52 protein-coding genes, 1 pseudogene and 1 riboswitch (1 of these 54 cut by a window edge) are annotated in these 55,822 nt (G+C 70.4%); of the genes and pseudogenes, 23 read left to right on the top strand and 30 right to left on the bottom strand.

Features of this window, described 5'->3' with window-relative positions:
• Positions 1–95: 95 nt before the first annotated feature.
• Positions 96–605, bottom strand: a complete 510-nt coding sequence (locus tag bpln_RS23870) for an Lrp/AsnC family transcriptional regulator (protein WP_042627719.1) — start codon at positions 603–605, stop codon at positions 96–98.
• 193 nt (positions 606–798) lie between these two features.
• Here bpln_RS23870 and bpln_RS23875 point away from each other — a divergent pair, with 193 nt between their 5' ends.
• From bpln_RS23875 to bpln_RS23885, 3 genes are all read left to right on the top strand, one after another.
• The gene (locus bpln_RS23875) at positions 799–1,815 is read left to right on the top strand and encodes a 1-aminocyclopropane-1-carboxylate deaminase (protein WP_055140195.1); all 1,017 of its coding nucleotides are present in this window, start codon (positions 799–801) and stop codon (positions 1,813–1,815) included.
• Between the two features lie 165 nt (positions 1,816–1,980).
• The gene (locus bpln_RS23880) at positions 1,981–2,754 is read left to right on the top strand and encodes an SDR family NAD(P)-dependent oxidoreductase (RefSeq protein WP_055140196.1); all 774 of its coding nucleotides are present in this window, start codon (positions 1,981–1,983) and stop codon (positions 2,752–2,754) included.
• Positions 2,755–2,825: 71 nt separating this feature from the next.
• Positions 2,826–3,896, top strand: a complete 1,071-nt coding sequence (locus bpln_RS23885; protein WP_042627722.1) for an L-idonate 5-dehydrogenase — start codon at positions 2,826–2,828, stop codon at positions 3,894–3,896.
• Between the two features lie 111 nt (positions 3,897–4,007).
• On the opposite strand, the gene bpln_RS23890 is transcribed toward bpln_RS23885, so the two are convergent.
• The 6 genes from bpln_RS23890 to bpln_RS23915 form a co-directional block, all read right to left on the bottom strand.
• Complete coding sequence (locus bpln_RS23890; RefSeq protein ID WP_080937383.1) at positions 4,008–4,868, bottom strand: ABC transporter permease; 861 nt, start codon at positions 4,866–4,868, stop codon at positions 4,008–4,010.
• The gene (locus bpln_RS23895) at positions 4,861–6,051 is read right to left on the bottom strand and encodes an ABC transporter substrate-binding protein (RefSeq protein WP_055140197.1); all 1,191 of its coding nucleotides are present in this window, start codon (positions 6,049–6,051) and stop codon (positions 4,861–4,863) included. The genes bpln_RS23890 and bpln_RS23895 overlap by 8 nt, the downstream gene beginning before the upstream one ends.
• 43 nt (positions 6,052–6,094) lie before the next feature.
• A complete protein-coding gene (locus tag bpln_RS23900) occupies positions 6,095–6,874 on the bottom strand; it encodes an ABC transporter ATP-binding protein (protein ID WP_055140198.1) in 780 nt (259 codons plus the stop codon).
• The gene (locus tag bpln_RS23905; RefSeq protein WP_055141197.1) at positions 6,871–7,986 is read right to left on the bottom strand and encodes an acyl-CoA dehydrogenase family protein; all 1,116 of its coding nucleotides are present in this window, start codon (positions 7,984–7,986) and stop codon (positions 6,871–6,873) included. Before bpln_RS23905 ends, bpln_RS23900 begins: the two co-directional genes overlap by 4 nt.
• A gap of 14 nt (positions 7,987–8,000) precedes the next feature.
• Positions 8,001–8,567, bottom strand: coding sequence for a carboxymuconolactone decarboxylase family protein (locus bpln_RS23910; protein ID WP_042629371.1), 567 nt, complete (start codon positions 8,565–8,567; stop codon positions 8,001–8,003).
• A gap of 138 nt (positions 8,568–8,705) precedes the next feature.
• Positions 8,706–9,665 (bottom strand): AraC family transcriptional regulator, encoded by a 960-nt coding sequence (locus bpln_RS23915; protein ID WP_055140199.1) that lies wholly within the window; start codon positions 9,663–9,665, stop codon positions 8,706–8,708.
• Positions 9,666–9,921: 256 nt separating this feature from the next.
• Here bpln_RS23915 and bpln_RS23920 point away from each other — a divergent pair, with 256 nt between their 5' ends.
• Complete coding sequence (locus tag bpln_RS23920; protein WP_042627726.1) at positions 9,922–10,293, top strand: MAPEG family protein; 372 nt, start codon at positions 9,922–9,924, stop codon at positions 10,291–10,293.
• Positions 10,294–10,327: 34 nt separating this feature from the next.
• Here bpln_RS23920 and bpln_RS23925 read toward each other — a convergent pair whose 3' ends face one another.
• A complete protein-coding gene (locus bpln_RS23925; RefSeq protein ID WP_042627727.1) occupies positions 10,328–11,233 on the bottom strand; it encodes a LysR family transcriptional regulator in 906 nt (301 codons plus the stop codon).
• A 168-nt stretch (positions 11,234–11,401) separates the two neighbouring features.
• Between bpln_RS23925 and bpln_RS23930 the strand changes: the two genes are divergently transcribed.
• Positions 11,402–12,385 (top strand): aldo/keto reductase, encoded by a 984-nt coding sequence (locus tag bpln_RS23930; RefSeq protein WP_055140200.1) that lies wholly within the window; start codon positions 11,402–11,404, stop codon positions 12,383–12,385.
• A 237-nt stretch (positions 12,386–12,622) separates the two neighbouring features.
• On the opposite strand, the gene ahpF is transcribed toward bpln_RS23930, so the two are convergent.
• The 3 genes from ahpF to bpln_RS37075 form a co-directional block, all read right to left on the bottom strand.
• Positions 12,623–14,215: an alkyl hydroperoxide reductase subunit F gene (ahpF, locus tag bpln_RS23935; protein WP_042627729.1), complete on the bottom strand. Its 1,593-nt coding sequence runs from the start codon at positions 14,213–14,215 to the stop codon at positions 12,623–12,625.
• A 119-nt stretch (positions 14,216–14,334) separates the two neighbouring features.
• Positions 14,335–14,898 carry an alkyl hydroperoxide reductase subunit C gene (ahpC, locus tag bpln_RS23940; protein ID WP_042627730.1) on the bottom strand — a complete coding sequence of 188 codons (564 nt, stop codon included), beginning with the start codon at positions 14,896–14,898 and terminating at the stop codon, positions 14,335–14,337.
• Between the two features lie 280 nt (positions 14,899–15,178).
• A complete protein-coding gene (locus tag bpln_RS37075) occupies positions 15,179–15,490 on the bottom strand; it encodes a hypothetical protein (protein WP_162492388.1) in 312 nt (103 codons plus the stop codon).
• Between bpln_RS37075 and bpln_RS36045 the strand changes: the two genes are divergently transcribed.
• Positions 15,422–15,742, top strand: coding sequence for a DUF817 family protein (locus tag bpln_RS36045; protein WP_244131913.1), 321 nt, complete (start codon positions 15,422–15,424; stop codon positions 15,740–15,742). The two genes, bpln_RS37075 and bpln_RS36045, sit on opposite strands and share 69 nt — an antisense overlap.
• Entirely contained in the window at positions 15,729–16,448 is a 720-nt protein-coding gene (locus tag bpln_RS23945; RefSeq protein ID WP_042627731.1) for a YecA/YgfB family protein, read from the top strand. The genes bpln_RS36045 and bpln_RS23945 overlap by 14 nt, the downstream gene beginning before the upstream one ends.
• A 139-nt stretch (positions 16,449–16,587) precedes the next feature.
• Here bpln_RS23945 and bpln_RS23950 read toward each other — a convergent pair whose 3' ends face one another.
• The 3 genes from bpln_RS23950 to bpln_RS36050 form a co-directional block, all read right to left on the bottom strand.
• Positions 16,588–17,076 carry a hypothetical protein gene (locus bpln_RS23950; RefSeq protein WP_055140201.1) on the bottom strand — a complete coding sequence of 163 codons (489 nt, stop codon included), beginning with the start codon at positions 17,074–17,076 and terminating at the stop codon, positions 16,588–16,590.
• Between the two features lie 121 nt (positions 17,077–17,197).
• Positions 17,198–17,821 (bottom strand): nitroreductase family protein, encoded by a 624-nt coding sequence (locus tag bpln_RS23955; RefSeq protein ID WP_055140202.1) that lies wholly within the window; start codon positions 17,819–17,821, stop codon positions 17,198–17,200.
• 74 nt (positions 17,822–17,895) lie between these two features.
• Positions 17,896–18,321 carry a hypothetical protein gene (locus bpln_RS36050; RefSeq protein ID WP_208459444.1) on the bottom strand — a complete coding sequence of 142 codons (426 nt, stop codon included), beginning with the start codon at positions 18,319–18,321 and terminating at the stop codon, positions 17,896–17,898.
• Between the two features lie 41 nt (positions 18,322–18,362).
• On the opposite strand from bpln_RS36050, the gene bpln_RS23960 reads away from it, so the two are divergent.
• The 7 genes from bpln_RS23960 (at position 18,363) to bpln_RS23990 (ending at position 31,182) form a co-directional block, all read left to right on the top strand.
• Entirely contained in the window at positions 18,363–19,778 is a 1,416-nt protein-coding gene (locus tag bpln_RS23960; protein ID WP_042627734.1) for a circularly permuted type 2 ATP-grasp protein, read from the top strand.
• Between the two features lie 71 nt (positions 19,779–19,849).
• Complete coding sequence (locus tag bpln_RS23965; RefSeq protein WP_042627735.1) at positions 19,850–20,791, top strand: alpha-E domain-containing protein; 942 nt, start codon at positions 19,850–19,852, stop codon at positions 20,789–20,791.
• A gap of 10 nt (positions 20,792–20,801) precedes the next feature.
• Entirely contained in the window at positions 20,802–21,746 is a 945-nt protein-coding gene (locus bpln_RS23970; RefSeq protein ID WP_055140203.1) for a transglutaminase family protein, read from the top strand.
• A 356-nt stretch (positions 21,747–22,102) separates the two neighbouring features.
• Positions 22,103–25,594 carry a transglutaminase family protein gene (locus bpln_RS23975; RefSeq protein ID WP_055140204.1) on the top strand — a complete coding sequence of 1,164 codons (3,492 nt, stop codon included), beginning with the start codon at positions 22,103–22,105 and terminating at the stop codon, positions 25,592–25,594.
• Positions 25,595–25,800: 206 nt separating this feature from the next.
• Positions 25,801–28,416: a circularly permuted type 2 ATP-grasp protein gene (locus tag bpln_RS23980; protein ID WP_148654265.1), complete on the top strand. Its 2,616-nt coding sequence runs from the start codon at positions 25,801–25,803 to the stop codon at positions 28,414–28,416.
• A 356-nt stretch (positions 28,417–28,772) separates the two neighbouring features.
• Positions 28,773–29,732, top strand: coding sequence for a transglutaminase family protein (locus bpln_RS23985; protein WP_055141198.1), 960 nt, complete (start codon positions 28,773–28,775; stop codon positions 29,730–29,732).
• Between the two features lie 568 nt (positions 29,733–30,300).
• Positions 30,301–31,182 carry a PhzF family phenazine biosynthesis protein gene (locus bpln_RS23990; RefSeq protein WP_042627739.1) on the top strand — a complete coding sequence of 294 codons (882 nt, stop codon included), beginning with the start codon at positions 30,301–30,303 and terminating at the stop codon, positions 31,180–31,182.
• 136 nt (positions 31,183–31,318) lie between these two features.
• On the opposite strand, the gene bpln_RS23995 is transcribed toward bpln_RS23990, so the two are convergent.
• From bpln_RS23995 to bpln_RS24005, 3 genes are all read right to left on the bottom strand, one after another.
• On the bottom strand, positions 31,319–31,693 hold the full coding sequence (locus bpln_RS23995; RefSeq protein ID WP_055140206.1) for a hypothetical protein: 375 nt from the start codon (positions 31,691–31,693) through the stop codon (positions 31,319–31,321).
• Positions 31,694–31,735: 42 nt separating this feature from the next.
• Positions 31,736–31,844: riboswitch (SAM-I-IV-variant riboswitch) on the bottom strand.
• 131 nt (positions 31,845–31,975) lie between these two features.
• Positions 31,976–33,130 (bottom strand): DNA topoisomerase IB, encoded by a 1,155-nt coding sequence (locus bpln_RS24000; protein WP_055140207.1) that lies wholly within the window; start codon positions 33,128–33,130, stop codon positions 31,976–31,978.
• A complete protein-coding gene (locus bpln_RS24005) occupies positions 33,130–33,711 on the bottom strand; it encodes a type 1 glutamine amidotransferase domain-containing protein (RefSeq protein ID WP_042627741.1) in 582 nt (193 codons plus the stop codon). The genes bpln_RS24000 and bpln_RS24005 overlap by 1 nt, the downstream gene beginning before the upstream one ends.
• A gap of 300 nt (positions 33,712–34,011) precedes the next feature.
• Between bpln_RS24005 and bpln_RS24010 the strand changes: the two genes are divergently transcribed.
• Positions 34,012–34,518 (top strand): BON domain-containing protein, encoded by a 507-nt coding sequence (locus bpln_RS24010; RefSeq protein WP_042627742.1) that lies wholly within the window; start codon positions 34,012–34,014, stop codon positions 34,516–34,518.
• A gap of 167 nt (positions 34,519–34,685) precedes the next feature.
• On the opposite strand, the gene bpln_RS24015 is transcribed toward bpln_RS24010, so the two are convergent.
• Positions 34,686–35,318, bottom strand: coding sequence for a LysE family translocator (locus bpln_RS24015; RefSeq protein ID WP_042627743.1), 633 nt, complete (start codon positions 35,316–35,318; stop codon positions 34,686–34,688).
• A gap of 117 nt (positions 35,319–35,435) precedes the next feature.
• Here bpln_RS24015 and bpln_RS24020 point away from each other — a divergent pair, with 117 nt between their 5' ends.
• The gene (locus bpln_RS24020; RefSeq protein ID WP_055140208.1) at positions 35,436–36,293 is read left to right on the top strand and encodes a LysR family transcriptional regulator; all 858 of its coding nucleotides are present in this window, start codon (positions 35,436–35,438) and stop codon (positions 36,291–36,293) included.
• Positions 36,294–36,400: 107 nt separating this feature from the next.
• Positions 36,401–37,135, top strand: coding sequence for a FadR/GntR family transcriptional regulator (locus bpln_RS24025; RefSeq protein ID WP_042627745.1), 735 nt, complete (start codon positions 36,401–36,403; stop codon positions 37,133–37,135).
• Positions 37,136–37,180: 45 nt separating this feature from the next.
• Here bpln_RS24025 and trhA read toward each other — a convergent pair whose 3' ends face one another.
• Positions 37,181–37,801: a PAQR family membrane homeostasis protein TrhA gene (gene trhA, locus bpln_RS24030; RefSeq protein WP_042627746.1), complete on the bottom strand. Its 621-nt coding sequence runs from the start codon at positions 37,799–37,801 to the stop codon at positions 37,181–37,183.
• 16 nt (positions 37,802–37,817) lie between these two features.
• On the bottom strand, positions 37,818–38,807 hold the full coding sequence (pip, locus tag bpln_RS24035) for a prolyl aminopeptidase (protein WP_042627747.1): 990 nt from the start codon (positions 38,805–38,807) through the stop codon (positions 37,818–37,820).
• Between the two features lie 1,049 nt (positions 38,808–39,856).
• Between pip and bpln_RS37460 the strand changes: the two are divergent.
• A pseudogene (locus tag bpln_RS37460) lies at positions 39,857–40,486 on the top strand (outer membrane lipoprotein); the annotation flags it as partial.
• A 113-nt stretch (positions 40,487–40,599) separates the two neighbouring features.
• On the opposite strand, the gene bpln_RS24045 reads toward bpln_RS37460, so the two are convergent.
• The 9 genes from bpln_RS24045 to bpln_RS24085 form a co-directional block, all read right to left on the bottom strand.
• Entirely contained in the window at positions 40,600–41,025 is a 426-nt protein-coding gene (locus bpln_RS24045) for a DUF1801 domain-containing protein (RefSeq protein WP_055140209.1), read from the bottom strand.
• Positions 41,026–41,057: 32 nt separating this feature from the next.
• Positions 41,058–42,128, bottom strand: coding sequence for an FUSC family protein (locus tag bpln_RS24050; RefSeq protein WP_055140210.1), 1,071 nt, complete (start codon positions 42,126–42,128; stop codon positions 41,058–41,060).
• Positions 42,129–42,437: 309 nt separating this feature from the next.
• The gene (locus bpln_RS24055) at positions 42,438–43,505 is read right to left on the bottom strand and encodes a 2-aminoethylphosphonate aminotransferase (RefSeq protein WP_055141199.1); all 1,068 of its coding nucleotides are present in this window, start codon (positions 43,503–43,505) and stop codon (positions 42,438–42,440) included.
• Positions 43,505–44,656, bottom strand: coding sequence for a phosphonopyruvate decarboxylase (aepY, locus tag bpln_RS24060; RefSeq protein WP_055140211.1), 1,152 nt, complete (start codon positions 44,654–44,656; stop codon positions 43,505–43,507). Before aepY ends, bpln_RS24055 begins: the two co-directional genes overlap by 1 nt.
• Positions 44,653–46,338 carry a phosphoenolpyruvate mutase gene (aepX, locus tag bpln_RS24065; RefSeq protein WP_055140212.1) on the bottom strand — a complete coding sequence of 562 codons (1,686 nt, stop codon included), beginning with the start codon at positions 46,336–46,338 and terminating at the stop codon, positions 44,653–44,655. Before aepX ends, aepY begins: the two co-directional genes overlap by 4 nt.
• Positions 46,335–47,102 (bottom strand): phosphocholine cytidylyltransferase family protein, encoded by a 768-nt coding sequence (locus tag bpln_RS24070; protein ID WP_042627751.1) that lies wholly within the window; start codon positions 47,100–47,102, stop codon positions 46,335–46,337. Before bpln_RS24070 ends, aepX begins: the two co-directional genes overlap by 4 nt.
• Before the next feature lie 47 nt (positions 47,103–47,149).
• Positions 47,150–48,148 carry an HpnL family protein gene (locus bpln_RS24075; RefSeq protein WP_055140213.1) on the bottom strand — a complete coding sequence of 333 codons (999 nt, stop codon included), beginning with the start codon at positions 48,146–48,148 and terminating at the stop codon, positions 47,150–47,152.
• Entirely contained in the window at positions 48,145–48,954 is an 810-nt protein-coding gene (locus bpln_RS24080; RefSeq protein WP_055140214.1) for a HalD/BesD family halogenase, read from the bottom strand. The genes bpln_RS24075 and bpln_RS24080 overlap by 4 nt, the downstream gene beginning before the upstream one ends.
• Positions 48,951–49,631, bottom strand: a complete 681-nt coding sequence (locus bpln_RS24085; RefSeq protein ID WP_042627754.1) for a CDP-alcohol phosphatidyltransferase family protein — start codon at positions 49,629–49,631, stop codon at positions 48,951–48,953. The genes bpln_RS24080 and bpln_RS24085 overlap by 4 nt, the downstream gene beginning before the upstream one ends.
• Before the next feature lie 560 nt (positions 49,632–50,191).
• Here bpln_RS24085 and bpln_RS24090 point away from each other — a divergent pair.
• Both bpln_RS24090 and bpln_RS24095 read left to right on the top strand, forming a co-directional pair.
• Positions 50,192–50,593, top strand: coding sequence for a lysozyme inhibitor LprI family protein (locus bpln_RS24090; RefSeq protein ID WP_055140215.1), 402 nt, complete (start codon positions 50,192–50,194; stop codon positions 50,591–50,593).
• A 324-nt stretch (positions 50,594–50,917) separates the two neighbouring features.
• Complete coding sequence (locus bpln_RS24095) at positions 50,918–52,072, top strand: branched-chain amino acid ABC transporter substrate-binding protein (RefSeq protein WP_055140216.1); 1,155 nt, start codon at positions 50,918–50,920, stop codon at positions 52,070–52,072.
• Positions 52,073–52,139: 67 nt separating this feature from the next.
• On the opposite strand, the gene bpln_RS24100 is transcribed toward bpln_RS24095, so the two are convergent.
• Entirely contained in the window at positions 52,140–52,874 is a 735-nt protein-coding gene (locus bpln_RS24100; RefSeq protein WP_055140217.1) for a class I SAM-dependent methyltransferase, read from the bottom strand.
• Positions 52,875–53,194: 320 nt separating this feature from the next.
• Between bpln_RS24100 and bpln_RS24105 the strand changes: the two genes are divergently transcribed.
• The 3 genes from bpln_RS24105 to bpln_RS24115 form a co-directional block, all read left to right on the top strand.
• On the top strand, positions 53,195–54,154 hold the full coding sequence (locus bpln_RS24105; RefSeq protein WP_171907273.1) for a LysR family transcriptional regulator: 960 nt from the start codon (positions 53,195–53,197) through the stop codon (positions 54,152–54,154).
• Positions 54,155–54,279: 125 nt separating this feature from the next.
• Positions 54,280–55,593 (top strand): hypothetical protein, encoded by a 1,314-nt coding sequence (locus tag bpln_RS24110; RefSeq protein ID WP_055140218.1) that lies wholly within the window; start codon positions 54,280–54,282, stop codon positions 55,591–55,593.
• A 172-nt stretch (positions 55,594–55,765) separates the two neighbouring features.
• Positions 55,766–55,822, top strand: the start of a protein-coding gene (locus bpln_RS24115; RefSeq protein ID WP_042627758.1) for a S9 family peptidase. The gene runs 1,845 nt beyond the window's last position; 57 of the gene's 1,902 nt are visible here — the first part of the coding sequence; the start codon lies at positions 55,766–55,768; its stop codon lies off the right edge, out of view.

Genomic DNA, 55,822 nt, shown 5'->3' on the forward strand with positions numbered 1-55,822 from the left:
GCTTCATTTCAGGTGCAACGGTTTGTAACCGTGCATTTAAAACGGCATTCATTTTGCTTTCAACGTGGCGGCGCATGCATGACGCGTCACGCCGCTCACACCGGAAACCGCGTGGTGGAGAGGATCTCCTTCAACACCACGAACGTGCGGATCTGCCGGACCCCGGGCAGGTAGAGCAGCTGTTCCGCGTGCAGCCGGTTGAAGGTTTCACTGTCGCGCGTGCGCACCAGCATGAAGGCGTCGAACTCGCCGGTCACCACGTGGCACTCCATGCAGCCCGACACCTTCTGCGCGGCCTTCTCGAACGCGGCGAACGACTCGGGCGTCGAGCGGTCGAGCACCACGCCGATCATCACGAGCATGCCCGCGTTCAGCGCCTTCGGTTCGAGCAGCGCGACGATGCCGCGAATCAGCCCGGCCTCCCTGAGCTTTTCCACGCGCCGCAGGCAGGCCGGCGGGCTCAGGTTCACGCGCCCGGCCAGCGCCACGTTCGAGATCGACGCGTCGCGCTGCAGCGCGCGCAGGATCGCGCGATCCACGCGGTCGAGCGCCGCGCCGGCGGCCACGGCGGTTGCCACGGACGCCGTTTTTTTTGTTGCGCACATGGATCTGATTTCCTAACAAAATTAATCAAAAAATGAATCAAGCCTTCGAAACATCGGAAATCGACAATTGATTCGCAACCCTGATTCGTGCAGTCGTTTCTAACATATTCGCATCGTTTCGACGACAGGCGCGGGGGCCGGCACCGCCGGCGTCGAGCGGAACGTATCCATCCATCCGTTCAAGGAGCGAGGCATGAATCTTCAGAAATTCCCGCGTTATCCGCTGACTTTCGGGCCGACGCCGATCCAGCCGCTGCGGCGGCTCAGCGCCCATCTGGGCGGCAAGGTCGAGCTGTATGCGAAGCGCGAGGATTGCAACAGCGGGCTCGCGTTCGGCGGCAACAAGACCCGCAAGCTCGAATACCTGATCCCCGACGCGATCGCGCAGGGCGCGGACACGCTGGTGTCGATCGGCGGCGTGCAGTCGAACCAGACGCGCCAGGTGGCGGCGGTGGCGGCGCATCTCGGCATGAAGTGCGTGCTGGTGCAGGAGAACTGGGTCAACTATGCGGACGCGGTCTACGACCGGGTCGGCAACATCCAGATGTCGCGCATCATGGGCGCCGACGTGCGGCTGGTGCCGGACGGCTTCGACATCGGCATCCGCAGGAGCTGGGAGGATGCGCTGGCCGAGGTGCGCGCGGCCGGCGGCAAGCCGTATCCGATTCCGGCCGGCTGCTCGGAGCATCCGCTCGGCGGCCTCGGCTTCGTCGGCTTCGCCGAGGAAGTGCGCGCGCAGGAGGCGGAGCTGGGGATTCGCTTCGACTACATCGTGGTGTGTTCGGTCACGGGCAGCACGCAGGCCGGCATGGTGGTGGGCTTCGCGGCGGACGGGCGCGCCGACCGCGTGATCGGCATCGACGCCTCGGCCAAGCCGGCGCAAACGCGCGAGCAGATCCTGCGGATCGCGCGCGGCACCGCCGATCGCGTCGAGCTGGGCCGCGACATCGGCGAGGCGGACGTGATGCTCGACGAGCGCTTCGGCGGCCCCGAATACGGCCTGCCGAGCGACGGCACGCTGGAGGCGATCCGCCTGAGCGCGAAGTTCGAGGGCATGCTGACCGACCCGGTGTACGAAGGCAAGTCGATGCACGGCATGATCGAGAAGGTGCGGCTCGGCGAATTCCCGGCCGGCTCGAAGGTGCTCTACGCGCATCTGGGCGGCGTGCCGGCGCTGAGCGCCTACAGCTACCTGTTCCGCGACGGCTGATGCCGCGGCCGGCCCGGGCCGTGCTCGCGGCCGGCAGGTGATCACGTTTCATGATCACGAGATCAACAATCACCATTGGCAAGGCGCGGCCGCCTGCGGTCTACTGAGCGCCCGCCGCAGCGCGCCGATTTCCGGCGCGCGCGGCTCAGGTATTCGGAGACAGGCATGGCAGACGTGACCACCCTGTTCCGGCTCGACGGGCGCCGTGCGCTCGTGACCGGGTCGGGACGCGGCATCGGCCTCGCACTTGCGCGCGGGCTCGCGCAAGCCGGCGCGAGCATCGTGATCAACGATCGCAATCCCGGGAAGGCCGCCGCGCTGGCGGCCGGCTTTCGCGACGAGGGCTTCGACGCCTCGCACGCGGTGTTCGACGTGACCGATTCGGCGCAGGCCACGGCCGCGATCGACGCTTTCGAGGCCGAGGTCGGCCCGATCGAGATCCTCGTCAACAACGCCGGCATCCAGCGCCGCGCGCCGCTCGACCAGTTCGCGGACGACGACTGGCACGCGCTGATGCGCGTCAACCTCGACGGCGCGTTCATCGTCTCGCGCGCGCTCGCGCGCCACATGATCGGGCGCGGTCACGGCAAGATCATCAACATCTGCTCGGTGCAGAGCGAACTCGCGCGGCCCTCGATCGCGCCGTATGCGGCCTCGAAGGGCGCGCTGCGGATGCTGACCAAGGGCATGTGCGCGGACTGGGCGCGCCACGGCATCCAGGCCAACGGCCTCGCGCCGGGCTACTTCGAGACCGAACTGAACCAGGCGCTGGTGGCCGATCCCGCGTTCAACGACTGGATCTGCAAGCGCACGCCGGCCGGCCGCTGGGGCCGTGTCGAGGAGCTGTGCGGCGCGGCGGTGTTCCTCGCCTCGCCGGCGGCCGATTTCATCAACGGTCAGACGCTGTTCGTCGACGGCGGCCTGACGAGCGTGGTCTGAGCGCCGGGCGCTCCGGCATCCCGGGCGTTCCACCCCGGCGTTCCAGCATTGAGGATCAGGAGGAAACATCCATGAGACTGCGTTGCATGTGTCTCGTCATTCACGCGCCGAACGACCTGCGCTACGAGGCGGCCGACATCGAGGCGCCCGGCGCGGGCCAGGTGCGCGTGCAGGTTGCGATGGGCGGCATCTGCGGCTCGGACCTGCATTATTTCCGCCACGGCGGGTTCGGCGCGATCCGGCTGCAGCAGCCGATGATTCTGGGCCACGAGGTGGCGGGCACGGTGGTCGAGACCGGCGAGGGCGTGAGCGGCGTGCGGGTGGGCGACCGCGTGGCCGTCAACCCGAGCCGGCCCTGCGGCCGCTGCAAATACTGCCTCGAAGGGCTGCCGAACCAGTGCCTCGACATGCGCTTCTACGGCAGCGCGATGCGCATGCCGCACATCCAGGGCGCGTTTCGCGGCGCGCTGGTCTGCGACGCGGCGCAGTGCGTGAAGCTGGCCGATCACGTGCCGTTCTCGCTCGCCGCGCTGGCCGAGCCGTTCGCGGTCGGCCTGCATGCCGTGTCGCGCGCCGGCGCGCTGATCGGCCGGCGCGTGCTGGTGTCGGGCTGCGGGCCGATCGGCGCGCTGGTGGTGGCGGCGGCCCGCGCGCACGGCGCGCGCGAGGTGGTGGCCACCGACGTGGTGGACGAGCCGCTCGCGGTGGCGAAGGCGCTCGGCGCGGATCGCACCATCAACGTCGCGGCCGATCCCGAATGGACGACGCCGCTCGCGGCCGACAAGGGCAGCTTCGACGTGATGATCGAGTGCTCGGGCAACGAGCGCGCGCTACGCGACGGGCTCGAGGTGCTGCGCCCGCGCGGCGTGGTGGTGCAGCTCGGCCTGGGCGGCGACGTGGCGATCCCGCAGAACGTGGTGGTGGCCAAGGAGCTCACGATCTGCGGTTCGTTCCGCTTCCACGCCGAGTTCGCGCTGGCCGTGCAGTTGATCAACGAGGGGCGCGTGGATCTGGCGCCGGCCATCACGCGCGTGTTCCCGGCGCGCGAGGCGAACGAGGCGTTCGCGCTCGCCGGCGACCGGCGCCGCGCGATGAAGGTGCTGATCGATTTCCAGGACGCGCTGGCCGACGCCGGGGCCTGATGCGCTGGACGGGGCGGTGGTTTCCTCGCCGCCCGAAACGACAAAGGCCCGATCGCGACGATCGGGCCTTTTGTCTCGCGTCCTGCGCTTCGAGGCGGGGCGCGTCGCGCCTCAATGCCCCTCGTCGCCGGCGCCGCCGTTCAGCCGCGCGGCCAGCGTGCGCGCGGCCAGGTCGAGCAGGAAGCCGAGCACGCCGATCACGAGGATCACGGCGGTCAGCTCCGAATAGGCGAGCCGGTCGCGCGTGTCGAGGATCAGGTAGCCGAGGCCCGAACTGACGCCGATCATCTCGGCCGGCACCAGCACGATCCAGAGGATGCCGATCGCGAGCCGCACGCCGGTCAGCACGTGCGCGGCGACGCCGGGCACGTAGATGTGCCAGAGCATTTCGGCGCGCGTCGCGGCCAGGCTGCGGCCCAGCTCGATCCAGCGCCGGTCCAGCTGCGCGACGCCGGCCGCGGTGCTGAGGATCAGCGGCCAGACCGCCGCGAACGCGAGCAGGAAATAGACGGCGCGATCGCCGACGCCGAGCGACATCACCGCCACCGGCATCCACGACAGCGGCGAGATCATGCGCAGGAACTGCAGCGTCGGCGACAGCGCGTGCTCGAGCCAGCGCACGCGGCCGATCGCGAAGCCGGCCGGCACGCCGATCACGAGCGCCGCGCCGAGGCCCACCGCGATGCGGCGCAGGCTGGTGGCCACGTGCAGCAGCAGCTGATCCTCGCCGATCAGCGCCGGCAGCGCCTGCCACGCGCGCGGCGGCGAGAACTGCGCGAGCATCGCGTTGCCGCCGGCCAGCAGCGCCACGGCGAGCCACCAGACGGCCAGCGTCGCCGCGAGCCCGGCCGCGCCAAGCAGCACGGCGCGCCGGCGGCGCGCGGCACGGCGGCGCGCGAGGTCGGACGCGGCGGCGCCGTCGGGCGGGGCGAGGCCGGCGCGCGCGTCGCGTTCCTCGAGCACGCTAGACAAGAATCGTCTCCTGCCGCGTGTAGCCGGCCGGCTGCCCGAACGCGGCCATCCCGCCCAGCGCCTCGATGCTCTTCTTCACGAAGCGGTCGTCCACCAGATCGCGCGCCGCGAACGCCGGATCGAGCTTGCCGAGGAAATCGCTCGCGCCCTCGGTCTGCGTGTTCCTGAGCCGGCGCACCAGTTCCTCGGTGTAGCTCGGGTACGGATAGGGCTGGAAGTCGATGCGCTTCTCGTGCCAGTCGGCGTGCTGGATCGCGCGGTCGCCCAGATAGCGTCCCTCGTCGCCCGCGGGCGGCGCGAGCACGCGTCCGAGCAGCGCCGACGCATGTGGCGTGTAATGGTTCGGGCCTTCCTTCGACAGCAGCCTGGCCGCGTCCTGCGGATGCGCGCGGGTCCAGAGCTGGGCCTTGACGATCGCGTCGACCACCTTCTGCGACCAGTCCGGGCGCCGCGTCAGGTCCTGCTCGTGCATGAAGATCGTGCAGCAGGCGTGGTTGCGCCAGACGTCGCCGGTGAAGCGCAGCACCTTGCCCACGTTCAGCTGCTCGGCGGCCGCGTTGAACGGCTCGGCCACGATGAAGCCGGCGATCTGGCGCGAGGCCAGCGCGGGCGGCATGTCGGACGGCGACATCACGATCAGCGCGACTTCCCTCGGGCCGGGCGCGGCGCCTTTCTTCAGCACCGGGCGCAGGCCCTGCGCGCGCAGCAGGTCCTGCAGGATCACGTTGTGGATCGAGTACCAGAACGGCACGGCCACGGTCTTGCCGCCGAGGTCGGCGAGCGAGCCGACCTCGGGCGAGACCGTGAGCGCCGAGCCGTTCACGTGGTTCCAGGCCACCACCTTGGCCGGCGCGTGGCTGCCGTAGCGCGCCCACAGCGTCATCGGCGAGAGCAGGTGGACGACGTTGACCTGGCCCGACAGGAACGCCTCGACCAGCTGCGCCCAGCTGCGCAGCAGCGTCGGTTTCTCGGCGTGCAGGCCGGCGGCCTCGAAGTAGCCGTTGTTGTGCGCGACCAGCAGCGGCGCGGCGTCGACGATCGGCAGATAGCCGATCCGCACCGGCGCATCGGGCTCGGCGGCGGCGCGCGCCGACAGCGAACCGAGCAGCGGCGCGGCGCCGGCCACGGAGAACAGCGTCGCGAGCTTCAGCCATTCGCGGCGGGACATCGGAAATTGGCACATCGTCAGGGTTCCACGGTGGGTTCGTCTGGATTCTTCGGGGGCGTCAGGCATCGCCACGAGCCGCGGCCGGCTGCATCGCGTCGTGCAGCGCCTGCAGGATCGGGATGCGCAGCGCGCCGAGCGCGTCGAGCTGGCTGTCGCGCGGCGCGGGGACGGCCACGCGCCATTCGCCCGCGAGCCGGCCGCCGTTGCCGAGCAGCACGACGCGATCGGCCACGCGCAGCGCCTCGTCGATGTCGTGGGTGACGAGCACGGCGGTCGCGCCGGTGCGGCGCACGATCTCGACCAGCAGTTGCTGCATGCCGGCGCGCGTGACTTCGTCGAGCGCGCCGAACGGTTCGTCGAGCAGCAGCGCGCGCGGTTCGCGCGCGAGGCTGCGGGCCAGCGCGGCGCGCTGCGCCATGCCGCCCGACAGCTGCGCGGGGCGCCAGTGGCGCGCATGTTCGAGGCCGACCGCGCGCAGCGCGGCCGTGGTGCGCGCGCGGCGCGTGGCCCGCGACAGCGCCGGCTGGCGCGCGAAGTCGAGGCCGAACGCGACGTTGCGCTCGACGCTGAGCCACGGCAGCAGCGCGGGATGCTGGAACGCGAGCGCGATGTCGGCGCGCGGGCCGTTCAACGGCGTGCCGTCGACGCGCACGGTGCCGGCGCCGGGCGGCACGAGTCCCGCCAGGGCGCGCAGCAGCGAGGACTTGCCGCAGCCGCTCGGCCCGAGCAGCGCGAGGATCTCGCCGGGCGCGACCTGCAGCGCGACCTCGCGCAGCACCTCGCGGTTCGGATAGCGGAGCGCGAGCCCCTCGACCTCGAGTCGCGCGCCGCCGCTCATGCCGTCGCGGCCGGCTGGCGGTGGCGGGCCAGCTGGGTCTTCAGCTGCACCAGGCTCGGCGTGACGATCGGCACGAACGCGGCCTCGCGCACGCGGCGCGCGGTGCCGCCCTGGCCGCGCAGGTAGCCGCGTCCACCCACGGCCTGCACTTCGAGCGCGACGGCCGCCTCGACGCTGGCCACCAGCGCGATGCGCAGCTCGAACAGCTCGGCCGGCCGCGCGAGGAAGCTGCCGTCCAGCACGCCCGCGAGCAGCCGCTCGCGCTGCGCGGCCAGCGCCGCGCGGGTCGTCTCGATCTCGTCGGCGATCACGTCCCGCGTCGCGTGGCCGGCGTCGGCGGCCGCCGCCAGCGCGCGCCCGGCGAGGCCCACCGACATCCCGCATTGCAGCCCGAGGAACGCCGGACGCACGCGCGCGAGGAACGCCGGCGCGTCGGCCGCGATCCGCCACGAGGCGTCGAGCACGGTGCCGTCCACGCGCAGCGCGGCCGTGTTGGTGGCGCGCAGCGCGATCAGGTCGAGGTCGTCGCTGCGCGCGACGCCGGGCGCCGCGTGAGGCAGCGCGAAGATCGACGGCGCGGCGCCGTCGTCGTGCTCGAACGCGGCGGCCGCGAGGAAGCCCTCGGGGCGCAGGTTGGTGATCCACGGCAGGCTGCCCGCGAGCGCATGGCCGTCGGCATGGCGCGTCGCGCGCATCTGCAGCGATTCGATGTTCGACAGGTACTTCATCGCGTTCGACAGGCCGGTGGCGCCGGCGATCTCGCCACGCAGCAGCGGCGGCAGCCAGCGCTCGCGCAGCGCGTCCTGGTCGGCGCGCAGCACGTATTCGATGAAGGTGCGATGGCCCCACAGCACGAACGCGGCCGCGAGCGAGTGCGTGGCGACTTCGGCCACCGCCTCGATCGCGTCGGCGATGCTGCCGCCCGCGCCGCCGTCGGCCACCGGGACGCCGAGGCCGAACACGCCGCCGCGTGCGAGCCGCGGCAGCAGCTCGGCGGCCAGCGCCGGTTCGGTGTCGAGCGATTCGGCATGTGCGTCGAGCCACGCGCCGAGCTCGGCGCGGGCGGACCGGTTCGGGGCCGGCGCGCCGGTTTCCGGCGTGGTGTCGGGCATCGGAATCGTCGGGTTCATGCGGTGCGGGCCTTCGGTTCCCAGCGGTAGTCGGCGAGTTGCGGATTCAGGTCGTTGCCGGCGAAGTTGTTCGCGAAGTTGCAGAGCGTGGCAAGGCTCACGCCGAGGATCACTTCCAGCGCGTTCGCGTCGCTGAAGCCGGCCGCGAGGAACGCCGCGCGCGCCGCGTCCGGCACCGCGCCGCGCGTCGCGATCACGGCGCGCGTGAGCACGGCCACGGCGTCGAGCCGCGCGTCGGGAATCGTCGCCTGCTCGCGGATCGCCTCGACCACCTCGGCCGGCAATTGTGCCTTCTTCAGCGCGACGGCCGTATGACCGGCCACGCAGAAGCCGCAGCCGTGGATCGCGGCGGCCGTGATCTGCACCACCTCGCGTTCGGCCAGCGTCAGGCCCGAGCGGCCGTTGATGCCGCCCACCGTCAGGTACGCTTCGAGCGCGGTGGGCGCGTTGGCCAGCGAGGCGACCAGGTTCGGCAGATAGCCGTTCGCGGCGAGCGCTTTTTCCAGGAACGGGCGGCTCGCTTCGGGAGCGCTTTCGACGGTGTGCAACGGCAGACGGGCCATGATGTCCTCGGCGGGAAGGGGCAGGTTCGAAGCCGCATTGTTGCCGGCGGCGGCGCGGGCCGGCAATGCGGCGCCGTCCGTGTTTCCTGCGGATTCGTCTCGCGTGCTGCGCGCGTGAAGCCGGGCGGCGCGCGGCCGTCAGTGGACTGGCGCGTAGACCGCCGCGTCGTGGCGCCGTTCACGCCGGCAGGCGCCGGGCTGCAGGCCCGTCACGCGCTTGAAGGCTTGCGCGAACGCCGACTCGGAGCGGTAGCCGACGTGCTCGGCCGCGTTCCAGGTCGAGGCGCCGTGGCGCAGCATCTCGGCGGCCACCTTCATGCGCAGCAGCGCGAGGAATTGCGCGGGCGGCTGGCCGCAGGCGTCGGCGAACTGCTTGCAGAAACGCGCGCGCGACATGTGGCAGAAATCGGCCATCGAGGTGGTGGTCCAGGCCTGGCCCGGCTCGGCCACGATCGCGTTCACGAGCGGCGCGAACTCGGCGCGGCGCATCACCGACCAGAGCCCGGGCGCGAAATCGTCGGCGCTCGCCACGGTGCGCAGCGCATAGAAGAACAGCACGTCGGTCAGGCGGTCGACCAGCGGCGAGGGCGCGTCGGGCGTGCGGCGCGCCTCCTCGCGGATCAGGTCGAACACCACGCGCGCGCCGGCCAGGCGCGGATCGTCGTGGCTGGCGAGGATGTGGTCGGGCAGCAGGCCGTGGATGGCATCGCCGAGGTCGGAGCGGAATTCGAAGAAGCCGCAGGCCAGGCCCACGCTGCCGGCCGACGCGTCGGCTTCGAGCGAGGTCATGGTGCCGGCGCGCGCGCCGAACTGGCGCTCGTCGGGCGCGGCCGCGTCGGGCGACAGGCAATGCGCGATGTCGTGCAGCAGGAACACCGCGTCGCCGGCCACGAGCCGGTGGCTGCGCGCCGGGCGCGTGTCGGTCGCGCGCAGGTGCAGCCAGCATTCGCCCTGCAGCACGAGGTGGAAGCTCGCGCGCTGGTGGCCGGCCGTGGACGCGAGATAGGTCCCGCAATACCGGCCGGCATGGAACAGGGTGCTGCGCAATTCGAGGCCGGAGAGCAGCCAGTCGGCGGCGCGTTCAGCGGTGGTCAACATGGGGGCGACGAGGGTGCGGCCGGGGCCGAAAACACAATGAGAAAAGAGACGCAGCTTAAGCCCCGCCGCACGCGGCGCCAAAGAAGCATTGGCAGGATGCATATGCGATGCGGTGATAAGCGCGCTCCCGGGGGCGCGCCGATCGTGCGCCGCGGCAGAGGAAGCCGTCTAGTTTTGCGGCACGGCGCGCGGGCATGCCGATGCTAAGCTGCGGACCATCTTGTCATCGTTCAATGTCAATAATGGAGACCCGGAGATGATCCGCTCGCAACTCTGCCTGGCCATCGTCGCGCTGCTGCCGTTCGTCTGGACCGTCTGCGCGAAGGGGCGCGCGAGCTACGACAACCGCGCGCCGCGCGACTACCTCGCGAAGCTCGAAGGCTGGCGCCGCCGCGCGGCGGCCGCGCACCAGAACGCCTGGGAGGCGCTCGCGCTGTTCACGGCGGCGCTGGTGGTGGCGTGGCACGACGGCGCGAACGCGGCGCGCGTCGATCAGCTGGCCACGGCGTTCGTCGCGATCCGCGTGCTGCACGGGATCGTCTATGTCGCGAACTGGGCGGCGCTGCGCTCGCTGGTCTGGTTCGCGGGCATGGTCTGCATCGTCTGGCTGTTCTTCGTCGCGCCTTGAGTGCCGAAGGCCGCCGCGCGCCGTGGCCCCGCGCTCAAGGCGGCTCGCCCGCCACCCAGTCCCGCACCGCCTGCGTGAACAGGCGCAGCGGCGCGGGTGGATGGCGGTTGGCCGGGTAGTAGAGCGCGAGCCCCGGCATCGGCACGCTCCAGGCGTCGAGCAGCGCGATCAGCCGCCCGCTCGCCAGATGCTCCGCGATCTGGCTTTCGGGCACCCAGGCCACGCCGATGCCGGCCAGCGCGGCCTCGATCATCGAGTTCAGGTTGCCGAGCGTCATCGGCCCGTGTACGTCGAGGCTGCTGGTCTTGCCGTCGAGCTGGAAATCCCAGCGGAACATCGCGCCGCTCTCGAAACGGTAGCGGATGCAGCGGTGCTGCATCAGGTCGGCGGGCCGCTCCGGCACCGGATGGCGCGCCAGGTAGGCAGGCGAGGCCACGGCGATGAAGCGCATGTCCGGCCCGAAGCGCACCGCGATCATGTCGCGCGGGACGTCGTCGAGCACGCGGATGCCGGCATCGAAGCCTTCGGCGACGATGTCGATGAGCCGAGTGTCGGTGACGAACTCGACGTGGATCTCCGGGTAGCGCAGCAGGAAATCGGGCAGCACGTGGCGGATCAGGAGGCGCGTGGAGGTTTCCGACGCATTGATCCGGACCGAGCCGGTGGGCCGGTTCTGCGCGGTGGAGACTTCGTCGACGGCGTTCTCGAGGTCGCTCAGCGCCGGGCCGACGCGGCGCAGCAGGTGCTCGCCGGCCTCGGTCAGCGCGACCGAGCGCGTCGTGCGGTTGAACAGGCGCACGCCGAGCCGTGCTTCCAGGCTGCGCATCGCGTGGCTCAGCGCCGACGGCGAGACGGCCAGCGAGCGCGCCGCCGCTCGAAAGCTGCGCTGGTCGGCGATCGCGACGAACGCCGTCAGTTCGGAGAGCCCGGCTCGCAACATAGATGAAAATTCCTCAGTAACGCATGCAAAATCATTCGTATTGTTGCGCCTAGCGTAGCATCCTAGACTGCCTCCTGTCTTGCAAGGCGACGGCATCGGGCCGTCGCGACGGCGGCCGGCCGGGCTTTTCGCGCCGCGCCGGCCGGCACTGGAACAGGAGGATCAAGCATGCGGACACGCACACTGGGTAATGGCAGGCTCGAGGTTTCGGCGATCGGGTTCGGCTGCATGGGCCTGAGCTTCGGCTACGGCCCGGCCGTCGACAGGGCCCACGGCATCGCGCTGATCCGCGCCGCCTTCGAGCGCGGCGTCACCTTCTTCGACACCGCCGAGGCCTATGCGCAGGGCGAGAACGAGCGGCTGGTCGGCGAGGCGCTCGCACCGTTTCGCGAGCAGGTGGTGATCGCCACCAAGTTCGGCTTCATCGACGGCGACCCGCGGCAGGGCCTCGACAGCCGGCCCGACACGATCCGCGCCGTCTGCGAGGCGTCGCTCGCGCGGCTCGGCGTCGAGCGCATCGATCTGTTCTACCAGCATCGCGTCGATCCCGCCGTGCCGATCGAGGACGTGGCCGGCACCGTGAAGGATCTGGTGCGCGAAGGCAAGGTCGCGCACTTCGGCCTGTCCGAAGCGGGCGCGCAGACCATCCGGCGCGCGCACGCGGTGCTGCCGGTGGCGGCGCTGCAGAGCGAATACTCGCTGTGGTGGCGCGAGCCCGAGCAGGCGGTGCTGCCCGTGCTCGACGAACTCGGCATCGGCCTCGTGCCGTTCTCGCCGCTCGGCAAGGGCTTCCTGACCGGCGCGATCGATGCCACCACGCGTTTCGACGCCAGCGATTTCCGCCACGTCGTGCCGCGTTTCTCCGAGGCGAACCGCGCCGCGAACGCCGGGCTCGTCGCGGCGCTCGGCGCGATCGCCGACCGGAAGGGCGCCACGCGCGCGCAGATCGCGCTCGCCTGGCTGCTCGCGCAGCGTCCGTCGATCGTGCCGATTCCGGGCACGACGAAATCTCACCGGCTCGACGAGAACGTCGGCGCGGCCGGGGTGACGCTCGACGCCGCCGATCTCGAACGGATCGGCGCCATGCTGCGCGAGATCGAGGTGGTGGGCGAGCGCTATCCGGCGCAGTTCCAGCAGCGCATCGATCGCTGAACGGCCGGGCAGGGGGCGCGGCGCCCCGAGCATGAAAACGGCAAGGCCCCGTTCGTCGTCGACGGGGCCTTGTCGTGTCCGGCGCCCGAGCGGCCGTGCGATTCACGCGGCCATCAACGCCCGAGCCCGCCTGATGCGGGTTGGAGAAAAAGCACCCTCGCTGCCATGGGGGGCATGGCGGGCGAGGGTCAAGGGTAGAACGTTACGACTGCAATGCTTGCCTGCCGGGGCCGTGCGTCAGGCGGCGACGGCTTCGCCGACCTTCGCGGCGACGGGCGCCTCGACGTCCTGGCGGATCAGGTAATCGAAGGCCGACAGCGAGGCCTTCGCGCCTTCGCCGACCGCGATCACGATCTGCTTGTACGGCACCGTGGTCACGTCGCCGGCGGCGAACACGCCCGGCAGCGAGGTGGCGCCGCGCGCATCGACCACGATCTCGCCGTGCTTCGACAGCTCGATCGTGCCCTTCAGCCATTCCGTGTTCGGCACCAGGCCGATCTGCACGAACACGCCTTCCAGTTCGATGCGCTTCGTTTCGCCGGTCGTGCGCTCCAGGTAGACGAGGCCGTTCACCTTCTGGCCGTCGCCGAGCAGCTCCTTGGTCTGCGCGCTGGTGATGATGGTCACGTTCTTGAGGCTGCGCAGCTTGCGTTGCAGCACTTCGTCGGCGCGCAGCGCGTCGCCGAACTCGATCAGCGTCACTTCACGGACGATGCCGGCCAGGTCGATCGCGGCTTCCACGCCCGAGTTGCCGCCGCCCACCACGGCCACGTGCTTGCCCTTGAACAGCGGGCCGTCGCAGTGCGGGCAGTAGGCCACGCCCTTGTTGCGGTATTCGCGTTCGCCCGGCACGTTCAGTTCGCGCCAGCGGGCACCCGTCGAGAGGATCACCGACTTCGCCTTCAGCGTCGCGCCGCTTTCGAGGCGGATCTCGTTGATCGCCCCCGGCACCAGCGCGGTGGCGCGCTGCACGTCCATGATGTCGACTTCATACTGCTTGACGTGCTGTTCGAGCGCGACCGCGAACTTCGGCCCTTCGGTTTCCTGCACGGAGACGAAGTTCTCGATCGCCATCGTGTCGAGCACCTGGCCGCCGAAACGCTCGGCCACCACGCCGGTGCGGATGCCCTTGCGCGCCGCGTAGATCGCGGCCGCCGCGCCGGCCGGGCCGCCGCCGACGATCAGCACGTCGAACACGTCCTTCTTGTCCAGTTCCTTCGCGGCCCGGGCGCTGGCGCCGGTGTCGAGCTTCGCGAGGATTTCCTTGACGCTGCTGCGGCCCTGGCCGAAATGCTCGCCGTTCACGAACATGGTCGGCACGGCCATGATCTGCCGTTCGTCCACTTCGTTCTGGAACAGCGCGCCGTCGATCGCCACGTGGCGGATGCGCGGGTTCAAGAGCGCCATCACGTTCAGCGCCTGCACGACTTCCGGGCAGTTCTGGCAGGTCAGCGAGAAATACGTCTCGAAGGAAAAATCGCCTTCGAGGTTGCGGATCTGTTCGATCGTCGCGTCGTCGAGCTTGAGCGGATGGCCGCCCACCTGCAGCAGCGCGAGCACGAGCGAGGTGAATTCATGCCCCATCGGGATACCCGCGAAGCGGATGCCGGTGGGCTTGCCGGGCTCGCCGATCGAGAACGACGGCTTGCGTTCGGCGTCGTCGCGGCGTTCCACGACGGTGACGCGCGGCGACAGCGAGCCGATCTCGTTCAGCAGCTCGATCAGCTCCTTCGACTTGGCGCCGTCATCGAGCGAGGCGACGAGTTCGATCGGGCGGGTGATCTTGTCGAGGTACGACTTCAACTGGTTCTTGAGATTGGCGTCGAGCATGATGATTCGGATTCCGTAATGTTTTTGGCACCTCGCCGGAGGGCGAGGGGGCGTGCGGCGCGGGGGCCGCACGGTGGAGCGCCTCGCGGCGCCCCGGTACCGTCTGATGCGAACGAAGCTTAGATCTTGCCGACCAGGTCGAGCGACGGCGTCAGCGTTTCGGCGCCCGGCGTCCACTTCGCGGGGCAGACTTCACCCGGGTGCGATGCGACGTATTGAGCAGCCTGCACCTTGCGCAGCAGTTCGCCTGCGTCGCGGCCGATGCCGTTGTCGTGGATTTCAGCGATCTTGATCTCGCCTTCCGGGTTGATCACGAACGTGCCGCGCAGCGCCAGGCCTTCTTCCTCGATCAGCACGTCGAATGCGCGTGCCAGCGTGGCCGTCGGATCGCCGACCAGCGGATACTTGATCTTCGCGATCGTGTCCGACGTGTCGTGCCATGCCTTGTGCGTGAAGTGCGTGTCGGTCGACACGCCGTAGATTTCCACGCCCAGCTTCTGGAATTCTTCGTAGCGATCGGCCAGGTCGCCCAGCTCCGTCGGGCACACGAACGTGAAGTCGGCCGGATAGAACACGACGACCGACCACTTGCCCTTCAGCGACTCTTCGCTGACGGGAACGAATTCGCCGTTGTGATATGCGGTTGCCTTGAACGGTTTGATCTGGCTGTTGATGATCGGCATTTGGGTCTTCCTTTGGTCAATGGGTGATCAGGAGCAGCCAGTATGACGATTGGGGGAGGGAATGTGAAATTGCTTGTTTCAATCAGGGGGATCGAGATTTCCTATCTGTCCCGGATTTTGGATAGCGTGAAGCTCGGGCCGGGTCGGAAGACCGGGCGCCGGCGCAAGCGGAGCGACGGTGGGCAGGCCGGAAAGCCTTGCCGCGTAAGCTTCGGACGCCTCGCCGGAGGTCGCGGGGCGGACTGCGCCGAGGCGCTCGGCGCGAAATGCGACAACGCGTCTAAATGACGCGAATATCCCGATTTTCGCCGATTCGTGCGTGGCCGTCCAGCCCCGGTGGAAAACGAAATGGCGCCTGACGAATCATTGGCGGATCGATTTGACGTAGCCGTGACGAAGCGCATTTCGATCCGGTCGATGCCGCTATGCCGGCGCGCAATTTCAGTGCAGGTTCAAGCGGCCGCTCGCGTTCCGGCGCTGCCATGTGCGTTACCGCGTCGGCACGCGCTACCATCGCATGCCGATGCTGCCCGGCTTCGTGCTGATCGCGCTGTCCATCTGGCTTGCCGGGAACGTCGGCACCTTCAGCCACGCGTGGCGCCATCCCGGGCAGCGCGACGGCTGGATCATGGTGTCGACGGGCCAAGCCCGGCTCGTGGTTCAGGCTGACGCTCGTGAGCGACGTGATCGTGACGCCCGTGAACCGGCCGCGCGCGTGGCACGGCGCCGAGGCGCACGGCGGCGCGCGCGAGCGGCGGTAGAATGCCGGTTTTCCATTTCCTCCGCGCCGCCGCGACCGGTTCGCGCGCGCGGAGCGTCCCCCAAGCGCGATGACCCACACTGACGACAAAACACTCGACGAACTCGACCGGTTCCTGATGTCCGACATCATGTCGGAGAACACCATGACGATCGAGATGCTCGACGGTTACCTGACCGCGATCGCGATCGGCCCGACCACCATTCAGCCGACCGAATGGCTCGCCGACGTCTGGGGGCCGACCGAGGACGACGCGCCCGATTTCGAATCCTACGAACAGGCCGAGCATGTGTTCGGCCTGATGATGCGCCACTACAACGCGATCCTGCAGACCTTCGAGGCCGATCCGGCGTCGATCGCGCCGCTATTCAGCGTCAACGAGGTGGACGACGGGGACGATCCGCGCGAGTACATCGACGCGGAGGCGTGGGCGAACGGTTTCTTCCAGGGTATGGGGCTGTGCTGGGACGACTGGCAGCCGTTGCTCGACCATCCCGATGCCGAGCAATGGCTGCGGCCGCTGCGCCTGCTCGGCAGCGACGATCTCGACGACGAGGAGCGCGAGCTCGTCAGCCAGCCGGCCGAGCGCGAGACGCTGTCGGAGCAGGTACCGCCCGCGGTCGCGCGAATCTACGAATTCTGGCTGCCGCATCGCGGCTCGACACAGGAACGGCTGCTCGCGCAGACGATCCAGCGCGACGCGCCGAAGGTCGGCCGCAACGATCCCTGCCCGTGCGGCAGCGGCAAGAAGTTCAAGAAGTGCCACGGCACGGACGACGCGCAGGACTGACGCGGCGCCATCCGCCGCGAGTCGACCGCGATCGGGCGGTGAGCGGGCGCGCGATGCGCCGTCAGGATCGGCCCTGACAGGCCGAGACAAGTCGTGACGGGCCAGGGCGGCGCCATGCCGGCCTTGCTCGCGGCTCAACTCAATGGATGTAGGTCACGCTGCGTTCGCGCGCGCGGATCTCGAGTCCGGCGTCGAGCAGCGAGATCGAGAACCAGCGCGTGAGCTTCAGCACGCCGCTGACCGAGAACGCGGGCAGCCAGTCGTTCAGCACGCGCATCGCCGCCTCCCCGCGCGTCGATTGCAGATGCGCGATGGCCTGCAGCAGCGAGGCTTCGTCGTAGGCGAGTTCGCGCGCGCAGCGGCAGCGCATGTCGAGCGGGCGCGCCGCCGAACTGGCGAGTACGCACATCATCATGTCAAAGTGGGCGAGGCCGTCGGGATGGACGCCGGCCTCGACCAGCACGTCGCGCCACGTGGGCGGCAGCCGCGGGTTCGCGTTGCTGGCGCAGTCGGGATGCAGCCAGGTCCGCACGGCGGTGAGGATGACGCGTTCGGCGGTATCGGGATCGCCCGCGAGCGGGTCGTCGATCAGCGAAGCGCGGCGTGTGGCGAGTCGCGTGTCACTCATGGCACCTCCAGGTATTGGGTATTTCGGTTGGCGCGGCGCCGGCGCGCGCCGCTCCGCGGGAAGACGCGGGCCGCGCCCGCGCGACGGCGCGGCGGCGGCCTGACGGTCGACGGGCGGTCGTTCAGCGCTGGCCGGAGCGCCATTCGCGCACGTAGGCGCCGGCGGCCGGGCGCGGCGTGGCCGGCATGTCGGCGGCCGGCGTGCCGACGTAGAGGAAACCGAGCAGCCGCTCGTTTGGGGCGAATCCGAGCGCGTCGTGCAGCGCCGGCTCTCGCGAATCGACGCCGGTCGACCAGAAGCCGCCGTAGCCGAGCAGGTGGACGGCGTTCAGCAAGTTCATCGCGGCGGCGCCGGCCGCCAGTAGTTGCTCGGTCTCGGGTACCTTGCGATGCGGGACGATGGCCGCGCCGATCGCGATCAGCACGGGGGCGGCCAGCGCCTTGCCGGCGCGGTGCGCGTTCGATCCCGTCGGCGCGTCGGGTTCGCGCGCGTCGGCCAGGCCCACCAGCACGTCGCCGAGCGCGCGGCGCGCCTCGCCGCGAATCAGCACGAAGCGCCACGGCTTCAGGTTGCCGTGATCGGGGGCTCGCATCGCGGCCGCGAAGATCGCGTCGAGTTCGCGGTCGTTCGGGCCGGGTTCGGCGAGCGGCCAGCAGGATTGGCGGGAGAGCAGGCCGGCGAGGGCCGCGGCGGGATCGGTGGCGGCGTCGGGGGCGCCGAGGCGGGAGAGCGTGGCGGTCGTCATGGGAATCGGTGCGGTTGGTCGGTTTGGGCGATGGACGAATGATCGGCCAGTTTCTCCTCAAATGCAAATGATTCTCATTCATTTATTCGAGAAAGCGATTCGTCCGGCGTGGCGGCGGCGCCGCGTCCGTCGCCTGGATCCGGCCGTCCGGCCAGATCGGGGTGCGGATTCCCATGCTCCCCATCCTGCTTGCCGTTCCGCCTCGCGCCGCGCGCAAGGCCATCGCGCACCGTGGGCAAGCGGCGCCAACTGGCGCATGATCGATGCGAGGCCGGCGTGCTCGCGCCGGCCGCCGGGATTGTCATCAGGGCACCATCGTTCCGCCGGCCCGCCAAGCGCTGCCGGCCGCCTGCCTCGTCGCGGCGCATGCCGGCGCGCGCGGCGAGGCGGCCCGCACCGATGCGGTGCATGATGTCGTCAAACGGTGCCATATCGGTGAAAGTCTCAGGCTGGCGCAAGGCACGGACCTTGCTGGATACTGCATCACGCCGGTCCGGCATCGTGGATGCCGAACAAAAGAAGAGAGATGGAGAGATCCTGAATGAAGCCATTCGATGAAATGCTGCAATCCGGCGACTCGGTACGCGCACCTTACGAGCGCCTCAAGCAATGGCTCGACACGCAGGACCCTGCGAGCCTGGCGCAGAAGGCCCATGACGCCGAAGGCGTGTTCCGGCGCACCGGCATCACGTTCGCCGTCTACGGGGATGCGGAGGCCGCCGAGCGGCTGATCCCGTTCGACATCGTGCCGCGCATCATTTCCGGGCAGGAATGGACCCGGCTGTCCCAGGGCATCGAACAGCGCGTGATGGCGCTCAACGCGTTTCTCGACGACATCTACCACCGCCAGGAAATCGTCCGCGCCGGCATCGTGCCGAAGCACCTGATCGCGCACAACGAGGCATTCCTGCCCGAGATGATCGGCTTCCGGCCGCCCGGCAACGTCTACACGCACATCATCGGCGTCGACATCGTGCGCACCGCCGAGAACCAGTTCTACGTGCTGGAGGACAACGCGCGCACGCCGTCGGGGGTGTCGTACATGCTGGAAAACCGCGAAACCATGATGCAGCTGTTTCCCGAGCTGTTCCAGCGCGTCAAGGTGCGGCCGGTCGAAACCTATCCGCAGCTGCTGCGCCAGTCGCTGGCGGCGGTCTGCCCGCCCGGCGGCAACGCCGACAATCCGACGGTGGCCGTGCTCACGCCCGGCATCCACAACTCCGCCTACTACGAGCACGCGTTCCTGGCCGACCAGATGGGCGTGCATCTGGTGGAGGGCAGCGACCTGCAGGTGATCGACGGGCGCGTGGCGATGCGCACCACCGAGGGCTTCCGGCCGATCGACGTGCTGTACCGCCGGCTCGACGACGCGTTCCTCGATCCGCTCACGTTCCGCCCCGATTCGGTGCTCGGCGTGGCCGGCATCATGGACGTCTACCGCGCCGGCAACATCACGATCGCCAACGCGCCCGGCACCGGCATCGCCGACGACAAGGCGATCTATTCCTACATGCCCGAGATCGTCGAGTTCTACACCGGCCGCAAGGCGCTGCTCGAGAACGTGCCGACCTGGCGCTGCGGCGAGGCCGACAGCCTCAAGTACGTGCTCGAGCATCTGGAGGAACTGGTGGTGAAGGAGGTCCACGGCTCGGGCGGCTACGGCATGCTGGTCGGCCCGGCCTCGACGCGCGAGGAGCGCGAAACCTTCTCGGCCAAGCTGCGCGCGCGGCCCGCCAACTACATCGCGCAACCCACGCTCGCGCTGTCCACCACGCCGATCCTGACCGAGAAGGGGCTCGCGCCGCGTCACGTCGACCTGCGCCCGTTCGTGCTGGTCTCGGACCGGATCCGCATCACGCCGGGCGGGCTCACGCGCGTGGCGCTCAAGGAGGGCTCGCTCGTCGTCAATTCGAGCCAGGGCGGCGGCACCAAGGACACCTGGGTGCTGGCCGACTGAGCCGCCCGGCTCGCGCGGCGGCCTTGGCGGGCGCCGCGCGCGAGAGAAACAACGATCGGAGTCAACGGGAAATGCTTCTTGGACGCACTGCAAGCGGTCTCTACTGGATGTACCGCTACATCGAGCGCGCGGAGAACACCGCGCGGATCGTCGACGCGGGCCTGCGCATGGCGCTGACGCGCACCGCCGACGCGCCGGCGGAATGGTCGTCGGTGCTGGTCAGCTCGGGCGCCGACGACGGCTTCCGGCAGAAATACGACGAATACACGGTCGACAACGTCGCCGACTACCTGCTGCGCGATCGCGACAATCCGTCGAGCGTGCTGTCGTGCATCGAATACGCGCGGATGAACGCGCGCATGGTGCGCATCGCGCTCACGCGCGAGCTGTGGGAGACCGTCAACGACGCGTGGCAGTCGGTCAAGCGCCTGCTCGCGCGGCCGTTCACGTCGAGCCAGCTGCCGGCGATCCTCGACCACATCAAGCGCGAGACCGCGCTGATGCTCGGCAGCTTCTACAGCACCATGCTGCGCAACGAGATCTTCGATTTCGCCGAGATCGGCGCGTTCATCGAACGGGCCGACAACACCGCGCGGATCCTCGACGTGAAGTACCACCTGCTGTTGCCGTCGGTCTCGCACGTCGGCACCATGATCGACAATTACCAGTGGGAGTCGATCCTGCGCTCGGTGGCGGCGCACCGCTCGTACCGCTGGGTCTACGACGTGCAATACAAGCCGATCAACATCGCCGACTACCTGATCCTGAACGGCCGGATGCCGCGCTCGCTGCGCTATTGCGCGGGCCGCGTGATGTCGAGCCTGAACCGGCTCGGGAGAGATTACGGCGTGACCCACGAATGTCACGATACCGCCGCGAAAATCCTGCAGATGCTGTCCGACAATTCGGTCGAACGGATCTTCAAGAGCGGGCTGCACGAATTCCTGACCGACTTCATCGGCCGGAACAACAGCCTCGGCATCGAAATCGCCCAAGCCTACAACTTCGACTGAGAGAGCTGCCATGCGACTTGCGATCCGCCATATTTCACGCTTTCGATTCGACGACCACGCCACCCACGCGCTGCAGCGCCTGCGCCTGCGGCCGCCGAGCGGTCCCGGCCAGACCGTGCGCGCCTGGCAGGTGACGATCGACGGCGTCGAGCCGACCGTCGGCTACGCGGACGGCCTCGGCAACCGCATCGACCTGGTGCGCCACGATCGCGGCGAGCGGCCCGAGGTGGTGGTGATCGCGGCCGGCGTGGTCGAGACGCAGGACCGCGCCGGCATCGTCGGCGGCGCCGACGACTACGCCGTGCCGTGGATCTTCGAGCGCACCACCGGCTTCACGCAGGCCGGCGAGCGCGTGCGCGAGATCGCCGCCGCGCTGCCGCTCGAGCTTCGCAGCCTCGACGCGCTGCACTGGCTGATGTCGGAAGTCCACGCGCGGATCCGCTACGTGCCCGAGCTGGCCGATGCCGACACCGATGCCGAGCGCGCGCTCGAGGCCGGCGAGGGCACCAGCCGCGACCACGCGCATGCGTTCATCGCGGTGGCGCGCGCGCTGAAGATCCCGGCGCGCTACGTGGCCGGCTATCTGCTGACGGACGGCCCGCTGCAGCGGATCGCCGAGACCATGCAGCAGTCGGGCGGCGCGCAGCAGTCGCAGCGCATGCAGCTCGACGCCGACGGCATCCGCCATGCCGCCGCGGACGCGCCCGAGGCGGTGGCGCGCCAGCAGCAGACCAGCGTCACGACCTATCCGCCGTCGGGCCATGCGTGGGCCGAGGCCTATGTCGAGGGGCTCGGCTGGGTGGGCTTCGATCCGTTCATGAACCGCTGCCCCGACGAGCGCTACGTGCGCGTGGCCGCCGGGCTCGACCACACCGACGCGCGGCCCGTGACGGGAATCGGCGCGGCGCCGGTGGCCGTCGAGATCAGCGTGATCCAGTCGCCCGAACTCGTCTGAGCCCGGCGCGGTGGGCGGGGCCACCGCGCGCCGCGTCCGCGTGAGCGGGATGCATGCGGGCGCCGCGCGTGCCACCGGATGCCCGGACGCCGGAAGCCCGGACGCCGGCTACGCGCCGTCGCCCGGACCTCGTCGCACGAACCCTGTTGCCTGGAACCGCATCGACCGAACCGCCTGACGCCGAACCGAACCGCCTGACGCCGAACCGAACCGCCTGACGCCGAACCGAACCGCCCGACGCCGAACCGAATCGCACCGAACGCAACTGCGCCGAACGCGACCGCTCCGAACGTCGTCGCCCCGAACCGAATCCGCCGCATCGCCGACGGACCTGAACCGAACCGATCGATCCAGACATGTCCATCCACGTCGCGCTTCACCACACCACCCGCTATCGCTATGACCGGCTGGTCGGCCTCGGGCCGCAGATCGTGCGGCTGCGCCCGGCGCCGCACTGCCGGACGCCGATCCTGTCGTACTCGATGAAGGTCGAGCCGGCGCAGCACTTCGTGAACTGGCAGCAGGATCCGTTCGCGAACTATCTGGCGCGGCTCGTGTTCCCCGAGCGCACGCGCGAGTTCGAGATCACCATCGATCTGGTCGCCGAGATGTCGGTCTACAACCCGTTCGACTTCTTCCTGGAAGAGTCGGCCGGCCAGTACCCGTTCGACTACGACGCTGCGCTGCGCGAGGAACTGGCGCCGTATCTGGCCTGCGACGCGGCCACCGGCGCGTCGCCGGTGTTCCGCGACTACCTCGCGGGCATCGATCGCACGCCGGTCGCCACCATCGATTTCCTGGTCGCGCTGAACCAGCAGCTGCAGAAGGACATCCGCTATCTGGTGCGGATGGAGCCCGGCGTGCAGACTCCCGACGAGACGCTGCGCCATGCCTCGGGCTCGTGCCGCGACAGCGGCTGGCTGCTGGTGCAGCTGTGCCGGCATCTGGGCCTCGCCGCGCGCTTCGTGTCGGGCTACCTGATCCAGCTCGCGCCCGACGTCAAGGCACTCGACGGCCCGAGCGGCACCGAAGTCGACTTCACCGACCTGCACGCGTGGTGCGAGGTCTACCTGCCCGGCGCCGGCTGGATCGGCTTCGACCCGACCTCGGGCCTGCTGGCGGGCGAGGGGCACATCCCGCTCGCCTGCACGCCGCAGCCCACCAGCGCCGCGCCCGTCGAAGGGATGATCGACGATTGCGAGGTGGCGTTCGAACACGAAATGGGGGTCACGCGCATCTACGAATCGCCGCGCGTGACCAAGCCCTATACCGACGACCAGTGGGCCGACGTGCTGGAACTGGGCGCGGCGGTGGACGCGCGGCTCGCGGCTGGCGACGTGCGGCTCACGCAGGGCGGCGAGCCGACCTTCGTGTCGATCGACGATCGCGACGGCGCCGAATGGAACACCGACGCGCTCGGGCCGACCAAGCGCGGCTACGCCACCTCGCTGGTGCAGAAGCTGCGCGCCGAGTACGGCACCGGCGGCTTCCTGCATTTCGGCCAGGGCAAGTGGTATCCGGGCGAGCAGCTGCCGCGCTGGGCGCTGTCGGTGTGCTGGCGCAAGGACGGCGAGCCGGTCTGGCACGATCCCGCGCTGTTCGCCGACGAGCGCGAGCCATCGGCCTGCACCAGCGCCGATGCCGAGCGCTTCATCCGCGCGCTGGCCGAGCGGCTCGGGCTGTCGGGCGAGCACATCCGGCCCGGCTTCGAGGACATCTGGTACTACCTGTGGCGCGAACGCCGCCTGCCGGTAAACGTCGATCCGTTCGATTCGCGCCTCGACGACGAACTCGAGCGCGCGCGCCTGCGCAAGGTGTTCGACCAGAAGCTCGACACCGTGATCGGCTACGTGCTCCCGCTCAAGGTATTGCCGCCGTCGCCGGCGCTGGCCGGCCCGCGCTGGGAGACCGGCCCGTGGTTCTTCCGCGACGAGCGCATGTACCTGATTCCCGGCGATTCGCCGATGGGCTACCGGCTGCCGCTCGATTCGCTGCCGTGGGTCAGCGGGACCGACTATCCGTATCTGGTCGATCGCGATCCGTTCGCGCCGCGCGAGCCGCTGCCGGGCGCCGAGGCGCTGCGCGCGCGCTATCTGGCCGCCGCCGACGCGCCGCGCTACCTGAGCGGGCAGCCCGATCCGTGGCTGGCGGGCACGCCGCGGACCACGCAGCAGTCGCGGCTCGACGGGCAGGGGCACGCGTTCGGCGCTCCCGACGGTGGCTTCGACAGCGGCGCCGCCGGCCACGGCGCGCCGCGTGCGTTCGACGCGTCGCCGGCCGGCGCTGCCGCGGGTTCGCGCGAGCCCGGGCGCTTCGAATCGGCGGCCTGGATCACGCGCACCGCGATGTGCGCGCAGGTGCGCGACGGCGTGCTCTACCTGTTCATGCCGCCGCTGGCCGCGCTCGAGGATTATCTCGACCTGCTCGGCGCGATCGAGCTGACCGCGCGCGCGCTCGACGTGAAGCTGGTGCTCGAAGGCTACCCGCCGCCGCGCGATCCGCGCCTCTCGGTGCTGCAGGTCACGCCCGATCCCGGCGTGATCGAGGTGAACATCCATCCCGCGCACGATTTCCCGCAACTGGTGCAGCAGACCGAATTCCTCTACGACGCGGCCTGGCGCACGCGGCTGTCGTCGGAGAAGTTCATGATCGACGGCCGCCACGTGGGCACCGGCGGCGGCAACCACTTCGTGCTGGGTGGCGCGACGCCGGCCGACAGCCCGTTCCTGCGCCGCCCGGACCTGCTCGCGAGCCTGATCGGGTACTGGCACAACCATCCGTCGCTGTCGTACCTGTTCTCGGGCCTGTTCATCGGGCCGACCAGCCAGGCGCCGCGCGTGGACGAGGCGCGCAACGACCAGCTCTACGAGCTCGACATCGCGTTCGGCGAGATCGCGCGCAACAAGCTGCTGTACGGCCAGGACATGCCGCCCTGGCTGGTCGACCGGGTGCTGCGCAACCTGCTGGTGGACGTGACCGGCAACACGCACCGCAGCGAGTTCTGCATCGACAAGCTCTATTCGCCCGATTCATCCACGGGCCGGCTCGGGCTGCTGGAGCTGCGCGCGTTCGAGATGCCGCCGCACGCGCGCATGAGCCTCGTGCAGCAGCTGCTGCTGCGCGCGCTGGTGGCGCGCTTCTGGGACACGCCGTACACCACGCCGCTCACGCGCTGGGGCACCGCGCTGCACGACCGCTTCATGCTGCCCGCGTTCGTGAAGATGGATTTCGACGACGTGATGACCGAGATGCGCGAGGCCGGCTTCGACTTCGACGCGGCCTGGTTCGCGCCGCATTTCGAGTTCCGCTTCCCGCTGTTCGGGCAGGTGGCGGTGCGCGGCATCGAGCTGAACCTGCGCGGCGCGCTGGAGCCGTGGCACGTGATGGGCGAGGAGGGCGCGACGGGCGGCACGGTGCGCTACGTCGATTCCTCGCTGGAGCGGCTCGAGGTGCGCGTGAGCGGGCTCAACGACAACCGCCACGTGGTGACCGTGAACGGCCGCGCGCTGCCGCTGCAGCCCACCGGCACGGTCGGCGAATACGTGGCCGGGGTGCGCTACAAGGCCTGGGCGCCGCCCTCGGCCCTGCATCCGACGATCGGTGTCCACGCGCCGCTCACGTTCGACATCGTCGACACCTGGATGCGGCGTTCGCTCGGCGGCTGCCGCTATCACGTCGCGCACCCGGGCGGGCGCAACTACGCGACGTTCCCGGTCAACGCCTACGAGGCGGAAAGCCGGCGGCTCGCGCGCTTCGTCTCGATCGGCCACACGCCGGGACGCATGGACGTCGCGCCGGCCGCGCCGAGCCGCGAGTTCCCGTGTACGCTCGATCTGCGGCGCGAATGAGGGGCAGCGCGGGCAGGCACGCAAGCGGGGAGGCCGGCACGCTGCGATGCGTCGGGTACGTCACGGCGGGAATGATAGGATTCGGGCTCGACGGGCGGCGCGCGTCGCGGCCCCGGGGGCCGCGGCCGCGCCGGCGTGCCGCCCTGGACTGACGAAACGACATCGTGCTTCCCCATATTACCGACGACCTGGCCGCCGACGACGCCATGCATACGCTGTTCGACACCGGATCGACACAGGACGCCGCCGAGCTCGGCGCGGCGCTCGCCGCCCCGGCGGTGACGGGCCGCTACGACGAGTTGCGCGGCGGCGCCGCCGCGTTGCAGACGGCCGCGCTCGCGCCCGTCTGGCGCGAATTCTTCATGCAGCTCGGCAGCGTCGGCTTCGCCGACCTGGACCGCCGCGCCGAGGCGCTCGAACGGCGCATGCGCGAGAACGGCCTGGCCTACCAGCTGCACGACCAGCACGCGGCCGGCGGCGCCGCGCGGCCCTGGTCGCTCGACCTGCTGCCGATGATCGTCGCGCCGGCCGACTGGGCCGTCATCGAGCGCGGCGTGCTGCAGCGCGTGCGGCTCGCCAACGCGATCGTCGCCGACATCTACGGCGAACAGACCATCCTGAAGGAAGGGCTGCTGCCTCCCGCGCTCGTCACGGGTCATCCCGGCTATCTGCGGCCGATGCGCGGCGCGGCGATCCCGGGCGGCACCTGGCTGCATCTGGCCGCCTTCGACCTGATGCGGATGCCCGACGGCCAATGGCGGCTCATCGCGCAGCACACGCAGGGTCCGACCGGGCTCGGCTATCTGCTGGAGAACCGGCTGATCGTCTCGCGGCTGTTCCCGCGCGCGTTCCGCGGGCTGCGCGTGCAGCGGCTCGCGGCCAGCTATCGCGCGCTGCTGCACAGCATGCAGGACCTGAGTCCGGCCGGGAAGAACTCGCGGATCGTGCTGCTGACGCCGGGCCGCCACGCGCCGACCTATTTCGAGCACGCCTACCTGGCGCGCTATCTCGGCCTCACGCTGGTGGAGGGCGGCGACCTGACCGCGCGTGACAACCGTGTCTATCTGAAGACGCTGAGCGGGCTGGAGCCGGTACACGGCATCCTGCGTCGCGTCGACGACGAGTGGCTCGATCCGCTCGAACTGCGCCCCGATTCGATGCTCGGCGTGCCGGGCCTGCTGCAGGCGGTGCGCGCCGGCAACGTGCTGATCGCCAACGCGCCGGGCTCGGCGTTCCTCGAATCGCCGGGCGTGCTCGGCTTCATGCCGAAGCTCGCCGAGCGCGTCCTCGGCGAGACGCTCGCGCTGCCCGCGCTGCCGACCTGGTGGTGCGGCGAGGCGGCCGCCTGCGCCGACGCGCTGCCGCAGCTCGCGCGCGCCATCATCAGGCCCGCCTATCCGCCCGGCGCGCAGGCGGGCGGGCGCTTCGACCCGGTGATCGGCGCGCGGCTCACCTCGCAGCAGCTCGCCGACTGGCGCGCGCGGATCGCCGCACATCCGGGGCACTACGTGATCCAGTCGGACCTGCCGCCCTCGCAGGCGCCGACCTGGCCCAGCGCGAGCGGCGCGCGTGCCTACGAGGGCGGCGCGCGGATCGTGCCGAAGCCGCTGCTGCTGCGCGTGTTCGCGCTGGCCGACGGCGCGGGCTCGTGGCGCGTGCTGCCGGGCGGGCTGTCGCGCGTGGGCACGCGCGACGAGCTGTTCAACGCGCCGATGCCGCGCGGCGGCAGCAGCGTCGACACCTGGGTGATGACCGAGGGCGCGATCGATCCGACCACGCTGCTGCAGACCCATCTCGGCCCCGACGACCTGATCGCGCGGCCGCGCACCATTTCGAGCCGCGCCGCCGAGAACCTGTTCTGGCTCGGCCGCTACACCGAGCGCGCGGCGAACCTCACGCGCCTCGCGCGCGCCGCGTTCGAGCGGCTGCGCGGCGAGGACGATCTCGACAGCCCGGCGCACCTCGAACTGCTCGACGCGCTGTGTCGCGAGAACGGCCTGATCCCGTCCGGCACGCGCCCGGCCGCCACCTCGCCGCGCGAGTTCCAGCAGACGCTGGCGCGCGCGCTGTCGCGGCGCGCCGACCCCGGCTCGGGCATCGCCGCCTGCGTGTTCGGCATGCGCGGGGCCGCCGCCGCGATCCGCGAGCGGCTCTCGCGCGACCAGTGGCGGCTGATCGACGACGCGACGCAATGGTTCGACGAAAGCGCCGGCGCCGAGGACGAGCCCGAGGAGCAGCTCGGCAACGCCGCGCTGCAGATGCTCGACCGCCTGAACCTGCTGCTCTCGGCGATCACCGGCGCGCAGACCGACAACATGACGCGCGATGACGGCTGGCGCCTGCTGTCGATCGGGCGCCAGATCGACCGGATCGATTTCCTGTCGGGCGTGCTGCGCTTCGCGTTCGAGGACGGCGCCGTGACCAAGCAGGACGGCTTCGAACTCGTGCTGGAGCTGTTCGACAGCACCATCACGTTCCGCTCGCAGTTCCAGCGCTGCTTCGACGTCGCGCCGCTGATCTCGCTGGTGGTGCTCGACGGCGACAACCCGCGCTCGCTCGCCTGGGTCGTGCAGAAGATGCAGGGCCGGCTGACCAAGGTCGAGCATGGCGAGGGCTATGCGCTGTCGGATCTGTCGGAGACGCTGCCGGTGCCCGGCGAGTGGTCGCTGCACGCGCTGTGCGAGACCGACGGGGACGGCCGCCACGCGGTGCTGCTCGAGCATCTGCAGACGCTCGGCCGGGCCGCCTGGGATCTGTCGAACCGGATCGGCGAACGTTACTTCAGTCATGTGCGGGAAGCAGGCAGGTCGTTATGGGGATGAGCGTGAACGGCGCGGACAAAGCCCGGCACGTGCAGCACGAGGGGCTGGACGGCGGGGATCGGCGCGATGGCGAGGCGGGCGCCGCGCAGGCCGGCGCGCGCCGGCCCGGGGACGCCGCGGCGGCCGGCCCGGCGCGGGCCGTGACGGCCGAGGCGGCGGCGGTGTCGGCGGTGTCGGCGGCCGGGGCGTCGCGTGACGCGGCGCCGGTCGGGGGCGCGGCGGGAGCTTCGGCGGCATCGAGCACCGCCGCGGCTGCCGTTGCGGGAGCGGCTGCCGGCACCGCGGCCGCCACGGCTTCGGCCACCGCTGCCGCTGCCGCTGCGGCAGCCGCAGGCGCGCGGCCGGCCGTCTCGGCGGTGGAGCCGCGCACGCTGCGCGTCACGCACGACACGCATTACCGCTACGCGGCGCGCGTCGAGTCGGCCCAGCATCAGGCACGGCTCAGGCCGCTCGACCTGCCGCGCCAGCAGCTGCTCGATTTCGCGATCGAGATCGAGCCGCGTCCGGAAGGCGTGAGCGCCGAAATCGACGCGTTCGGCAACCAGCGCACCTCGTTCGCGCTGAACCAGCCGCACGAGGAACTGTTCGTGCGCAGCCGCAGCCTGGTGCGCGTGAGCCCGCCGACGCTGACGGCCGGCAAGCGCGGCGAGCCTCCTCCCGCGATCGCGAGGCCCGCGCCGGGTACCGCGAGCGCATGGGAGACGGTGCGCGATACGCTGACGTTCCGCGCCGGGCAGGCCTACGACGCCGCGAGCGAGTTCGTGTTTCCGTCCACCCACGTGGCCTGCCACGCCGATCTGGCCGCCTACGCGGCGCGCAGCTTCACGCCGGGGCGGCCGCTCGTGCAGGCCGCCTGGGACCTGATGCGGTGCATCCACGCCGAGTTCGCCTATACGCCGAACAGCACCGACGTCAACACCACGGCGCTCGATGCGCTCGCGCTGCGCCGCGGCGTCTGCCAGGATTTCGCGCACGTGATGATCGGCGCGATGCGCTCGCTCGGGCTCGCCGCGCGCTACGTCAGCGGCTATCTGCTGACCCAGCCGCCGCCGGGCCAGCCGCGCCTGATTGGCGCCGACGCCTCGCATGCCTGGGTCGAGGCGTACGACCCGGCATGGCCCGAGGACGGCGGCTGGCTGCAGCTCGATCCGACCAACGATCGCGCGCCCGGCAACGACTACGTGATGCTGTCGATCGGCCGCGATTACGCCGACGTCACGCCGCTGCGCGGCGTGATTCGCGGTGGCGGCGCCGATCAGGTGCTGGCGGTGGGCGTCACGGTCGAGCCGCTCGACGAAGCGCCCGCGGCCGGCTGAGATCCGGCGCGCCTGCCTTCGCGCGGCGCGCGCGGCCGCCCGCTCGCGCCGGCATGACGAGTGCCCGACGCGTCACGCCGAACGCGCCGAATCGCGGGTGGCCGGCCGAGTGCCGACGCGCTCCCTCTCGCGCCACGCGTGGCGGCTCGACTGCCCGCGCCGGCCTGACAAATGCCCGGCACATCACGCCGAACTCGCGGCGGCGCCCCGGTTCACCGGCGCCGTCATGCATCCGGCAATGAAACGTCCGGTCCCCCGCCGTCAACCCGCGGCGACAGCATCCGATCGCGTGTTTTGCCGAGCTTCCCGCGTGGTGCGATACTGGCGCCTGCCGGAGCGGACGGTCGGTCTCGACGGCGCGACTGGCCCGGTATCCGACTGATGAAAGCCCGCCGCGCCGCCGCGCCTGCGGACCGTTTCGACCGGCTCCGTCGCCACGTGGGCCGGCTCGTGCCCGCGTGGCCAATCCGGACGTGGCACGAGCGCGCCGCGCCATGGCACGCGCGCGTTCCCGGCCGCATCGTCGCTGCTGGCCGGGCAGCATCACAGGCATAGGAGTCATAGGCGCATGATCAGGCAAGGGGCGGGAGTCCAGGCATTCACGGCGAACGGCGAGCGTGGCAACGCCGCGTTCGTGTTCGCCACGCAGGCACACGAGCGCGTCGATATCGACGCCTGCATCGCGCTGTCGGCGCAGCTGCAAAGCGAGGTCGCGTGGCTGCGGCGCGATCCGGGCGTGCCGGGTCTGGGCCTGCGCTTTTTCACGCCGGGCGGCGAGATCGCGTTCTGCGGTCACGGCGTGCTGGCGTCGGCCGCCTGGCTCGACGCGTTCGACGGCGAGCAGGCCAGCCACGCGTTCGAGGTCAGCGGCGCGGCGGTCTCGGTCGAGCGCGACGGGGCGGGCCGCTGGTTCTATCTGCAGGATGAAGGCAGCTCGGAGTCGGTCGATCTGTGGCTGCTCGACGACGCGCTGCGCGCGCTCGGCCTGACCCACACCGACGCCTTGCGCGCGGGCGGAGCGAAGCTCTCGCGCACGGTGGGCGCGCCGCGCGAGAAGCTGCTGCTCGAATTGCCCGATGCGCTGCTGCTGGGCGAGATCGACCTCGATCCGGCGCGTCGCGACGCGCTGTGCGAGCGGCTCGGCACGACCGGCATCTATGCGTTCGCCGTGAAGGATCGGGAGCAGCCGCGCCTGGCCGCGCGCCATTTCGCGATCCGGGTCGGCACGCAGGAAGACATGGCCACCGGCAGCGTCGCGCCGACCGTGGTGCGCCATGCCGGGCTGTCGGGCGAGACCGGCGACGTCGTGATCGACCAGGGCGGCCCCGGGTGCAACAACGCGCGGCTGTTCGTGTCCGCCGCGATGTTCGGCACCGCCCGACGCGTGGCCGGCGAATGCGTGATCGGACCCGAGGCGCCGCTCGTCGGCATCGTCAGCACGGTGTCCTGAGACGATGCGCGGCGTGTCGGGGCCACCCGCGCGCCGCGCTCAATGCCGATTCCCTCCGGAGCCCGGGCGAAGTCCCGTCGCGCCGAATCGTTCGCCGCCTCCCCCGAGTTCCGCCGGCCGCGTGTCGGTCATTCCGTCATTCGGCCGTGCAGCGTGAGTGCGGCGCCGGCGCGGGCAGCTCGTCGTCGGCGGCGGCGCGCACGAAATGATGCTCGAGACGAATCCGCAGCACGCCGTCGAGCCCCAGCAGCTGTTCGCGCAGCGTCCGGGCGCGCCGTTCGCCGATGCCCTCGAGCACGATCCGGTGAGCGTCCACCTGCCGGCAGCGCACCACGACGATGTCGCCGACCCGGGCGTCCTGTTCCCGCAGATGGCCCTGCACGCGCGAGGCGACCCGCCGGTCGGCAACGGAGACGAGATGGAGGATGTGGGTCAGCCTGAAACCCGGCAGATAGAACGAGGAATCCGCGATGAGCTCCGCGACGGGTTGCGGGCAGGGCTTCTGGTGCATGAGGGCTCCGGGGTAAGGGGTGTTCGAACCGGTGCCAGCCATGCCGTCCCGTTTCGTTGCCGACTATCGGCCGCATCGCCTGAAGGCTTCCACCTTGCCCGGGTAGGCAGGTTGGCGTCGGAGGACAGACTCCCGACTCTTGATGCATGCGACATGATAGGAAAAAACCGCGCGCCTGCCAACCGGGAACTGGGGGCGGACTCGGGTGTGCGGTTCCGTATCGGTCGGGAGCCGGCGCGCAGTCGCCGCCGCGCCGCGCACCGGCGGGCTCGCCGGCCGCGTTCAGCCGTGCAGGGCAGCCGGTGCGGCGCGCGAGGCGCGGGCGCCGGCCGCTGCGCCGCGCGGCGGCCGGCGTGCCGTGGCGCCGGCCTTTGCGCGCTTTGCCGTGAGCAGCAGCAACGCCGCGAACCGCGCCTCATCGCTGCGCAGGCCGCGCGGCACCGGGCAGGGGCCGAGCAGGCACAGTTCGCCGGCCTCGAAGCTGTCGAGCACCACCGGATGGATATAGCAGCGCCGGCAGACCGCCGGCGTGTTGCGCAGCAGCGTCGAGACCGCGCGCACCGTCTCGACGATCTGCTTGCGCGCGCTGGTGGCGTCGCGCCACTCCATGCGCCGCAGCGCAGTCAGCGCCAGCACGCTGCCGGCCCAGGTCCGGTAGTCCTTGGCGGTGAAATCGGCGCCGCTGGCCTCGCGCAGGTAATCGTTGATGTCGGCCGAGCCGACCGCGTGGCGCGTGCCGTCGTCGTCGACATACTGAAACAGGTCGTGGCCGGGCAGCTCGGCGCAGCGCAGCAGGATGCGCTTCACGCGTGGATCTTCGATGCGCACGTCGTGCGCGATGCCGCTCTTGCCGGTGAAGCAGAGCCGCACGCTGGCGGCGCGCACCTTCAGGTGGCGCTTGCGCAGCGTGGTGAGCCCGTACGAGTCGTTGTCGCGCGCGTATTCGGGGCTGCCGATCCGCACCAGCGTGGTATCGAGCAGGCGCACCACGGTGGCCGCGACCTTGTCGCGCGACATGCCCGGCTTCGCGAGATCGCGCGTGACGCGCGCACGGATTTTCGACAGTGCATGGCCGAACGCGGCCATCCGCGCATACTTGTTGGCGTCGCGGATTTCGCGCCATAACGGGTGATAGCGATACTGCTTGCGGCCGCGCGCGTCGCGTCCGGTCGCCTGCAGGTGGCCGCGTGGGTCGGGGCAGATCCAGACGTCGGTGTAGGCGGGCGGGATCGCGAGCGCGTCGATGCGTGCGATTTCGTCGGCGTCGCGAATCCGCGCGCCGTCAAGGTCGTAGTAGGCGAATCCGGCGCGCGTGCGGCGCCGCGTGTAGCCGGGGCGCTGGTCGTCGACGTGCCGCAGCGCGGCGCCTGCCGTTACCGGCTTCGGCGCCACCCGGGGGGGCCGCGGCCCGGCCGCCTCGCGCCGCCGCGTCGCCATCAGGCCTGCTTCCCCGCGCCGCCGCGCTTGCCGGTCTCGGGCCGTGCGGCGAGGCTGTCGATCAGCGTCGACACGAACGCATCGAGATCGTCGGGCTTGCGGCTCGTGATCAGGTTGCCGTCCTTCACCACGCGCTCGTCCACCCATTGGCCGCCCGCGTTGCGGATGTCGTCCTGCAGGCTCGGCCAGCTCGTCATGCGGCGGCCCTCGACGATGCCCGCCGACACCGGCAGCCAGCCGCCGTGGCAGATCACGGCGATTGGCTTGTCGGCCTGGTGCGCGGCGGTGACGAACTCGCGCGCGGCCGGGATCATCCGGATCGCGTCGCCGTTCACCACGCCGCCCGGCAGCACGACGGCGTCGTAGTCGTCGGCCTTCGCCTGCTCGAACGTCAGGTCGACCTTGGTGCGCTCGCCCTTGTCCACATGCTTGAATCCCTGGATCTCGCCGGGTTTCTGCGAGATCACCTCGACCTTCGCGCCCTCGGCCTGCAGCGCGCGCTGCGGCTCCGTCAGTTCGACCTGCTCGAAACCGTCTACGGCCAGGATCGCGATCCTGCAATCATTCAGCTTGCCACTCATGGAAACCTCCTTCGTCGATGGGGCGGCATCGGTCATGCCGGCGATGACGAGGTTCAGCAAGCACCGTGCCGGGCGGCCGGGCCGCCGCGGGGCGCCGGGCTGCGGCCGGATCGGGGCCGTTTCGGTGCGTCCGACGCGGTAGTTTTTTCAAGCGACTGTCATTTGTGACGCGACGCCCGCCGCCGCGCGTGGCGACGGGCGGTGCCCGCGCCCGAGGCACGTTCGATGCTGCTGTCGGGGATGGTCCGGGTCGTCCGGACCGCCGCTTACGGTGCTAACCGACATGGAGCGATCAACCTCATGAAACCCTTGCTGAATATCGCGGCGGCGGCCGCCTGCGGCGCGGCCGCGATGTACTTCCTCGACCCGCAGGCGGGCCGCCGGCGCCGCGCCTACGTACGCGACAAGGCAGTGGAGGCGCGCCACGGCGTGAGCGACTACGCGAGCGCCGGAGCCAGGCGCGTGGCCGAGCAGGCGCGCGGCGTGGCCGCCGACCTGCGGGCCGAATGGCGCGACGCGGGCCGCGAGGGCGGCCACGGCGTGGCCGTGCTCGAGGACGCGCGGATCGTCGAGCGGATTCGCGCCGCGCTCGCGTTGATGGCCAGCCATCCGCGCGATATCGAAGTGGGCGTCGAGCATGGCCGTGCCTGGCTGGCCGGCCGCATCGCCGACGACGAGCGCCGTCTCGTGCTCGACGGCGTCGCCGACGTGAACGGCGTGCGCTCGGTGGAGGATCGTTTCGAACGGCGCGAGCCTGCTGCCGGCGACGACCTGCTGCCGGGCGGCGGAATCGGCTCGGCGCCGTGACGGACCGGGCCGGCCGGCGTGCCGTTCCGTTCAGGCGTGCGCCGATCGGCCCACCGAGGCGGGAAGGGCGCCGCCTTTGCAAGCGGCGACAGCCCGGCCGATGAAACATTCCGGACAACTGATGATCGGCCGTCCACGAACGTTACCCTGGCCGGCCCGCCCGCCGCTCAGTGCCCCCATCGCCACGCATCGAGCGTCATTTTCACGGCCAGCACGAACAGCATGCCGCCCATCACGCGGCGCTGCGCGAGCAGCCAGCGCGGCCGCGTCGCGAGGAAGCCGGCCAGCGACGCCGACGAGACCGCGACGGCGGCGTTGACGGCCGCGAACGCGCCGATCAGCGAGGTGCCCAGCAGCATCGACTGCCGGAACACGTTGCCCGCCTGATAGTCGATGAACTGCGGCAGCAGCGACAGGAACAGCATCGCGAGCTTGGGATTCAGCAGGCTGGTGGCGGTGCCCATCGCGAACAGCCGCCCCGGCTGCTCGGCGCGCCGCGCGCCGATCTCGAACGGCGAACGCCCGCCCGGCCGCGCCGCCTGCCACGCGAGATAAAACAGATACAGCGCGCCCGCCGCCGCCAGCAGCCGCCCCGCGCCCGGAATCGTCAGGAACAGCGCGGTGATCCCGAACGCCGCGCCGAACATGTAGATCAGGTAGCCCAGCATCACGCCGGCCAGCGAGGTCAGGCCGGCCTTGCGGCCCTGCGATACCGACCGCGACATCACGTAGACCATGTTCGGCCCCGGCGTGACCGCGAGCATGCCGCCCACCGCCACGAATTCGAGCATCGTTCCCATTGCGTTCACCGTTCCCGTTCAGGCCGTCATCGACCGCGATGAAGCCGAGTATCGGGTGCGCCGGCTCACCAGTAAAACGGATTAAACTGAAAGAATTGCTCAGATTTTCTGAAGAAAATGAAAAAACTCGATCTCGACGTACTGGAAATGGTGGTGGCGATCGCCGACACGGGTTCGTTCGCGCGCGCGGCCGAGGCGGTACACCGTTCGTCCTCGGCGGTCAGCATGCAGGTGAAGGCGCTCGAGGACGCGCTCGGCAAGCCGCTGTTCGCGCGCAGCACGCGCAACCTCGCGATCACGCACGAGGGCCGCATGATCGTGGACTACGGGCGGCGCATGCTGGCGATGCGCGAGGAGGCGTGGGCCTCGGTGGTGCGCCCGGAAGTGCGCGGCCGCGTGACGATCGGCGTGCCCGACGATTACGCGTCGTCGCTGCTGCCCTCGGTGCTGCGCAAGTTCGCGATCGCGCACCCGCGCGTCGAGATCCGCGTGATCGGCCTGCCCAGCAGCGCGCTGGTGCCGCTGATCAAGGACAATACCGTCGATCTGGCCTGCATGACGCGCACGCGCGGGGTGTCGGCGGAGTTCATCCGCCACGAGCCGGTGGTGTGGGCGGCGCTGCGCGGCGGTCAGCCGATCTGGAACGAGCGGCCGCTGCCGATCGCCGTGTTCGAGCACGGCAGCGCCGCGCGCGTGCGCGCGATCGGCGCGCTCAACCAGGCCGGCATCAAGTACCGGATGTCCTACGAAAGCCCGAGCCTGCTCGGCCTGATCACGATGGTCGAGGCCGGCCTCGCGCTTGCGCCGCTCGCGCGCTGCAGCGTGCCGGCGCACCTGATGCACGTGGGCGAGGCCGAGGGCCTGCCGTCGCTCGGCGAGCACGAGGTGGTGCTGGCGCGCAGCGCCAAGTCGGCCCGCCCGCCCTGCGATTTCCTGGCCGAGCAGATGCTGGCCGACCTGCGCCGGGCGCCGTAACGGCAACGCGGGAACGGCGCGCCGGCCCTTTCCGGCAGCGTACCCCGATGTGTTGGGCGTGCCATACTTGCCGCTTATCCTGAACCACGGACATCCGATTCCGACACATGCCCGATCGACCTCAGGCGGCATTCGGCCAGCCGACCGAACGCCACGCGCCTCCCGAAGTGATAGTCGAGCGCATCCTCGATGCGCTGAGCGCGGGCGACCTGAAAGCCGGCGACCGGCTCCCGGACGAGGCGCAACTCGCGAGAACCTTCGGCGCGGCGCGGCTGCCGCTGCGCAACGCGCTCATCGTGCTGCGTGACCTGGGGCTCGTCGATACCGCGCGCGGCCGTTTCGGCGGCACGTTCGTTGCTGCCGACGTGCTTGAGCGGCTGCGCAACATGGCGCCCGAGGCCAGCATCGACGCCGCGGCGCTGCGCGGCCTGACCGACTGGCGCCGCGCGATCACCGGCGAGGCCTGTTTCCTGGCCGCGCTGCGCGCTTCCGATGCGCAACTGGCCGGGATCGAGGCCGCCGCGCAGGTGTTCGTCGACGAGTTTCCCGACATCGACGCGCGTCGCGCCGCCGACGCGCGCTTTCACGTGCGGATCGCCGAGGCCACCGGCTCGCGGCATCTGGTCGAGCAGGAGACGGCGATCCAGCAGGCGTTCAACGCGGTCTACGCGTCGCTGCCGATCGTCCGGCACGCGGTCGGCTCGGCGTCGATGGATCACGCGCCACTGGTGCGGGCGCTGCTCGCGCGCGACGCGGCGCGGGCCCGCGAGGAAGCGATCGCGCATGTCGAATCGACCTGCGCGTGGTGCGGTTCGCTGTTGCGGGTGAAGATGACGGGATGACCGCGCCGGATGCGCTGCCATGGCGGCGGCGCGTCCGGCCGCGATTCAGATGACGTAGCAGGCGATGCCGACGAACTGGCAGAGACTGCCGCCGAGCACGAACAGATGCCAGATGCCGTGCCCGTGGCGAATCCGTTCGTCGTTGATGAAGAAGTAGATGCCGGCGCTGTAGATGATGCCGCCCGCCACGACCCACGCCGTGCCGCCGAGCGGCAGCGCCGCGAGCAGCGGCTGGGCCGCGACGAGCGCGAGCCAGCCCATCAGCACGTAGAGCACCATCGAGACGATCCGCGTGCGGCGCCCGAGCGTCAGCTCCTGGACGATGCCGAACACGGCCAGCCCCCAGATCACGCCGAACAGCGACCAGCCCCACGGGCCGCGCAGCGTGATCAGCGTGAACGGCGTGTAGCTGCCGGCGATCAGCAGATAGATCGCCGAGTGATCGCATTTCTGCAGGATCGCCTTCAAACGCGGCCGATGCACGCTGTGATAAAGCGTGGAAACCGCGTAGAGCACCAGCAGCGCGGCGCCGTAGATGGCGGCGCTGACCACCTTGTAGGCATCGCCCGCGAGCGCGCCCATCGTGACGAGCGTCGCGAGCCCTGCCACCGACATCAGCGCGCCGACCAGATGCGTGATGCTATTGAAACGTTCACCGACCACCACGACTCGAACCTCTTTGTTACCGGATTGTTGTTGAAAAATCGTCGGCCGCCCGGCGGGGAACCGGGGCCGACGCACTTGCCGCGAAGCGGTCCGTGGCCGCCAGCAGCGCGCGCAGGATGCCGGGCTCGTCGAACGCATGGCCGGCATCGGCGACGATCTCGAAGCTCGCGTTCGGCCAGGCCCTGGCGAGATCCCAGGCGCTCCTGGCCGGCGTCGCGACGTCGTAGCGGCCCTGCACGATCACGCCGGGGATCGACGCGAGCCGGTGCGCATCGCGCAGCAGCTGGCCTTCCTCGATGAAACCACGGTTGACGAAATAGTGGTTTTCGATCCGCGCGAACGCCAGCGCGTAGTGGGCCTCGCCGAACTGTTCGGCCAGCTCCGGGCTCGGCAGCAGCGTGATGGTGCGGCCTTCCCAGAGACTCCAGGCGAGCGCGGCCTCGAGCTGCGCCGCCTCGTCGTCGCCCGTCAGGCGGCGGCGATAGGCGGTGATCAGGTCGCCGCGCTCGGCTTCCGGGATCGGCGCGAGGAACGACTCCCACAGATCCGGGAACAGCCACGAGGCGCCTTCCTGGTAATACCAGAGCAGCTCGGCATGCCGCAGCGTGAAGATCCCGCGCAGGATCAGCTCGCTGACGCGCTGCGGATGGGTTTCGGCATAGGCGAGGGCAAGCGTGCTGCCCCACGATCCGCCGAACACGAGCCAGCGATCGACACCGACCATGTCGCGCAGGCGCTCGATATCGTCGACCAGATGCCAGGTGGTGTTGTTCCGCAGGCTGGCGTGTGGAGTTGATCTACCGCAGCCGCGCTGGTCGAACAGCAGGACATCGTAGCGCGCCGGGTCGAACAGCTGCCGATGGATCGGCCCGCAGCCCGCGCCCGGGCCGCCGTGCAGGAACACCGCCGGCTTCGCGCCGGGCGTGCCGCAGCGTTCCCAATAGAGGCGGTGGCCGTCACCGGTATCGAGATGGCCGTGGGCGTAGGGTTCGACGGGTGGATACATGCTGCGAACTCCGGAGGGAGGGGCCAGAAGCGATAGCGACGTGGCCGCCGTGCCGCTCCGGTGCGCTGCCCGGGGTGGCGCCGGGACCGTTGCGGGATGCCGCGGCGGCGGGCCGGGCGCGCGCCGGGCGTCCCCACATTATGCCGAAGCGCGCGCGGCGGCGCCTGGCCTGCCGCAACAGACTTTACAGATGGTTACCTGAATCCATGCGCGAGCGTGGGTACGCGTTCCCTATACTCGTGGCGTTTCCGTGCTGCTCTCATGCCGTTTTTCCGCTGGTTTCCCGTTTATTTCTTGCGTCGTTTTTCCAGTCTTCGTTCTCGTTTTTCTGTTTTTTCTATTCCGCGCCCATCCTTTTGATCCTCGTCACGACGATGCCTGCCCGTTCCCTGTTTCGCCCGGCGCTTGGCCGAGCTGCCGTCTGGTTCGTTCCGTTCGTCGCCGGCGTCGCGCTGCCGATGACGGCCAGTGTCGCCGCCGGCCCGTATGGCGCGACGGACGGACAGACGGGATATGGCGTGCCGCCGTTGTACGGGCAGCCGGCCTATCCGTCGGCATCGAGCCCGCCGGCGAACGCGGCGCCCGCTTATGGCAGCGGAGCGCAGCCGGGCGACAGCCGCCCCGGTTACGGGCCGCGGGAGTCCGACGACGATGAGGATGCGCCGCCCGAGCAGAACGGGCAGCCGAACTACCAGGGCCAACGGGGCTACCCTGGTCAGCCGGGCGATCAAAGTCACTCAGATGACCGAGGGCAGCCGGGCGATCAAGATCAACCGGGTTACCGAGGTCAGCCGGGTTATCAGGACCAGTCGGGTTACCAAGGCCAGACTGGTTACCAAGGTCAGCCGGGTTATCAAGGTCAGCCGGGTTATCAAGGTCAGCCGGGTTATCAAGGTCAGCCGGGTTACCAAGGGCAGCCGGGTTACCAAGGACAGCCGGGTTATCAAGGCCAATCGGGTTATCAAGGCCAACCGGGTTATCAAGGCCAACCGGGTTATCAAGGCCAACCGGGTTATCAAGGCCAGCCGGGCTATCAAGGCCAACCGGGTTATCAAGGCCAGCCGGGCTATCAAGGCCAACCGGGTTATCAAAGCCAACCGGGTTATCAAGGCCAACCGGGCTATCAAGGCCAACCGGGCTATCAAGGCCAACCGGATTATCAAGGTCAATCGGGTTATGAAGGGCAGTCGGGCTATCAAGGCCAGCCGGGTTACCAAACCCAACCCGGCTCGCAACGGCAGCCCATCTATCTGAACCCGTCCGATGACGGCGACAGCCCGTATCCGCCGCCGGGCTACGGCCAGCCGGGCGGTGCCGCGCAGCCGCAGCCCGCGCCCTATGCGACCCAGTTCGGCATGGTCCTCGGCGTGCGTCCGATCGGCGGCCCGACGAGTCCGTCGGGCGTGACGGGGACGGTGGTCGGCGCACTGGTGGGCGGCGTGCTCGGCAACCAAGTCGGGCACGGTCGCGGTCGCAGCGCGGCCACCGTGATCGGCGCGCTCGGCGGCGCGGCGGTCGGCAATCAGGTCGGCCAGCAGATGGGTGCGCCCGCCCGCTATCGCCTCGACCTGAAGCTCGACGACGGCGAGCTGCGCTCGTTCGACCTGCCGGATGCCGGCGACTGGCGGCCCGGGGACCGCGTGCGGATCGACGCGGGCAATCGCCTCTCGCATGAATGAGCGCGGGTACGGCCGGCGGATGCCCGGCGAGGCGCGTCGCCGACGAATCGCGTCAGCGGCCGGGTTCGCCCGCACATCGACCCATGGCCCCGCGCGTTGGCGTCGCGCGATGCCTACTGCGCCGATTTCGCCCGTTGCGCTGTCGCGGCCTTGCGCGAGACGTTGAGCACGACCGCCGCGCGGATCAGCGCGACGAACGCCTGTGCATCGACCGTTTCACCCTCGTGGAAATCGATCGCGCGCCGCACCTTGCCGTCGAGGCTCGCGTTGAAGAGGCCGGCCGGATCCGGCAGGGAGGCACCGCGCGCGAACGTCAGCTTGACGACGGCCTTGTACGATTCGCCGGTGCAGACGACGCCGTCGTGCGACCAGACCGGCGTACCCATCCATTTCCACTGTTCGGCAACCTCGGGGTCCGCGGTCCGGATCAGCGCGCGCATCCGGCGCAGCGTGTCGCCGCGCCAGTCGCCCAGCGCGGCGATGCGCCGGTCGATCAGCGCCGGGGCCGCCTCGCCTTTGGCCGGTTGCGTGGGGGTCATGGCGTGCTGTCTCCTTGCGGGCCGCGGGCCCGCTAGATGTTCCATTGCGGCGACACGTCCTGCAGCCGCTGCCGCATCAGATCGCATTCGCGCTCGATCTTCTCGTTGATCGACACGTAGCCGGACAGTTGCGCGGGCACTTCGGCCGGATGCGGCCCGCTCACCGCCGGCAGCGGCTGCAGCCGCGCCAGCGTGCCGAACTTCAGCGCGCGGCTCGGCCCGATCAGCAGCCCGTGGATGCGTCGGTTGAGGCCGCGCAGCGCGGTCTGCACGTAACGCCGGCCGGCCACGTCGCCGTCGGCCGGCTGCACGCTGGCGAGCATTTCGAGCGAACTGATCACGAGCCGCAGCGAGCGCTGGATCGCGTCGAGCTGCGCCATCGTGATGTCGGTTTCCTTCGACACCCACGGCATCAGCGAGCGCATCTGCACCAGCAGCCCGTTCAGCGCGGCCATCTCCTTCAGGTGCGCGGTGTCGCTGACGGTCTTGTCGCTGACGATGCGCGCGTGGACCACGGCGCAGGCCCGCAGCCCGTCGGCGAGCTTGTAGCGCCACGAGTAGGTGGCGTAGAGCGGCAGCGCGAACGAGAACGCCAGCGCGATGCCGATGCCGACGATCACGTTGACCGCGCGCCAGAGCCCGTCGACGATCTCGTTGTCGCCGTGCCCGGCCACGATCAGGATCGTGATCGCCGAGAGCAGCGCGATGTAGCCGGCCTTGCCGATCGCATGGTAGGCGCAGATCCCGCACAGCACGCTCATCACGAGATAGGTGAGGATCGACACGTGCAGCGTGGACTGCAGCACGATCAGCGCGAGCCCGGCCAGCGCGCCGATGGTGGTGCCGAGCGCGCGTTCGGCGGCCTTCTTGCGGATGTTGCCGTGATGCTGGAGCCCGCCGATCACGATCAGCACCGTGATCGACGACCATTCGCCGTGCGGGATGTCGAGGCCCGTCGACAGCGCGATCGACGCCAGCACGCTGAGCGCGACGCGCGTGGCGTGGATCAGCTTCGCGTGCCGGTAGCGGCGATAGGGGTCCAGCAGCGGGCGGAACAGCGCGCGCAGCGCGGCGGGCAGACGGAGCGACGGGGAAGCGGTCATGACGGGCAGTGGGAGAACGGAGCGCTCGCGCGGCGGCGCGTCGGCGCGGGCCGGCCGCCGGAGGGCGGGGGCGGGCAGAGGCCGATACGTGTCGCGATTCTAAAGGATCGCCCGCGCGCCGCGAGCCCGGGCAAACGCGAGCGCGGCGCGCGGGCCATCCGTGGATGACGGTACGGATGCCGGTGCCGATGCACGCCGCGAGCGCGGCCGGCCGGCAAGAAAAAACGGCCAGCGGGCGTTGCCTGCCCGTTGGCCGTCTCGATGGGGAACGGCAGTTCGCCGCTGACCAGCCGCCGACCAGCCGCCGGCTCAGCGCGTGAGCGCGCTGAAGCCCTCGAGCAGCCGGTCGATGTCGGCCGGCGTGATCGCGCCCATCGTCGAGACGCGGAACAGCGAGGCCGACAGGCCGCCCTGGCCCGCGTAGATCACGAAGCCGCGCGCCTTCAGCCCGTCGTGCAGCGTCTCGTAGCCGACACCGGCCGGCAGCGTGTAGGCGCGCAGCACCACCGACGATTCGCCGTCGGGCAGCACCAGCGACATGCCGCGCGCGGCGAGCCCGTCGCGCACCTGGTCGGCGAGCGCGCGGTAGCGCGCGTGGCGAGCCTGCCAGCCGCCTTCGTCCTCGAACTCGCGCAGCGCCTCGACGAGCGCGTAGTAGGCGTGGACCGACGGCGTGAACGGCGTGTTGCGCTGCGCCTGCAGCTTCGCCAGACGCGCCAGGTCGAGGTAATAGGTGCGGCTCGCGGCACGCGCCAGCGCCGCGCCGCGCACGATCACGAACGCCGCGCCCGGCACGCCGTGCAGGCATTTGTTGGCGGTGGCGGCCACCGCGTCGAGCACGTCGTCGCCGAACTCGATCGCCTCGGCGCCGAAGCTGCTGACGCCGTCCACCAGCAGCCGCGCGCCGTGCTTGCGGCACAGCCCGGCGATCGGGCCGAGCGCGTTCAGGCGCCCGGTGGTGGTCTCGTGATGGATCACGGCGACGTGCGTGATCGCGCGGTCGCCGGCCAGCGCGGCCTCGACGCGGGCCAGGTCCGGCGCTTCCATCCACTCGTGCTTCAATACCTCGTGCGCGATCCGGTACTGCTTCGCGATCTGCGCGATGCGGTCGCCGTACACGCCGTTCTCGATCACGAGCAGCTTGCCGTCCTCGGGGACCAGCGCGGCGATCATGCTTTCGACGGCGGCGGTGCCCGAGCCCGTCGTCAGCACCGCCTGCCATTCGGCAGGATCGAGCGAGTAGGCGGCCACGAGGCGCGCGCGCGCCTCGTCCTGGAGATCGAAGAACTCGCTTTCACGGTGGCAGAGGTCCGTCTGCAGCAGGCTTTGGCGGACGCGCTCGGTGAGCGTGACCGGGCCGGGGTTCAGCAGCAGCATCATTGGGCTCCCGCGCCGATGTGGCGCATCAGACGAGTCTTCACTTCGACCGGGGTGACGGTCGGGCGCGGCAGGCCGTCGGGCACGCCGGTGCGGATCGTGACGCCGGCGAAGCGCGCGCCGTCGGCGGGCTCGGCGAACACGGCGTCGAGCACGCCGAGATCGCCGCCTTCGCGCGCCGACGCGTAGCCGCAAGCCGCCGCCACGCCGGCGAACGACACGCACGGCGAGACGGTGGACTGGCCGCCCGTCGATTCGTGCGCGCCGTTGTCGAGCAGCACGTGGACCAGGTTCCCGGGCCCGTAGGCGCCGAGCGTCGCGAACGCGCCCATCCGCATCAGCGCGGCGCCGTCGCCGTCCACGGCCACCACGGTCAGGTCGGGGCGCGCCAGCGCGAGGCCGAGCGCGAGCGGCGTCACGCAGCCCATCGAGCCGACCATGTAGAGCTGGTTGGCGCGATCGTCGAGCGCGTAGAGCTCACGCCCGCAGAAACCGGTGGAGGCCAGCACCACGCTCGAGTCGAGCGGGGTGCGCGCGATCACGGCGGCCAGCGCGTCGTGGCGCGTCGGCAGTTCGGCCGCGGCGGGCCGGGCCGAGGCGGCCACGGCGTGCGTGCGCGGCGCCGGCATCGCGGCGTCCTTGAGCGGATAGGCGGCCACGCTGCCCTTCTGCATCACCAGCGCGTAGGGGCGGCCGGTCTCGTCCATGTGGCGGATCGCGCGGTCCAGCGCCGGGGCGATCTGGTCGGCCTCGGTCGGGAACAGCTCCCACGGGATGTCCATGGTGTCGAGCATCTGCGGCGTGATCGGCCCCATCAGCGCGTGCTGCGGCTCGTCGTGCTCGCCGGGCTTGCCGCGCCAGGTGACGATCAGCAGCTGCGGCAGCCGGAACGTCCAGGTCAGCGAGGTCAGCGGGCTGACCGCGTTGCCGAGCCCGGAGTTCTGCATCATCGCGATGCCGCGCTTGCCGCCGAGCGTCGCGCCCGCCACGATGGCGACCGCGTCGCCCTCGTTGGCGGCCGACACGTAATGCAGCGTCGGGTCCTGCAGCACGTAGTTGATGAACGGCGTCAGGTACGAGCAGGGCACGCCCGCATACCAGTCGAAACCGCGCTCGCGCGCGGCCTCGACGAACTGTGCCGCCTCGATCATTGCGCGTCCCCGACCGCCGTGCCGCTCGCGAGCGGCGTCTGGCCGTGCGCGAAGTCGCCCGCGCGACGGAATTCGTCGAGGTCGTTCACGCCGCGCCAGTGGCCGTGGACGTACTGCACCGCGATCTGCTCGCCGGCTTCCACCAGCGCGTTGAGCAGCGCCGGGATGTCGAGCTGGTCGAAGTCGGGGCGTGCCTGCAGCGTCGCGATCATCGCCTTCAGGCGTTCGACGCCCGCGCCGCGCACGTTCAGGAGGCCGACCCAGCGGCCGTGCGGCGCGCCGTTGCCGGCGTCGCTCGCCACGCGCCGCAGCGTGATCTTCTGGCCGAACAGGCCGCGGTCGTCGGCGGCCGAGCACAGCGCGAAGTCATGCACGCTCTGGTTCGGCGAATCGGTCAGCGACGAATCCACCACCACCGTGAACTCGGCGTCGCTCTCGGCCAGGTCGCGCAGGATGTAGCTGCGGAACAGCAGGTCGCCGTAGGAGATCACGGTGTCGCCGCTGATCTTGCCGGCCGCGCAGGCCAGCGAGGCGAGCTCGCCCGTCTCGGCGTGGCGCTCGTTGACCACCAGCTTGATGCCGGACTTGTCGATCGCGTCGGCGCGGTAGCCGCCCACCACCGTGATGTCGTTCACGCCTTCCTTCTTGAAGCCGTCCACCAGCCAGCGCAGGAGCGGCTTGCCGGCGATCGGCAGCATCACCTTCGGCCTGTCCTCGGTGACGGCCTCGAGGCCCGAGCCGCGGCTCGCCGCGAGCACCAGCGCCGAGTTCGACGAGCGCGACGACGACGACAGGTAGAGGCGCTCGGCGGCCGAGTATTCGTCGGCGTCCTGCAGGCGGAAGATCTCGTTGACGGTGGCCACGCGATCCTCGACGTTGACGAGCGTCTCGCTCTCGAAGATCTCGCGCGCGGTGGCCTGCATCGCCGCGGCCGACGAGCGGACCAGATGGTTCGCCCAGATCACGGTGCTGATGCCGGCCTGGCGGAACACGTCGGTCGGCGTGCTGTAGTACTTGGTCGGCACGATCACGAGCGGCGCGCGGTTGCCCCATTCGCGCGCGAACTGGAGGATCTCGTCCGGGCGCGACAGCTTGCTGTGGATCAGGATCGCGTCGGCGCCGGCATCGGCGTAGGCATGCGCGCGGCGCAGCGCCTCGTCCATGCCCCAGCCCGCGATCAGCGCCTCGACGCGCGCCACGATCGAGAAGTCCGGATCGTGCTGAGAATCCTTGCCGGCCTTGATCTTGCCCGCGAACTCGTCGATCTCGGCGAGCGGCTGGCGTTCGCCGTCGATGAAGCTGTTGGTCTTCGGGAACTGCTTGTCCTCGATGCAGACGCCGGCGATGCCGCGCTGCTCGAGCTTGCGCACCAGGCGGCGCATGTTGTTGAAGTTGCCGTAGCCGGTGTCGCCGTCGAGCAGGATCGGCAGGTCGCTCGCGTCGGCCATGAATTCGAGCACGTCGACCACCTGGGTCCAGCTCGCTTCGTTGTTATCGCGCACACCGAGCGCGGCGGAGATCGACAGGCCCGAGCCCCAGATCGCCTTGAAGCCGGCCTCGCGCACGATCTTCGCGGACAGGCCGTTGTGCGCTTCCATCAGGAATTCGAGCTCGTTGCTCGTCAGCATGCGCCGCAGCCGCGCGGCGCGGGATTCGGTGAAGTTGGGTTCGCGTGCGTTCATCGTGCGGCTCCTACGGTATTGCGCTGAATCAGCGGCAGAACTTCGTCGCGGGCACGCGCGACGTCGTTGGGGAAATCGATTTCGATCCACGGGGCGCCGGTCACGTCGGCGATGTCGAACGCGCGGCCGCCTTCGAGCAGCAGGTCGCGCACGGCTTCCTCGTGGGGCAGGTTGGCTCGGCCGGAGTCGACGTAGCCGGCGACGATCTCGGCCAGGCGTTTGGCGGTGGCTTCGCTGAAGCGGAAGAAGCCGACCGATTCGCCGATCATGTCGTACTGCAGGTCCACCGCGAGCTGCTTGCGCAGCTCGACCGGCACGCCGTCCTTCACGCAGAGCTTGACGGGCTCGTCGCCGGCCTCGAAGTCGCGGTCGATCAGCAGGCGGTCCACGGCCTGGTCCGGGTTCGCGACCAGCGCCTGCATGATGCTGTCGTCATAGAGCACGTCGGCGTCCATCAGCAGCACGTCGCCGCCGCGCGTGAGCGCGTCGGCCGCGGTATGGACCGTCAGCACGCTGCCGAGGTCGAAACGCGGGTTCAGGACGATCTCGGCGTGGCGGCCGAGGCGCGCCAGTTCGGCTTCGACCTTCTCGGACTGGAAGCCGAGCGCGAGCACGATCTCGGTCACGCCGAGCGACTCGAGCAGGCGCAGGTGCCGTTCGAGCAGGCTGAGTTCGTCGAAGCGCAGCAGGCATTTCGGGTACTGCGCCTCGGGAGGCAGTTGCAGACGCAGGCCGAGGCCCGCGGCGAGGATGATGGCTCGCATTGAATACTCCACGCAATGTTGGTTGCTACGTGGCCCGGAGCGGGCCTTTAGTCCGCGAGCTGCGGCGCACGGCGCCGCTGCCAGTTTCGTTCAATGAAATGCAGGTACAGGATGCCGGGCAGGCCGAACGCGAGTTCGCGCGCGCGCTTGGCGAGCGACAGCGCGAGCGCCGCGTCCGGCGGCAGCCCGACGAGCGGGGCGAGCAGCAGGTAGCCGCCTTCCTGCGCGCCGAGCGAGCCGGGAATCATGAAGGCGGCGCCGCGAATCGCCTGGCCGACGCTCTCCAGCAGCAGCGCGTCGACAAGCCCGACCGGGTGGCCGAGGAAGTGCAGCGCGAGCCACACCTCGCCGGTGCCGAGCACCCAGCCGGCGAAGCTGAACCAGAACGTGCGGGCCACGCGGTCGCGCTTGCCGTACAGCTCGCCGACGGCCGAGTCGATCGCGTCGGCGCGCGTGGCGAGCGAGGGCCAGTCGCGCGGGCCGAGCGCCTTCGAGACCATCCGCAGCCCGCGGCCGAACAGGCCGCGCCGCTGCGCGAGATAGAAGCCGGCCGCGCAGATGCCGAGCAGCGCGGTGGCGATCAGCGCCGGCGTGCGCAGGTGCGCGGCCGCCTCGCTGTTGGTGCCGAGGCTGAAGGTGGCGATCCCGGCCAGCGCGAACAGGATCTGCGCGAGCGCCTGCATGGTGGTGCTGACCGTCACGGCCGCGGCCGCGCGCGGCATCGGCACGCCTTTCTGCGAGAGGTAGCGCGCCATCAGCACCGGGCCGCCGATCTGTCCGGCCGGCAGCAGGCTGTTGACCGATTCGAGCACCCAGCGCGCGAACAGCGAATCGAGCATCGACACGCCGGGCGTGCCGCGCGGGAACATCACGGCGATCGCGCGCGCGTCGAACACGATCGGCACGAGGTGGAACAGGGCGACCAGGGCGAGGCCCCAGCCGGCCGTCGCGAGCGTCGACACCACGGCACCGAAGCCTTGCCACGACAGCAACGCGATGAACAATGCCGTCCCGATGGACAGCAGGATGAGGCCGGCGCGGGTCATGAGCGGGTGGGGCGGCGCGTCGCGAGCTGCTTGAACACCTGCCGGAAGCCGAAGTAGGCGATCGCATCCTTCATGTTCGAGATGAAGCGCTTCCACGGACGCATGCCCGGGTCGGTCACGTACTCGAAGGTCAGCGAGACGCGGATCTCGTTCTCGCGCGCGGGCGTCACGCGGTGGCGCAGCTTGTCGCCGTCGAACAGGACGATGCCGCCGTCGGCGATCTGCACCGCGCCCGGTTCGTCGGGCACGGCCGGGTTGCGCGTGTGGAGCTCGTATTCGAGCTGGCACGAGGAGTCGTCGATCACGCCGATCAGCAGCGTGTAGCGGCGGCCGTCGTAGTACGAGGTGTCGTAGTGCCAGCCGATGTGGTCGCCCGGCTTCGTGTAGTAGTAGAGCGCGTAGGCGTGCGGATCGTCGGCGGGCGAGACCTGCAGCGTGTCGCCGGTCAGCTTTTCGAGCAGGCCGAGCAGCGCCTTCGAGCGGTACAGCTCGGCGATGTACGGCGCCTTCTCGTCGATCGTGTGGCGGCTCACGCTGCCGCCCTGCTTGTGGCCCGGCAGGTAGTTCCGGTTCAGGTCCGGCAGCAGCGCGCGCGCGAGCCCGGCGAGCTGCGCGGCGGTGTCCTTCGGCAGGAACCGGTCGAGGTAGATGAACGCGCCCTGGCGTTCGAAGTCCTGCCGCAGGCGGTCGGTGTCGAGCGCCGCCACGGCGGCGGCCACGGCCCGGTCGGCGCTCGCGGGCGCGCTCGCGCCGGCGGCCGCGGAGGCGGTGCGCGGCCCGGTTCCGGCTTCGATGGGGGTACTCATTTCGTCGGCTGGATTTCGGTGGGATTGCTGGCGGCGGCCGGGACGGCGGCGCGGCGCACGATGCGCCAGTAGTCGATCACGACCCAGGCCGCGAACAGCGGGGCGCCGATCGCGGCCGCGAACACGAAACGCTCGACACCGTCGAACAGCGTCACGAGCGGCAGCAGGTACAGCACGTCCTCGGTCTCGAAGCCGCCGATCGACGCCTGCCGGGTGCCGGCCTTGCCGGCGAGCGATTCGATCCGCATGCGCAGGAAGAAGATCAGCGCCACGGCCGCGCCGGCGACGGTGCCGAGCAGCACCGGCGGCGCGAACATGCGGCCGCCCTGGGCGACGATCCCCGCGCCCATGCAGACGAACAGCGCCACGGTGATCACCGCGTCGCTCGCGAGGTCGTAGAAATGACCGATCTTGCTGGTCTTGCCGCTGATGCGCGCCAGTTCGCCGTCGGTGTGGTCGACGAAATTGGACAGCACGATCAGGAAGGCCCCCGCGTTGATCCACCCAAACCCGCCCTGCGCAAGGCAGACCGCGCCGGCAAGGCCGATCAGCAGGCGCAGCGTGGTCAGGTGATTCGGGGTAACGGGCGTATCGACGAGCGGCGTGACGAGCCGGCGCGCGAGCCGTGCGTCCCAGGTGCGTGGGGGCGGCGGCACGATGAGTTTTCTTTGGTCCATCGGCGGAATATATACGGATTTGTAACGATTTGCTTTTTGGCAGGGCTCGATTTTGACATGACGATGTCCCGCCGGGGTTTGACCAAAAAGGGATCGATGTCGCGCCACGGTGGATGGCGAGACGAATTTTGAGGCGTTTAGTCGCGATTCGTGGCGCCGGCGCGGCACCGCCCGCGCCACGGTCGGGCGCCGCGGGCTTGCGGGACGGGCGAGAGCGGGGAGCCGGCAGGGCGCGTGGCCGGTTTTTCGTGGTGCCGGGCGGTGCCGCCAAGACCGATTTCGAGCCGTTGGCGAGCGGCGAAATGTGTTGCGCGGTGTTGCGTGCCGCGCAGTGACCGGCGGCCCGGCCTGCGCCGGGTTCGGGGCGCTGGCCGGAATGTCGCGCGGCGCCGGGGGCGGGCCAGTCGCGCTGTCGGCAAATTGAAAGAATAGTGCGCGTCATGGAACGGACGCGGAATAAAGGCGCGCCGCGTGCCGTTTTGCCGTTCGGACGCGCCCGCCGCCGGATTCGACGCGGCGCGCGCGGATCATTTCAACTTCCCTCCATTTCCCCGGCGACGATGAGAATCCTGACAATCCGCGCAGCGCTGCTCGCGATGGCGGCGGCGAGCGCGCCCGCGTTCGCGGCGCCGTCCGGCTGCATGGCCGATGCCACCACCCAGACCGCCATCGACGACTGCGCGGCGAGCCGCTACCGGCAGTCCGACCTGCAACTGAACCACACCTATCAGGCGCTCGTCGCGAAGGTCGCCGAGCCGGCTCGCGGCCGGCTGAAGGAAGCGCAGCGCCACTGGGTGGCGTGGCGCGACGCCCAGTGCGCGTTCGAGGCGAGCGGCGTGGCGGGCGGCAGCGCCGCGCCGATAGTCGCCAGCCAGTGCCTGGACGCGCTCACGCGCGCGCAGACGCGGCGCCTCGACAGCCATCTGCACTGTCCCGAAGGCGACCTCGCCTGCACGAACTGAGGCTCGAACCGGGGCGCAAACCGGGGCGCGCCGTGCCCATGTGCCCGGCGCCCGCGCCACGCTGCCGGGCTGTATAGCCGGATAACAAAAAAAACGCCACGGGCATAGGGTTTTCCTTTCGATCCAAGTAGACTGTCCGACCTTGCGGTCCGACCCCGCGCGCGGCTCATGGCGCGGCGGTGCCGCAATCACGTCGGGCACGGGCCGGCGCGCGCACTCCGGGACGCGCGCCGCGACCGGAGGCCCGACGGCGCCGGGCTCCGCGCTTCACCCCCGCGTCACCCCCCGCGTTTCACCCACATTCATCCGGAGGAGCACATGCATATGAAGCAGACATCCCTGATCGGCGCGCGTCACGTCATTCGGCTCGGCGTCGCCGCGCTGTTCTCGCTGACGGCCGCGACCGGCGCGCTGGCGGACCAGATCGTGAAGATCGGCAGCGTCGAGCCGCTGACGGGCGGCGCCTCGCATCTGGGCAAGGACAACGAGAACGGCGCGCGCCTCGCGATCGAGGAGATTAACGCGCAGGGCCTGACGATCGGCGGCCAGAAGATCACGCTGCAGCTCGACGGCCAGGACGACGCGGGCGACCCGCGCACGGCCACCCAGGTCGCGCAGAAGCTCGTCGACGAGAAGGTCGCGGCGGTGGTCGGCCACCTGAACTCGGGCACCTCGATCCCGGCCTCGAAGATCTACAGCGATGCCGGCATCGTGCAGATCTCGCCGTCGTCGACCAACCCGGTCTATACGCAGCAGGGTTTCAAGACCACCTACCGGATGGTCGCCACCGACGCGCAGCAGGGCCCGGCGCTCGCCAGCTACGCGCAGGCCAAGGCGATCAAGACGGTCGCCGTGATCGACGATTCGACCGCCTACGGCCAGGGGCTCGCCAACGAGTTCGAGAAGAAGGCCAAGGCGCTCGGCATCAAGGTGCTCTCGCACGACGCGACCAACGACAAGGCGGTCGATTTCCGCGCGATCCTCACCAAGATCAAGGGCGAGAACCCGGACGCGATCATGTACGGCGGCATGGACGCGACGGGCGGCCCGCTCGCCAAGCAGGCCAGGCAGCTCGGCCTGCGCGCGAAGCTGTTCTCGGGCGACGGCGTCTGCACCGAGCAGCTCTCGGACCTCGCCGGCCCGGCCGCCGACAACGTGATCTGCTCGCAGCCGGGCGCCGCGATCGAGACGATGCCGGGCGGCGCGGCGTTCCAGGCCAAGTACCAGAAGCGCTTCGGCCAGATCATCAAGTTCGACGCGCCGTTCTCGTATGACGCGGTCTACATCATCGTCGACGCGATGAAGCGCGCGAACTCGACCGACCCGGCGAAGATCCTCGCGGCGATGCCGGCCACCGACCACAAGGGCGTGATCGGCGAGACCGTGTTCGACGCGAAGGGCGACCTGAAGCACGGCGTGATCTCGCTGTACGGCTACAAGGCCGGCAAGAAGACCTTTGTCGACGAAGTGAAGATGTAATCGGCGAGGCCCCGGGCAATCACCGTCCGGGGCCGGCGGCGCGTCGAAGTCCGGCGCGCCGCCGGGCTCAGCGGGCGCGCCGCGCCGCCACCAGCATCATCATCGGGCGCTCGCGCTCCTGCGCCAGCTCGGGCTGCGCCTCCACCTGCGCCGGCGTCGGCCCCCATTCGTTCAGGTGCTCGAACACGAACCCCGACTCCACCAGCAGGTTCAGCAGCGTGCCGAGCGTGCGGTGCTGCTTGATCACCCCCTCGGCCAGCCAGTCCACCTCGCGCCGTCCCTCGCGCTGATAGCCCTCCAGCGGCCAGAAGCGGCCGCCGTCGGCGTCGCTGCGAAAGCCGGGGCGGGCCGACGCGGTCAGCACCGGATGCTCCATCGAGAACACCAGCCGGCCGTCAGGCACCAGCGCACGGTGAATCGCATGCATCAGCGCGGGCAGGTTCTCGACGTAGTGGAACGCCAGCGAACTGTAGACGAGGTCGAACGCGGCGGCCGGCAGGTCGAGCCGTTCGAGGTCGGTGCGGCGGTAGGCGATGCGCGTGTCGCGAGTGGTGGCGGCGGCGCGCTCGAGCATGCGCTCCGAGACGTCGATGCCGAGCACGCTGGCCGCGCCGTGTTCGGCGGCCCAGCGGCAGAACCAGCCGTAGCCGCAGCCGAGATCGGCGATGCGCAGCTCGCGCAGGTCGGGCAGCAGCGCGCGCAGCGCCGGCCATTCCGGGGCGCCGTCGAGCCCGTGAATCGAGCGGTTCAGCTTCGCGTAGCTGGCGAAGAAAGCCGGATCGTCGTAGATGTTCTGTGTCACCGGTAGGGCTCCCGAGATCGATTCGCCGCGCTCCGCGCTCAGGCGCCCGGCGGGCGCGCTCGGCCCGCCACGCGGCGGCGGCGATGTCATGAATGCTCGGGGATCGTAGCGCGTAACGCAAGAACTGGCGAGCCAAGGCTTGAGGCAGGTCTTTTTGTGCGCGATCGGCGCGTGTAAAGGCGCGCGGCAGGTGCAGCCGGCGGGCTCGCGGTTCGGGCCGGGCGGGGGCGCGGCTCGTGCCGGACCCGCATGCGGTGCCGCCGCGCCGGCCGCCCGGCTGCTACACTGAATCGCTCCGAATCCCCGCCAAGCTCCCGATCATGACCACCGCGTCGTCCGGCTTCGTCGCCGGCAACACGCTGCTGAACCCGCAGTGGCTGCGCACCTTCGAAACCCTCGTCGACACCGGCAATTTCACGCGCGCGGCCGAACGGCTCGGGCTCACGCAGGCCGCCGTCAGCCAGCATCTGCGCCATCTGGAGGACCAGCTCGGGCTGCTCGTGATCCGGCGTCCACGCGGCATCGACGTGACGCCCACCGGCCGCGTGGTGCTCGACTACTGCGCCGAGCTTTCGCGCGCCGACCGGCGCTTGCGCGGCCGGCTCGCCGAGGCCGACGCCGATTGCGGCGAGATCAGCCTGATCACGCCCGGCAGCATCGGGCTGGCGATGGCGCCCTGGCTGATCGACATGCAGCTCGAAACGCCGGGCCTGGCGGTGCGGCACCGCTTTGCGCCCGATCGCGAGGTGCTCGACGCGGTGCTGTCGAACCTCTACGAAGTCGGGCTCGTCACGTTGAAGCCCGACGACGAACGGCTCGCCGCCTGCCGCTTCGCCGAGGAACCGCTCGAACTCGTGGTGCCGGCCGGCGAACGGGCGCACGACTGGAGCGACCTGCAGCGGCTCGGCTTCATCGACCATCCGGACGGCATCGCGATGGCCAACCGCCTGCTGAGCCGGCGCTTTCCCGACAATCCCGGCGTGCGCGGCCTGCCGCGCCGCGCCTTCACGAACCAGGTCGGCCTGATCCTCGAACCGGTCGCGCGCGGGCTCGGCTTCACGGTGATTCCTCGCTACGCGCGGCAGGCGTTCGCGCGCCAGGACGCGATCGGGGTGATCGAGTGCGGCGCGCCGGTGGTGGATACGCTCTGGCTGATCCATCGCGCCGAATGGGGGCTGTCGAGCCGCATGGCGCGCGCCGTCGAGACGCTGCGCGAGCGGCTCGGCACGGCCGTCGCGGTGGCCTGCGAGCGCGATGCCGTGCCGCATCGGGGGCGGTGAGCGGCGGCGCGCCGGCGCCCGACGGCGCGCTCATGCCCACCCCGCCCACCCCGCCTAAAGGACCGGCGGGCCGCTGCCGTTAAGGCGTCGTCGGGAAAACGAAAAACAGACGACGGGGGACCAACATGGACACGCCGGGAAAACCGGCCTCGGCGCTTGGCGAGGGGCTGAGGCATTCGCTCGCCGAGGCGCGGCAGAAGGCGCGCGAGCTGGCCGATCGGGTCGAGGTGCCGGCCGCGCTGACCGGGCTCACGCAGAACGTGGCGTCGACGGCGCGCGGGATCGCCGCGGCGGGCCGGGAGCAGGCGGGGCGCCTCGCGCAGCAGGCCGGAGGCCGGCGTGCCGGGCTCGACCAGGAGGTGCGGGCGCGCCTCGAGGCCGATCTGCGGCGCCTGCGCGACCACGCGGAGCAGGGCGGCGAGAAGCTGGCCAGCTATTTCAAGACGACCTTCGAGGTCGACAAGACCACCGCGCAGATGATCGAGGAAATGCGGGCGCGCCGGCCGATTCCCGCCGCGAGCATCGACGACATCTTCGAGCAGTGCAAGCGCGAGGCGTTCCAGCGCACGCTGGAGGAGTTCTTCCGCGAGCCGGGCGAGGCCGCCGAGGGCGCCGCGGCGGCCGCGAGCGAGGCCGGCTCGGGACGGATTCACGTCGATGCGGCGAGCGGCCGGCTCGTGATCGGCGAGCCGGCGGCGCCTCTCGCGGCCGCCGCGTTGCCCGAGCCGCCCGTCGCGCTCGCGCCGCCTGCCTCGCGCTCGGCGCCCTTGGCGCCCTTGGCGCCCGAGGCCGGCCACGCCGGGCTGGCCAGCCCGATGGCCGCGTCGTCGCTCGATGCGAACACGCGCCGGCTCGCGCAGCAACTGGTCGGGCTGATCCTGCTGGAGACGATCGACCTGTTCATCGACGAGATCCACGACATCGCCGTGCGCGGCCCGTTCGGCGACGAGCACGGGCTGATCGCCGGCATCCACGCGCGGCGCGAACGCATCGCGAGCCAGCTCGGCAGCCGCTTCCAGGAACACCAGATCCGGGCACGCGCCCGCGCGATCGGCCTCGAGGGCGGCATCGACGGCGTGCTCGGCGCGATCCAGCAGATTCTCGTCACGCATCTCGTGAAGACACCGCTGCACATGCTGTCGGTGATCCGCGTCTGCACCCGGTCGATGGTGCGGTGTACGCGGGTGATGGTGGGCGACGGCGAGCGCAAGTTCGACGACCTGCGGATGATCGTGGGCGGCGCCGCCAGCAGCGTGATGAGCATCCACGTGGCCGACGCGATCGCCGGGGGCGTGGCCGTGGTGCCGCTGCTGAACCTCTACGGCGAGAAGGTGGCGGCGGTGCTGACCGAGGTGATCGTCACGGCGGTGCCGCTCGGCGCCGTCTACGTGTTCGAGCGCAACAAGGGGCGCTTCAGGTTCCGCGCGGCCGGGGGCTGACGGCCGGGGCCGGGCGCCGCGGCGCCGCGGCGCCGTGAAAAGGATCCCGATCGCGCGGCGAGGCTAGAATGGCCAGTCCGCCCGCGACCGCGGCCGGGCGTCGGCGTCCGGCCCGGGCCGGCGCGCCGGCGCCGCCCGTCGCGCCCTGGATACCAACCGAACAGGTGAGCCCATGGAACCAACCCCGCAGCGCGCCGCCGGCGCGACGCCCGCCGTCAAGCGCCACGAT

The sequence above is a fragment of the Burkholderia plantarii genome (genome assembly GCF_001411805.1).
Classification (GTDB): domain Bacteria; phylum Pseudomonadota; class Gammaproteobacteria; order Burkholderiales; family Burkholderiaceae; genus Burkholderia; species Burkholderia plantarii.

What these genes read in the sequence shown, in the direction of transcription:
- bpln_RS24090 (WP_055140215.1), top strand. Translation starts at nt 50,192, where the DNA reads ATGAGAATCCTGACAATCCGCGCAGCGCTGCTCGCGATGGCGGCGGCG.
- ahpF (WP_042627729.1), bottom strand. Translation starts at nt 14,215, where the DNA reads ATGCTCGACGCCAATCTCAAGAACCAGTTGAAGTCGTACCTCGACAAG.
- bpln_RS24095 (WP_055140216.1), top strand. Translation starts at nt 50,918, where the DNA reads ATGAAGCAGACATCCCTGATCGGCGCGCGTCACGTCATTCGGCTCGGC.
- bpln_RS23990 (WP_042627739.1), top strand. Translation starts at nt 30,301, where the DNA reads ATGATCAGGCAAGGGGCGGGAGTCCAGGCATTCACGGCGAACGGCGAG.
- bpln_RS23905 (WP_055141197.1), bottom strand. Translation starts at nt 7,986, where the DNA reads ATGCCCGACACCACGCCGGAAACCGGCGCGCCGGCCCCGAACCGGTCC.
- bpln_RS24020 (WP_055140208.1), top strand. Translation starts at nt 35,436, where the DNA reads ATGAAAAAACTCGATCTCGACGTACTGGAAATGGTGGTGGCGATCGCC.
- bpln_RS23930 (WP_055140200.1), top strand. Translation starts at nt 11,402, where the DNA reads ATGCGGACACGCACACTGGGTAATGGCAGGCTCGAGGTTTCGGCGATC.
- bpln_RS36045 (WP_244131913.1), top strand. Translation starts at nt 15,422, where the DNA reads ATGCTGCCCGGCTTCGTGCTGATCGCGCTGTCCATCTGGCTTGCCGGG.
- bpln_RS23955 (WP_055140202.1), bottom strand. Translation starts at nt 17,821, where the DNA reads ATGACGACCGCCACGCTCTCCCGCCTCGGCGCCCCCGACGCCGCCACC.
- bpln_RS23995 (WP_055140206.1), bottom strand. Translation starts at nt 31,693, where the DNA reads ATGCACCAGAAGCCCTGCCCGCAACCCGTCGCGGAGCTCATCGCGGAT.
- bpln_RS23900 (WP_055140198.1), bottom strand. Translation starts at nt 6,874, where the DNA reads ATGAGCGGCGGCGCGCGACTCGAGGTCGAGGGGCTCGCGCTCCGCTAT.
- bpln_RS23970 (WP_055140203.1), top strand. Translation starts at nt 20,802, where the DNA reads ATGCGACTTGCGATCCGCCATATTTCACGCTTTCGATTCGACGACCAC.
- bpln_RS23915 (WP_055140199.1), bottom strand. Translation starts at nt 9,665, where the DNA reads ATGTTGACCACCGCTGAACGCGCCGCCGACTGGCTGCTCTCCGGCCTC.
- bpln_RS24080 (WP_055140214.1), bottom strand. Translation starts at nt 48,954, where the DNA reads ATGAGTACCCCCATCGAAGCCGGAACCGGGCCGCGCACCGCCTCCGCG.
- bpln_RS23965 (WP_042627735.1), top strand. Translation starts at nt 19,850, where the DNA reads ATGCTTCTTGGACGCACTGCAAGCGGTCTCTACTGGATGTACCGCTAC.
- bpln_RS23925 (WP_042627727.1), bottom strand. Translation starts at nt 11,233, where the DNA reads ATGTTGCGAGCCGGGCTCTCCGAACTGACGGCGTTCGTCGCGATCGCC.
- bpln_RS24025 (WP_042627745.1), top strand. Translation starts at nt 36,401, where the DNA reads ATGCCCGATCGACCTCAGGCGGCATTCGGCCAGCCGACCGAACGCCAC.
- bpln_RS23910 (WP_042629371.1), bottom strand. Translation starts at nt 8,567, where the DNA reads ATGGCCCGTCTGCCGTTGCACACCGTCGAAAGCGCTCCCGAAGCGAGC.
- bpln_RS23870 (WP_042627719.1), bottom strand. Translation starts at nt 605, where the DNA reads ATGTGCGCAACAAAAAAAACGGCGTCCGTGGCAACCGCCGTGGCCGCC.
- bpln_RS24015 (WP_042627743.1), bottom strand. Translation starts at nt 35,318, where the DNA reads ATGGGAACGATGCTCGAATTCGTGGCGGTGGGCGGCATGCTCGCGGTC.
- bpln_RS23975 (WP_055140204.1), top strand. Translation starts at nt 22,103, where the DNA reads ATGTCCATCCACGTCGCGCTTCACCACACCACCCGCTATCGCTATGAC.
- bpln_RS23945 (WP_042627731.1), top strand. Translation starts at nt 15,729, where the DNA reads ATGACCCACACTGACGACAAAACACTCGACGAACTCGACCGGTTCCTG.
- bpln_RS23980 (WP_148654265.1), top strand. Translation starts at nt 25,801, where the DNA reads ATGCATACGCTGTTCGACACCGGATCGACACAGGACGCCGCCGAGCTC.
- bpln_RS24005 (WP_042627741.1), bottom strand. Translation starts at nt 33,711, where the DNA reads ATGAGTGGCAAGCTGAATGATTGCAGGATCGCGATCCTGGCCGTAGAC.
- bpln_RS24110 (WP_055140218.1), top strand. Translation starts at nt 54,280, where the DNA reads ATGGACACGCCGGGAAAACCGGCCTCGGCGCTTGGCGAGGGGCTGAGG.
- bpln_RS24050 (WP_055140210.1), bottom strand. Translation starts at nt 42,128, where the DNA reads ATGACCGCTTCCCCGTCGCTCCGTCTGCCCGCCGCGCTGCGCGCGCTG.
- bpln_RS23960 (WP_042627734.1), top strand. Translation starts at nt 18,363, where the DNA reads ATGAAGCCATTCGATGAAATGCTGCAATCCGGCGACTCGGTACGCGCA.
- aepY (WP_055140211.1), bottom strand. Translation starts at nt 44,656, where the DNA reads ATGATCGAGGCGGCACAGTTCGTCGAGGCCGCGCGCGAGCGCGGTTTC.
- bpln_RS24045 (WP_055140209.1), bottom strand. Translation starts at nt 41,025, where the DNA reads ATGACCCCCACGCAACCGGCCAAAGGCGAGGCGGCCCCGGCGCTGATC.
- ahpC (WP_042627730.1), bottom strand. Translation starts at nt 14,898, where the DNA reads ATGCCGATCATCAACAGCCAGATCAAACCGTTCAAGGCAACCGCATAT.
- bpln_RS24085 (WP_042627754.1), bottom strand. Translation starts at nt 49,631, where the DNA reads ATGGACCAAAGAAAACTCATCGTGCCGCCGCCCCCACGCACCTGGGAC.
- bpln_RS24055 (WP_055141199.1), bottom strand. Translation starts at nt 43,505, where the DNA reads ATGCTGCTGCTGAACCCCGGCCCGGTCACGCTCACCGAGCGCGTCCGC.
- aepX (WP_055140212.1), bottom strand. Translation starts at nt 46,338, where the DNA reads ATGAACGCACGCGAACCCAACTTCACCGAATCCCGCGCCGCGCGGCTG.
- bpln_RS24105 (WP_171907273.1), top strand. Translation starts at nt 53,195, where the DNA reads ATGACCACCGCGTCGTCCGGCTTCGTCGCCGGCAACACGCTGCTGAAC.
- pip (WP_042627747.1), bottom strand. Translation starts at nt 38,807, where the DNA reads ATGTATCCACCCGTCGAACCCTACGCCCACGGCCATCTCGATACCGGT.
- bpln_RS36050 (WP_208459444.1), bottom strand. Translation starts at nt 18,321, where the DNA reads ATGCCGGACCGGCGTGATGCAGTATCCAGCAAGGTCCGTGCCTTGCGC.
- bpln_RS24000 (WP_055140207.1), bottom strand. Translation starts at nt 33,130, where the DNA reads ATGGCGACGCGGCGGCGCGAGGCGGCCGGGCCGCGGCCCCCCCGGGTG.
- bpln_RS23950 (WP_055140201.1), bottom strand. Translation starts at nt 17,076, where the DNA reads ATGAGTGACACGCGACTCGCCACACGCCGCGCTTCGCTGATCGACGAC.
- bpln_RS23880 (WP_055140196.1), top strand. Translation starts at nt 1,981, where the DNA reads ATGGCAGACGTGACCACCCTGTTCCGGCTCGACGGGCGCCGTGCGCTC.
- bpln_RS23875 (WP_055140195.1), top strand. Translation starts at nt 799, where the DNA reads ATGAATCTTCAGAAATTCCCGCGTTATCCGCTGACTTTCGGGCCGACG.
- bpln_RS24010 (WP_042627742.1), top strand. Translation starts at nt 34,012, where the DNA reads ATGAAACCCTTGCTGAATATCGCGGCGGCGGCCGCCTGCGGCGCGGCC.
- bpln_RS23920 (WP_042627726.1), top strand. Translation starts at nt 9,922, where the DNA reads ATGATCCGCTCGCAACTCTGCCTGGCCATCGTCGCGCTGCTGCCGTTC.
- bpln_RS24075 (WP_055140213.1), bottom strand. Translation starts at nt 48,148, where the DNA reads ATGACCCGCGCCGGCCTCATCCTGCTGTCCATCGGGACGGCATTGTTC.
- bpln_RS24070 (WP_042627751.1), bottom strand. Translation starts at nt 47,102, where the DNA reads ATGCGAGCCATCATCCTCGCCGCGGGCCTCGGCCTGCGTCTGCAACTG.
- bpln_RS23885 (WP_042627722.1), top strand. Translation starts at nt 2,826, where the DNA reads ATGAGACTGCGTTGCATGTGTCTCGTCATTCACGCGCCGAACGACCTG.
- bpln_RS23895 (WP_055140197.1), bottom strand. Translation starts at nt 6,051, where the DNA reads ATGTGCCAATTTCCGATGTCCCGCCGCGAATGGCTGAAGCTCGCGACG.